Source organism: Faecalibacillus sp. (assembly GCF_047023275.1).
GTDB lineage: Bacteria > Bacillota_I > Bacilli_A > Erysipelotrichales > Coprobacillaceae > Faecalibacillus.
This window is the reverse complement of the sequence record NZ_JBKYAR010000009.1, coordinates 29,052-78,096: the sequence shown is the minus strand read 5'-3', so window position 1 is coordinate 78,096 and position 49,045 is coordinate 29,052. Positions and strand designations below refer to the sequence as shown.

Sequence of the window (49,045 nt, the reverse complement as noted above, 5' to 3'; positions counted from 1 at the left end):
TAGCTCGTTGCCAGTTCTTTTTTTTTGCGTTTTTTATTAATAATAAGTTCAAATTTATTTGATAGTATGTACATATCTATATGGAGGGGAAAAGATGTTACAAATAACAGATATCTGTAAACAATATAAAACGGGAAACTTTATTCAAAAAGCATTGGATCATGTCAGCCTTAATTTAAGAGATAATGAATTTGTTGCTATACTTGGTCCAAGTGGTTCTGGTAAAACAACACTTTTAAATATTATTGGTGGATTAGATAGATATGATAGCGGAGATTTAATTATTAATGGTATTTCTACAAAAAAATACAAAGATAGAGATTGGGATTCTTACCGTAATCATACAATTGGCTTTGTTTTTCAAAGTTATAACTTAATTCCACATCAAACTATTTTATCAAATGTTGAACTTGCACTGACTATTTCTGGTGTTTCTAAAACACAACGAAGAGAAAAAGCTATTGATGCTCTTACTAAGGTTGGATTAGGACAACAAATTCATAAAAAACCTAATCAATTATCAGGAGGGCAAATGCAACGTGTTGCTATTGCAAGAGCATTGGTTAATGATCCTGATATTTTGTTGGCTGATGAGCCAACAGGAGCCTTAGATAGTGAAACGAGTATACAAGTTATGGATTTATTAAAAGAAGTTGCTAAGGACAGACTTGTTGTCATGGTTACTCATAATCCAGAACTTGCCAAAGAATATGCAACACGTATTGTTACATTAAAAGATGGAGTTATTTTAGATGATACAAACCCATATCATGTTGAAAGTTTTCTCCCACAACATCGTAATATGGGAAAAACTTCTATGTCTTTACTTACATCACTATCTCTTAGTTTTAATAATTTAAAAACTAAAAAAGGAAGAACTTTTTTAACATCTTTTGCAGGTTCTATAGGAATTATAGGAATAGCTCTTATATTATCTTTATCTAATGGTGTTAATACGTATATTCAAACAATTGAAGAAGATACGTTATCAGAATATCCTTTACAAATTACAAGTACTGGTATAGATATGTCATCAATGTTAGTAGATGATAGTCAAGATAAAAAACAATCTTCTAAAAATGATATTCAAGTAGCTAATATGATGACTACAATGTTTTCTAAAATTGGATCAAATGATCTAGAATCATTAAAGAGTTATATTCAAAATAACCAAAAACAATTAAAAAATTATTCTAATGCAATCGAATATACTTATAATGTGACACCACAAATATATCGCTATCAAGATAATACTTATAGACAAGTTAATCCTGATAAAACATTTAGTTCCCTAGGAATGGGCTCATCCACAAGTTCAAATAATATGATGTCTTCTATGATGTCTACAGATGTCTTTAAATCCATGCCTAAAAACACAAACTTATTTAGTGGACAATATGATATAAAAGCAGGTCATTGGCCAAAAAAATATAATGAATGTGTTGTTGTTCTTACTTCCTCTGGAAAGATAAGTGATATGATGGCTTATACACTTGGTTTAAGAGATTCATCAGAATTAGATCAAATGGTGCAACAGTTTGCTAATGAAGAAGATGTAGACGTGACATTAAAAGAGGATGATTATAGTTATCAAGATATCTTAAATAAAAAATTCAAACTTGTTAAATCGGCGGATTATTATGAATATGATGAACAATATCATGTATATAAAGACAAATCTAATGATCAAACATATATGAATCAACTTGTTCAAAATGGTGAAGATTTAAAAATTGTAGGAATTGTTCAACCTAAAGATGATCAAACAGCAACTATGTTATCGACAGGAATTTATTATCCATCATCACTTGTACAACATATTATAGAAAAGTCATCTACAACTCAAATTGTTCAAGAACAATTAAAAAATAAAAATGTGAATATTTTTACAGGAAATGCTTTTGAAGAAAAAAATTCACAATTTGATTTAAGTTCATTATTTACAATTGATCAAAATAAAATGCAATCGGCATTTAAATTCAATACACAAGCTTTACAATTAGACTTTACAAATTTAAATCAAGAACTGACAGATCTATCACTTCCAACATTAGATATGAATCAAATACTTAATCAAATCCAATTTAATGTTTCAAGTGACCAACTTAATCATTTAGCCAAGTCTTTATTAAATGGTTATTTAGAATATGAAAAAAATCATCCAGAAGTAAATATTAATCAAGCTACACAAGAATTTATAAATTACTTACAAACAGATCATGCACGTCAAGTTATAGAAGAACAAATAAAGAAATATATTGAAGATGGTATTGATCAAAATGAAATGCAACAAATTATCAACGCAGTCTTAGATGATTATAAAAAACAATTAGGTGAAAATGATTTAGATATTACAAAAATAAATGAGTATTTAATGAGCTATTTAAATTCTCAAGAAGCAAAGAATATTTTAACTCAAGAAATGACATCTATTATACAATCAACAAACATAGAAGCACAAATTTCTCAAATTATGTCTCAATATATGCAATCATCTATGCAAAATTTATCATCTTCTCTACAAAGAGGCATTCAAAAAAGTATGATGTCTATGAGCTCTTCAATGGCAAATGCTTTTCAATTTGATAGTCATGCTTTCGCCGAAGCAATGAGCTTTAGTGGTGATGAAAATGATTTTATGAGTATTATTTCATCAATGATGACAAGTGAACAAGATTCATATGATAATAATATGAAGAAATTAGGATATGCTGATTTTAAAAAACCAGCAAGTATTAGTATTTATCCTAAAAACTTTGAAAGCAAAGAAAAAGTGATTCACTTTTTAGATACGTACAATCATAAAATGGAAAAAACAAATCAAGAAGACAAAGTCATTACGTATACAGATTTTGTGGGAACATTAATGTCTTCAGTAACTGATATTGTTAATGTCATTAGTTATGTTCTTGTAGCCTTTGTAGGTATTTCATTGGTTGTTTCTTCAATTATGATAGGCGTTATTACGTATATTAGTGTTTTAGAACGTAAAAAAGAAATTGGTATATTAAGGGCCATAGGGGCTTCTAAACGTAATATTTCGCAAGTATTCAATGCTGAAACGTTTATTATTGGATTATTTGCGGGTCTTATTGGAATTATTATTACATTACTCGCTCTTATCCCAGCTAATATTGTTATTCACAATATTGCAGATACAACAGCTGTTAATGCTTCTTTACCACCAGTTGCAGGAATTGTTTTAATTATTTTAAGCGTGATTTTAACTCTACTTGGAGGAATTATTCCTTCTAAAAAAGCAGCGAAAGAAGATCCTGTAACAGCATTAAGAACAGATTAAAAAGTCTTTCTATTAGACTTTTTTTTCTTTAGATATATAATAAAATCAAGGAGTGAAGATTATGGTAAAAGTAGATTTAATAACAGGTTTTTTAGGATCTGGTAAAACAACTTTCATAAAAAAATATGCTCAATATTTAATTGATCAAGGATATAGAATTGGAATTATTGAAAACGATTTTGGTGCAGTTAATGTTGATATGATGTTATTACAAGATTTAGAATCAGAAAATTGTGAATTAGAAATGGTAGCAGGAGCTTGTGATAAGGATTGTCATCAAAGACGTTTTAAGACAAAATTGATATCTATGGGAATGAGAGGCTTTGATCGTGTTTTGGTAGAACCATCAGGTATTTTTGATGTAGAAGAATTTTTTGATGTTTTACATGAAGAACCTCTTACAAATTGGTATGAAATAGGAAATGTATTTGCAATTGTAGATGCTTCATTAGAAAAGAATTTATCTAAAGAAGCTTCTTATTTACTTGCAAGCCAAATTGTAAGTGCAGGAAAAATTATTTTAAGTAAAGTAGATACTACAAGTAAAGAAAGAATTGTAGAAACAATTCAACAAATGAATGATGCACTTGCTTTATTCCATGGAAAACCTCTTCCACAAGAAAGATTAAAAATTAAAAAATGGGATGAAATGACCAAAGAAGATTATCAAGAATTATTAAATAGTCAATATACAAATGATTATATTGAAAAATTATGGTTTAACCAAAATGATACTTTTCAATCTCTTTATTATATGAATAATAGATTCAATCAAGATGAATTTATTCAAAAAATAAACCATATATTTAAAGATCAAGATTGTGGTCATGTCATGAGAGTTAAAGGTTTTTATCAAAAAGAAAAACACTGGTATGAAATCAATATGACTCAAGAAAATACCTCTATACAAGAAATCAATCAAGGGCAAGATGTCATAATTGTTATCGGTGAAGAACTAAATAAAAATAAAATAGATCAATATTTTAAATAGAGATGTCAAAATCTCTATTTTTTGTTAGAATGAATCCAAGTAGGTGAAACAATGAAAATTATAAAATATTTATTACTGATATTTTTTATCATAAGTTTTATTATTTTTTTACTTCCTTTTTTATTAAAAGGAATCTTAAATATTGGAAATATAGCAGGAATGATAGTTTCTTTAGGTTGTCTCCTTATTATCATTTTTAATAAGCCATTACATCATTTGATTTTTTCTAAAATAACATTATCTTTTATAATCATACTTTTAGTAATTATTTCTACTTGTTCTTATAAAATACTTACAAATATGAATATATTACCGCAAGAAGAAACAACAGTTGTTGTTTTAGGATGTCGTGTTAAAAATAAAAAACCAAGTCTTGCATTAAAAGAAAGACTTGATAAAACATATCAATATTTAAATGAAAATCCTAAATTACAATGTATTCTATCAGGTGGACAAGGTGCTAATGAAGAAATATCAGAAGCTAAATGTATGTATCAATATCTTGTAAGTAAAGGAATTGATCCTCATCGCTTATATCAAGAAGATAAGTCTACTTCCACAAGAGAAAATATATTGTTTTCTTATCGATTAATTAAAAAAGAAAATTTACCTAAAGCAATCACGATTATTACAAATGAATTTCATGAATATCGTGCACAAACAATAGCTCGTCGATTAAATATCAAAAGTTATGCTATAAGTGCTCATACTGCTTGGTGGTTATTTCCTACATATTTTGTAAGAGAAATCTTTGGCATTGTTTATGAATTTATTTTTTAGGAGGTAAGATTATGGGAGGAATAAGTGTGTTAGTAGTTTTAGGTTTATTTATGTCTTTTTATGCGTTATATCTTTTTTTGATCTTTATCAGTATCTTTTATCTTGTTGAAAATTATATTTTTGAAAGTCTTTTTCTTTATAATAGAACACATTTAAAGAAATCATGGATTCCTTATTACAGTAAATATCTTCTAGGAAAAGAAGTAGTATTGGAAAAGGAAGGATTATTTTTAATGATGATTGAAATTATAGGAACAATTCTTTTTTATCTCTCTTTAAATGTTCAATTAGGTTCATTAGATACAATTATCTTTTTATTATTTTTAGGATGTATTTTACTTTCTTTTATTATGAATATTTATATTTCACATCAAATTATAAAAAAGGTTTATCCTAAATATGGAGATTGGATCACTGTTTTCAATGTTTTAACATTGGGATTTTTTAGATCTATAAGTTTATTTCTTGTTAGAAATAAATAATAAAAAGACTATCTTTTTTTAAAGTTTGTGATAATATATTACACGAAATATGAGGTGATTGAGATGAAACAAGTTGTTTTAGAATTTGATGATGAAGAAATGGAATTATTAGAAGAACAATTTAAACAAATTCAAGATGTTGCTGGAATGGAAACAATTGAAGATTATATATATTATGCGACAATGTCACATTGTAAAACAATGCAAGCAGCATCAAAAATGTTTGGACAATCAGGTGATATTGAAAAACTTATGGCTGACGAAAATGTTCATGTTGGTGTTGTAAACATGCCAATTCAATTATCTAACGTAGAAGATAAAGATGAATTTAGTAGATATTTAAATGATGTTTTAAATGATGCCGTAAAAGACTTCATGAATCGTAATAATGAACCACTAAATTAAAAAAGCACGTGAGTGCTTTTTTAAATATCTTTTACTTTTTGAGAAAACTCATCAAACCAATCAGAATGATAATTTTCAACATAACCTTGATCAGATAATTGAGTCAATTCACTATCAATAGGTAATTGACCAAGTAATGGAAGTTGATAACGATCAGCCACTTCTTGACTATGACTCTTACCAAACATATAAATTTTCTTATCACAATCAGGACATTTAACATAAGACATATTTTCAACGATACCAATAATATCGACATCCATTTTTTTAGCCATATTAACAGCTTTACTTACAATCATTCCTACAAGTTCTTGAGGACTTGTCACAATGATTATACCATCTAATGGAAGTGATTGAAAAACTGTAAGTGGAACGTCTCCGGTTCCTGGAGGCATATCAACAAACATATAATCAACATCTCCCCACATTACATCAGACCAGAATTGTTTGATCATTCCTGCAAGTACGGGACCACGCCAAATAACTGGTGTGTCATTTGATTCTAATAATAAATTCGTAGACATAATTTTAATTCCTTGACTACTTTCAACAGGTGTGAATTCTTTACCATTAGATAAAACTTGTTTGTTTTCTACGCCAAAAATACGCCCTATAGAAGGTCCTGTAATATCACCATCTAGAATAGCTACTTTATATCCTTCTCTTTGTTTAGCGAGCGCCAATAATGAAGTTACTGAAGACTTTCCAACGCCTCCTTTACCACTTACAACACCAATCACTTTTTTTACATGAGAATGTGCATTCATTGGTGCTAAAAAATCTTTTTTTGAACATGTACTTTTACATGAATTACAATCATGATTACAATTAGCCATACTACTCTCTCCTTTAACCTCTATACATTATAACCTAAAATCAAAAAATAAAAAAACAATATGATTGACTTTATATTAAAAACTCTTAATAATTAAATCTATGGAGGAAATTTATGAAAAATTTAACCACAGGTCATCCTTTAAAACTTATCTTTTTCTTTGCTTTACCTTTAATGTTCGGTAATCTTTTACAACAACTTTATATCATGGTAGATACCATGATCGTAGGACGTTTTGTAGGTGTTGATGCATTAGCTTCTATTGGTGGAGCAGATTGGATCAACTGGGCTATTTTAGGACTTTTAATGGGCTTTACACAAGGATTTTCAATTCGTGTATCTAATTGTTTAGGGGCTAATGATGAAAAAGGAATGGAAAAATCAATTGCGATGTCCTATCTTTCATGTTTTGTAATAGCAATTTTAGTTATCATTTTTTCACAAATCATTATTGAACCTTTATTAAAACTATTAAATACACCAAGTCATACGATTCAAGGATCTATTACCTATTTAAGAATAATGTCTGGTGGAGCTTTAATTGTGATCTTTTATAACTGTTTTTCAAGTATTTTAAGAGCTATAGGAGATAGTCGTACACCGCTTATTGCAATGGTCATTGCTGCTTGTTTAAACGTTATACTCGATTTATTATTTGTTTGTATCTTTCATCAAGGAATTGCTGGTGCAGCAATAGCAACATTGATTTCACAATTATTTGCAGCTACTTTTTGTTATTTTAAATTAAGAAAAGAATTACCCTTTAAAATCAAAAAAGAAAGTTTTCAAATAGATCAAAAACTGATTTATCAACTCATTAAATTAGGTTTACCATTAGCTTTTCAAAACTTGATTATTGCTTTTGGTGGAATTGTTTTACAATCTGTAGTTAATGGCTTTGGTTTCTTATTTATTGCTGGTTATACAGCAACAAATAAACTCTATGGAATATTAGAAGTTGTTGCTATATCCTTTGGTTATGCAATTACAACCTTTGTTTCACAAAACTATGGAGCTAAAAAATATCAAAGAATGAAATCCGGTGTTTTTCAAGCAAATATTTTATCTGTTTTTATTTCCATTGTTATTATGATCGTTATTCTATTCTTTGGTAAAAAAATATTATTACTTTTTATATCTACGACACCAAAACAAACACAAATTGTTTTAAAATATGCTTATGATTATTTATTTACAATGGCTGTTTGTTTACCAGTTTTATATATGTTATATTCTTATAGAAGTGCTCTTCAAGGGATGGAAAATACGATTATTCCAATGGTATCAGGAATTGTTGAGTTAATTATGAGAGTATCAGCAGCACTTATTTTACCGCATTATATGGGGGTTTATGGAATATATTTAGCAGAGGTTCTTGCTTGGATTGCTGCTGCAATCATGCTTTATATTTTTTATCATAAAGATTTACATCAATTAGATAAAGGAGTTATGTAATATGGGGTGGCTTATTTTTATATGGTTTGTCATTTTAATTGTAATGCTTATTCTTTATTTTATCATGATTGCATTTAAGGTAAGTAAGTTATATCATGATATAGAAAAAAGACAAAATGATGATTTTGAAAATATATCAAAGTTTAAAGAAAGGATGATGAAATAATGTTAGGAACATTATATGTTGTTATATCAAGCTCAAAAGAAGAAGATTATCAAAAAGTAAAAGAGGAATTATTAGAAATCTATCCTGATTTTTCAGTATCTCCTTACAAAGAATCACAAATGGAAAAAGATGCTGTAGAATTCTTTGCGACTTGTCAAATAACAAAAGAAAAAGCACAAGAAGTTTTAGATCAATTAAATAATGATTGGGATGGAGAAGTAGATGATTGTATTGCGTATGGATTTAATACAAAAATGTTTGATTCGCTTGTCTATCATTTAAATTTCCAATTATATGATTAAAATGGATGCCGAAGCATCCATTTTTAACTTGTATAAATACCAGTAACAGTAAGAGTACTTGTTCCTACAGGAATAACAAGATTATCAATTCTAAGTGTTGTAAATTGCACATAAGTTCCTGGATCATAAATAATTGGGTCAGGAGAGTCAGGTGTTTTTAAAGTAATACTATTGATTTTGTATCCTGCTGGGAAGATATCATTGAAAGTAACATTTGTCGCTGTTTCATTACCTCTATTTACAATTTTGAAAGTGTAAACAAGAGATTCACCACTATAAATACTTGTTTTATCAACTGCTTTTGTAATATCTAGAGTCACATAATTTGCTAGTGTGACAGTTGCACTAGGATTTGGTTTAGCAGTAACAATTGGTCCTGTTGTTGAACCACCATTAGCTGTAATTGTTTGGGTATTGGTAATTTTTTCAGGGTTTGTCGTAGGTGTTGTTGTTTCAAAGATAATTAAAACATTGTCATTAGGATTAAGCACATTATCTATTTTAAAAGTGACTGTATTTGCTGTTTTTTGTACATCTACTTCAATTGGTGAACCATTTAAATAACCTTCAATACTTGTATCAATGTATTGAAGTGTACCATTTGCTAGATCATCTACAATTGTAAGATTATAAAGAGAAGCACTACCTGTATTTTCTACACGCGTAATATAAGTGATGGTTTGACCAGGTGTATAACTATCAAGTAACGCTTCTTTTGTCGCTGTTAAATCATAAGGACTTAAAATACGTGTGACAACAGCATTTGAGTTTTTAGTAATGTTGTCATAGATCAATGTGGCTTCATTTGCGATTGTTACAGGGTCCATAAATAACCTCCTTTCAATGTAATATATGATAAATAAAAAAAGGTGTATGGACAAAAGGTCATAGCATAATTATTATTTTTGTGATAGAATTTCAAGTAATTTAAGGAATCGAGGGAAACTATGGATAAGAAAAAAAGGTTATCGGATGATATTGCTGAGATGCTCCTTTCGATGATCGTCGTTGAAAAGAAATATTTACCAGGAGATAAACTTCCTAATGAGATTGAATTATCTAAAGAATTAGGAGTTAGTCGTATTACATTAAGAGAAGCGATACGTATTTTAGTAACACGACATGTTTTAGAAATTAAAAGAGGGAAAGGAACTTTTGTTAGAGAAGATTATGATAATCAAACTTTTGAAAAGCTCAATATTCCTCCGGAAGTTAAAATGGGAGCAGATGATCTCTACGAAATCCGTTTGATTTTTGAACCAGAAATTGCTTATTATGCAACACTTAGAGCAACGGATAAAGAATTAGAAAGAATCAATGCAATCAAAAATGAAATTGAAGACTGTATTACAAATAAAAGAAGTTATGCAAAACAAGAAATGTTATTTCACTGTTCTATTGCACAAGCAACGCATAATGAATTTATGTCAAGATTAGAACCAGTGTTACAAGAATCTATTCAAAAAGGGGTTTTCCTTTATGAATATGAACATGTATCTAATCAAGATATTATCTCAGATAATAAAATGATTATGGAATTTATGAATGATCGAAATGCAGAAGGGGCAAGAAGCGCCATGCGTATACACATCTTAAGGGCAATCAATCAATTAAAGTTAGAAAAGAAATAATTGATGATTGTTAAAAAAATGTTCAAAGAGAGCAGACAACGATATTGACATAAGACAACGTTAGACGTATAATGGGTAACGAAAAAGGAAATCGAGTAATAAAAATTAAGGGGGATATTTAAAATGGCAAAAATATTTTATGAATCAGATTGTGACTTATCATTATTAGATGGGAAAACAGTAGCCATCATTGGATACGGATCACAAGGACATGCACATGCATTAAACTTAAAAGAATCAGGAGTAAAAGTCATCGTAGGATTATACGAAGGATCAAAATCATGGAAAAAAGCTGAAGAACAAGGATTTGAAGTATATACTTCAGCAGAAGCTGCAAAAAGAGCAGATATCATCATGATCTTAATCAATGACGAATTACAAGCAAAATTATATAAAGAATCAATTGAACCAAACCTAGAAGAAGGAAACATGCTTATGTTTGCTCATGGATTCAATATTCATTTCAATCAAATCGTACCACCAAAAAATGTTGATGTAACAATGATTGCACCAAAAGCACCAGGACATACAGTAAGAAGTGAATATCAAGCAGGAAAAGGAACACCATGTCTAGTAGCTGTAGAACAAGACTACACAGGAAAAGCACAAGACATCGCCTTAGCATACTCATTAGCAATTGGAGGAGCAAGAGCAGGTGTACTAGAAACAACATTCAGAACAGAAACAGAAACAGACTTATTTGGAGAACAAGCAGTTTTATGTGGTGGAGTATGTGCCCTAATGCAAGCAGGATTTGAAACATTAGTAGAAGCAGGATATGATCCAAGAAATGCATACTTTGAATGTATCCATGAAATGAAATTAATCGTAGACTTAATCTATCAATCAGGATTTGAAGGAATGAGATATTCAATTTCAAATACAGCAGAATATGGAGATTATATTACAGGACCAAAGATCATCACAGAAGATACAAAGAAAGCAATGAAACAAATCTTAAAAGATATCCAAGATGGAACATTCGCAAAAGACTTCTTATTAGACATGTCAGCAGCTGGAGGACAAGCACATTTCAAAGCAATGAGAAAATTAGCTACAGAACATGAATCAGAAAAAGTTGGAAAAGAAATCAGAAAATTATATTCTTGGTCTGATGAAGATAAATTAATCAATAACTAATATTATCTAGAGGATAGAAATATCCTCTTTTTTAGTATAAAAAACTCACTAAATTGCATAAGCAATTTAATGAGTCTATAAATTAAGCTTCTTTTCTTTGTTTAAAGAAAACATATCTAGCTGCAGCAAACATCATAATCATTGCATAAATTTTACCATGAGCAGTATCTCCAGTTTTTACTGCTTGTGATGGATTATTTTTTGCTTTTTTATTATCAGTTACAGGAACTTCAGATGTTTTTAGTTGTTGAGCAATCCAATCAAATGATTTAACACCACATTCATCACATTGTGCTTCATTATTGAAGAAATAGATCCAAGACCAATGTCCACTATAATTTTCATCTTTATAAAGACCAGAAGTATCTACAACATGTTCAGTAGTAGAAACATGTAAATTTGATGCTCCAAGAGATTTTAAACGATTAATTGTTGGAATTTCATGAAGTGTAGGATCTACTGTATCATCATCTTTTGAATAAATGAAATACATTGGTAAATCTTTAACACCTTGTAATTGTTCATCAGTAATATAAGAATCAGGAACTGCTTCACAAATAGGCACAATTGCATCATATTCTTGTGGATAAGCTAAGCCCATTAATAAAGTCATATAACCACCATTAGAACATCCAGCTAAAACAACTTTTTTAGCACCTACTTTTTCTTTATAGGCAGCAATAAGTTCATGTAATGATTCTTGATAATAAGATGTTCCATCAGCTTGAATGCTAGCATTGTTGAAGTTGCTTTGTTTTCCATCATTATCCATCCAATAAGTTGGACATTGTGGAACTAAAACATGAGCACCACCTAATGTATTTTGGAATTCATCACCAGCTAAAGCAGTTACTTTATTTGCTAGAGCAGTTACATAAGGATCAGTAGTTCTATCAGCAATTGTATCAGCATCTTTTCCACCTTCACCTAAACCATGTAACCATACAACTAAAGTATCACTATCATTTTGTGGTGTATAAGATGCATATGAGTATTTAACACCATCTTTTGCTTGATAGCTTCCTAAATCAAAAACATCAGCAGAAGTTGTTTTTGAAGTGTATTCTTTTTCAATTTCTAAAGATTGAACAACTTGCCCATTTGATGTTAATTGAGTATCATTAGCAGAAATTTCAAAATAATAATCTTTAACATAAGTATTATATTGAGTAGCTAATGACCAAACAATTGGAGAAGGTGTATCAGCTCTCACTTTTAATTCTAATTCAACTTTGTTTCCATCAACTTTTACACTTTTTACAGTACGTTCAGTTGGAGCAGCTTTTATAATTGTTCCAGCAGGACCTTGACTATAATCAAAAGTTTCTGAATTTTCTACAACTTTAAATGTGTTTTCATCTACATGATCAATAGGATTATCAAGAGTTAATGTCACTTTATCAGTTGCACATCCCCAATCATAACCACTAACATGAATGCTATATGTTCCATGAATATCAACTGTTCCATCAGCAAAAACAAGATTTGTTGATACAAGACACATCATAGCACATACAAATAAACTAAATATCTTTTTTAACATTTTCTTTCCTCCCTCTTTTTGACAAGTAAAACTTTATCATTGAAAGAGCTTACAAAAATGTCAAAAACATACTTCTTTAATGTCATTTTCTAACTTTTTCACGATATTTTGCAGGTGTATCATGATAAATTTTTTTAAAAGCGTTAATAAAAGATTTTAAATTTGGAAATCCATGCAAATAAGCAATTTCTAAAATTGTATAATTAGAGAACAAAACATCATGTCTTGCTTTTTTTAATCGTATAGAAATAAGATACTCTTTAACAGTCATATTTAAATGATTTTTAAAATAGCGTGATAAATATCCTGAAGATATATTAAAATGATCTGCTATTTTATCGACTGTAAGATCTTCATTATAATGTAAATCAATATATTGAGTCATTTTTATAATTCTTTTATCTTGTAGAGTTTGTAAATTCACATTTGTTTTTTTATCTAATGTATTTGAAAGTAATGTATATAAAAGATGTAAAATATAACTTTCAATTTCTATTCTTTGAAATTGATTGATATGATCATAAGCATTAATAATTTTAAAAATGTCTGATAATATCTTTTCTTTGATTTTACGATTAGGTTGAATAAATTGATAATTATCAATAGCTGGATAATATTTTTTAATAAAATCATAATTTATTTGAAGTGCATATCCTTTATAGATATCAGTATCTTCCGTATGATGCATCCCATGAATTTCTTGACTATTAATAATATATAAGCTTCCTTGAGGAATAATCAATTCTTTATTAGTAAGAAATAATTTTAGTTTTCCTAAAACGGGAATCAAAATTTCAATACTATTATGATAATGTTTAGCTGTTTTTGTATAATGATCTTCAAAGTAAATATCTAATAATTTAATAGGTAATTGGTAATCAAGTTCTATTTTTTCATATTGTATCATTTGTTTTTCCTCTATTTAAAACATTCTATAAATTCATTTAATAAAGCTGAAACTTCTTCATTTTTTCTAGTAATAAAAGCAATACCAGTATATAAGTTTTTATCTTCTAAAATCGTATAAACAAGAGAATGATCATAAGGTAATGATAAACTACTCATGGGACAAATTGCTACTCCAATACCACTATTGGCCCAAATAAGAGAGGTTCTACTATCATCACAAGTTACTTTTAATTGAATTTGAATTTGTTTATTTAAACAATAATCATTAATTAAAGGAAGATACCTTTGATGAATAATTAAAGGGGTATCTTTAAAATCTTTTATTTTTCTTTTAGGTGTTGAAAAATATTCTTTTTTCCCAATAACGATCATTGGCTCTTTTTCTAAATAAAAAGTATTTACTTGAGAAGTATCAAAAGGTGTTCTCACAATCCCTAAATCAATATTATGTGATAATAATAAATCAAGTATTTCATACGTAGAACCTTCATGAATAGCATATTGAACATGTTGATTCTTTTTAATAAATTCTTTAATACTTTCTTGTTGAATTAAACCACTATTAGAAGAAGTAATCCCAATTCTTAAAACATCTTGATAAGATTGTTTTAATTCATTTTTAGTAATTTCAGTTAAATCTAAGATTTGTAAACATCTTTTATAAAAACGATTACCAGCTTCTGTTAATTCAATTTGTTTATTACCTCTTTTTAAAAGAATTACACCTAATTCTTCTTCTAATTGTTTAAGTTGCATCGATAAAGGAGGCTGTGCCATGTGTAACTTTTTAGCAGCTTTAGAAATCGTTCCTTCTTCTACAATAGTTTTAAAATATTTCATTTGTCTAATATCCATCATAAAACTCCTTCAAATGAGAATAATATATTTATTAAATATAATTACTATATAATATATATATTTTACATATAGTTAAATCTTATCATATAATAACGCAGAGGTGAAGAATGTGAAACTATTAAAATATGTAAAAGAGTTTAAATTTTCAGCAACTTTAGGTTTTTTATTTAAAATCTTTGAAGCTGCTTTAGAATTATGCGTTCCTGTTGTTATGGCCTCTGTCATTGATAAAGGAATTGCTTATAAAGATACCAATTATATTTTAAAATGTGGGCTTGTCCTTATTGGTTTAGCTGTTTTTGGTTATTTATTTGCACTTGTTTGTCAATGGTATGCTTCCCTTACATCACAAAGTGTGGGGACACAACTTAGAAAAGACATGTATCATCAAATGAATCAATATGATGATGCCAATTTAGATACCCTTACAGCACCATCATTAGTTACAAGACTGATTAATGATGTAGTACAAATTCAATTAGCTGTAGCGATGACGATTCGTCTTACATCAAGAGCACCATTTTTAATGATTGGTTCATTATTTATGGCATTTATGATCAGTGGTTCTTTATCAATGATCTTTGTTGTAGGAGCTGTTATTTTAGCAGTATCGATGTTATCAATTACGATTATTTCAATGCCTTATTTTTCTCGTATTCAAAAGTTATTAGATAAAATTGCTTTAATAGCAAGAGAAAACTTAAAAGGTGTTCGTGTTATTCGTGCTTTTTCAAATCAAAATCATGAAGTAAAAAGATTTAATTTAGAAACAAAAAATCAAAAAGATGAACAAGTAAAAGTAGGTAAAATACAAGCTTTATTAAATCCTTTTACTTATTTAATTGTAAACTTTGCAATCATTATTATTATTTATGCCAGTGGTTTCCAAGTTAATGTAGGAAGCCTTTCTCAAGGGGAAGTTATTGCCTTAATTAACTATATGAATAGTATTTTACAAGCACTCATTGTCTTTGCGAATGTTTTATCAATCTATAATAAAGCTACAGCAAGTTATCAAAGGGTTTTTGAAGTACTTGAAACAACACCACAAGTAGAAGATCAAGGAAGTTATTCAACCCTTATTCCTGATGAAAAAATGATTGAATTTAAAGATGTCAACTTTGGATATCTTCAAAAAGATGTGTTACACAACTTATCATTTACGATCAATAAAGGTGAAACAGTAGGAATTATTGGAGGAACGGGTGCTGGTAAATCAACACTTGTATCCCTTATTGGAAGAAATTATGATGTTAGAAGTGGACAAATTAAAATAGCTGGTAAAAATATTCAAGATTATAAATTAGAAACACTAAGACAACATATCAGTTATGTTTTACAAAATACATCATTGATTTCAGGAACAATTAAAGAAAATATTTGTATGTCAAAACCTTACCAAGAAGAAACAATGAATAAAGCTTTAGAAGTTTCACAAGCTAAAGAGTTTGTAAGTCGTCTTCCTCAAGGAATAGAAAGCGCTGTTGTTCAAGGTGGGAAAAACTTCTCTGGTGGACAAAGACAACGTTTAACAATAGCTAGAGCACTTTATAAACAAGCTGACATTTTAGTTTTAGACGATTGTTCAAGTGCGTTAGACTATGCGACAGATGCAGCTTTACAAAAACAATTACAAGAATTAAAAGAAATGACAAAAATCGTTATTTCACAAAGAACGGCATCTTTAAAAAGATGTGATCGTATTATGGTTTTATATCATGGTGAACTTGTTGGTTTTGATTGTCATGAAGAATTATTAAAGAATTGTACGGTTTATAAAGAAATTTATGAATCTCAAAATAGTAAGGATGGTGATTACAATGGATAAAAAAACAATTAAAAGATTGCTTACATATTGTAAACCTTATCGTTTTTTAATTATGTTATTAACACTTTTATCAATTGTCTCTGTTGTCTTTACTTTACTTACACCTGTTTTAATAGGTCAAGCAATAGATTTATTAGTTGGAAAGAATCAAGTTCATTTTCAAGCGTTATTGAATAAACTTGTTTTTATTGGAATTGTTATTTTAATTGTTTCTTTGATTCAATGGATCATGGGACAAATTACAAATACAATTACTTATAATATTACGAATGATTTAAGAAATAGAGTATTTGATCAAATCCAAGTTCTTCCTTTAAAATATATTGATGCTACAAGTCATGGAGATATTTTAGGAAGATTGATCAATGATATTGATTTAATTGGACAAGGTTTATTACAAAGTTTTACATCCTTACTTACAGGAATTGCAACAATTGTAGGAACTATTTTGATTATGGCTTATATTCATTTTTCGGTAGCTGTCATTGTGGTTGTTTTAACACCACTTTCTTTACTTGTTGCTTCTTTGATTGTTAAAAGAACACATTCTTATTTCCAAGAACAATTAGCTTTAAGAGGGGAAATGAATGGTTATTGTGAAGAAATGATAGGTAATCAAAAAATTGTTAATATTTTTGATTATCAAGAACAAAACGAAGAAAAGTTTAATGAAATTAATGAACGTATGCATAAAAGTGGGGTTATTTCACAATTCTATGGGGCTTTAATTAATCCCACAACACGTTTAGTTAATAGTATTGTTTATGCTGCTGTTGGTATCTTTGGAGCATTTCAAGTATTAAATGGTTCATTTACAGTAGGTATTCTTTCAAGCTTTTTAACATATGCTAACCAATATACAAAACCATTTAACGAAATATCATCCGTTATGTCAGAAATGCAAACAGCCATTGCTGCAAGTCAAAGAGTCTTTGCATTATTAGATGAAGAAACAATCCAAGAATTAACAACATCTAAAATCATTGAAAATAAACAAGGACATATTATCATTGATCATTTAAATTTTAGTTATGATCCAAGTAAACCATTAATTCAAGATTTTAACTATGAAGCTAAACCAGGAACAATGACAGCCATTGTAGGTAAAACAGGATGTGGAAAAACAACATTAATTAACTTATTAATGCGTTTCTATGATCCACAAGGTGGAAAAATTACAATTGATGGTGTCAATATTGAAGATATGAACCGAGATGATTTAAGAAAATTGTATGGAATGGTTTTACAAGATAGTTGGTTATTTAAAGGGACTATTAAAGAAAATATTGCTTATGGAAAACCAGAAGCCAGTGATGAAGAAATCATAGAAGCAGCTAAAAAAGCACGTGTGCATAAATATATTATGTCTCTTCCTCAAGGATACGATACAATGGTTGAAGAAGATGGTGGAAATATGTCTCAAGGACAAATGCAACTTGTGTGTATTGCACGTATTATGTTAACACATCCACCAATGTTGATTTTAGATGAAGCAACAAGTTCAATCGATACGCGTACAGAATTACAAATTCAAAAAGCTTTTGATGAAATGATGAAAGGAAGAACAACCTTTATTGTTGCTCACCGTTTATCAACGATAAAAAATGCAGATCAAATCATCGTTATGGATCAAGGACATATTGTAGAAATTGGTAATCATGAAGAATTGCTTCAAAAACAAGGTTATTATCATCAACTTTATTACAGTCAATTTGAAACTGAATAATTAAGAAAGTTACGATTTTAAATCGTAGCTTTTTTACTTTAGTTAAAAAAATACTACTTTTCATTTGAATTTTTTAATTATTATTAGTTTGACGCTTACCTTTTAAAAAGATATTATAAAATTATAAATAATAAAATATTGGGAGGTGTTTGAATGAGACTATGTTTAGGTACAGTTATTAAACTCATATATCTTTGTGGAAGAGAAAAAGTATCAACGTATAAAACTATTGGTGAAAAATTATTTCCTGATTATGATGCAATTTCAGAACCTTTAATAGATAAGTGGAAAAAATGTGATCGAGAATTAAATTCACAATATTGTAGAAGTGTTATTGATACTGATCTTGATGAGAATATAAAGTATTTTATAAAAATAGCTAATGAAGTATTGGATTATGTACTAGATCCTAAAAAAGTTAATAGTTTTATTGTATCTTTATTAAACATAATTAAAGAAGATGAAACATTAGATGAAACATATATTGGTTATGATAAAGAAAATAAAAAAGAAAAAATAATTAGAGAACAACATATAGAATCAGTTAGCTTTTTATCTAATATTATTTATTATATTCATACAACCCGTAATAATAGATCAGGTAAAGAATATATAAATAAAGTAAACGAAAACTATATAACAAACGCTATTAAAGATAATTTAGATGTTAACATAAGTAATAATCATTTAACGAGTAATATCAAAAAGAATATAGTAGATTACAAACATCCTTTTACTTATAATAGTAATTCAACAAAATTTAGTGGCTATAATAATGAACTATTAATTTTAAATAAATTTGTAAATAGTAATCAATCTAATATTAGATGGTTATCACTATCAGGACCAGGAGGGTCTGGTAAGAGTCGATTAGCTTATGAATTTAGTAATTCACTTGATAAAAATAAATGGGATATTTTTACTTTAAATAGAGATACGGGAATTAGTTTTAATACTTTGTTAAATATTATTAATATTACTTATAAGAATGTATTTATTTTAGTAGATATTGAAATATCGGATATGGAATCTTTAGCTAAATGGATGTCTTATCAATATTCTAAAAGATTAAATATTGATATATGTATTTTAATTTGTCAAAGAACGACTAAATATACATTGAATAATGAAATGTCTTCATGGTATTCAAGTATTCATGAATATAATGAAATAGTCCAATCATTTGAATATGATGAAGAAATAATGCTAGAACCATTAAATAATAATAACTTAGAAGATATATTTGTTTCATATATTCAAACAATGTATCCAGATTATCCGATAAATGACAATTTAAAAAAAGAAGCTTTAAAGAAATTAAAAGAGATAGATCCTAATAATTTAAGACCACTATATTTATTATTTATAGCTGATGCATTAGCTAATAATATAGAAGGAATAAATAATGAAGATTCATTATTAAATTATGCTTTTTTAAGAGAAAGAAATTATATCAGAACTATTATTAAGGATGCTTTTGGATGTGATTATTTACATAATAAACAATTATATGATTCTATAGAAGAAGCAATAGCTAAAAATTCATCAAATGTATTTGATGGTGATTATGATGAATTTCATTGTTTTGAATTAGCAAATATGTCAGAGGAAAGATTTAAATCTATTTGTGATTTGTATGGACTTACGATAAATGGAAAAATTAAACCAATACAACCTGATTTATTAGCTGAATATTTTTATATAAGATACGGTGATAGATTTGCAGGTGGAGATATATTCTTTAACCAGTCATTCTGGTTGCCAGTGTTTAGAGATTTTAATTATTTACTTACTACTAAATATCGATATGTACTGAAACATTTATTTCCAGATGGTCTGCCTTTAGGTTTATATTACATGGAAGGAATATATGAAGCGTATTGTACGACTAATAGCGATGATGAGCGTTTAAGATTATTAGAACTGGCAGAAAATTATAAAGAAGACTTTAAAGAATGGGCAGGCAATGATCCTATCATTCAAACAACACTTAATGGGTTTTATTTTTTTCACGGGGGAACTATAGAGAATATATTATGTATTATGAAAAATAATATTATTTATGAAGATTTAATACCTGATTTAACATTACCTGCTAAAAGATATTGTATGTTTGATTCATTTCAAAATGAATGTGCAAGATGTTTATATATGGAGTTATTTGTAAAATCTGATGATGAAACTAATGTTTTATCATTAATTGATAAATTAAATGAATTTACTAAGTTATATGAAGATAACAAAGGAAGAGATAATGCAGTGGCAAGTTATTATGCTAAAGGATTGGTTCTAACGATAGAATATTTCTTTAAAAATGGTTATGAATATGAAGATAAACTAGTTAGACAAATAGCTAAAATAGTACTAACCCAACTTAAAAGTATGTATCAAACACATAATGATAAAGATATATTAAAAGAATATATATATGTACTTGCTGTATTATTTAATTATGATCGACATGAGTTTTATAAGAAAAAAGAAGATATATTAATAGAGATAGAAGAAATGAAAAAAGAATATAACAGTTAAATCCACAATATTGTGGATTTTTTCTTTGTCAAAAACTAGTCAAAGTTTAGGCAAATACATTTTATGTAATAAAAGCTATAGTAAAGACAAGGAAGGAGGAGAAACAATGAAAAATGATATTAAACAATTATTACTAGAAATTAGTAAATTAGATAAAAAAAATAAACCAATAAATAGATCTCATAATTCACTAGACTGGTTAGAAAATTTAACTTTTGAAGATGTATGTGATAAAGAATTGTTCGTTCCTTTTGAAGAAATAAAAATAAGTTTAGACAAATAGGAGGTAAATTATGAAATTAGAAGAATCTATCTACGAAGCAAAAAATAACGCGGATATTTTACAAAATCATATAAATCATTTTGCTAAAAAAGAGCCTTTTTTAGCAGGGAATTTTGGAAAAAACAATCAATTTGAAAATGATTTATTTATATATGAATCTAAAGGTCCTAAAGATATTATTAAAGATCTTGTTGAAATTGAAGGAGAATTTAAAGGATTTTCGCAAGATAAAATATTATTAATAACGAATAATGATACAGATATGATTTGTATGCTAAACAAAGAACCTGTTTATAGTAAATCTATAAAGGAAAATAAAGTGATATATAAAGAAAATATTTATATGATTGCTATAAAAGCTAAAGAGTATCCAATATATATTCCAGTAGTAGTACTTAGAAGCAATGAAAAAGATATCTTTAATAATATTAACAATATGTATGGAAAAATATTAGCTATTAAAGATTTTTATGCATTAGATAAAGCTAAACGTAGCTTTATATTAGAACAAGTCAAAGCTAATAAACATCAAAAACAGATTGTTGATAATGCGATTACATTTAAAAATAAACATGAACAAATGTTAAGATATGCGTTAACTAAAGAGTGTTATCCAATTGAAACCCAAAGTGCAATTGAAACTATGTTTAATGATACAAATGCTTCAAAACATAAGGTAGAACAAAGATTAGATTACATATTCAAAATAAATCCAACATCAACTAATGAATCTATAATTAGTAGTAAAGAATTTATAACTACTTTAGATAAATACTTATATAAAATGAATACTACTAAAAAGTTAGTAAAAGATATCTTTATATCCAGACAATACGCTAAAAGTAAAGGCTGTAAACTATTATTTGTCGGACCTCCAGGAGTTGGAAAGACATCATTAATGCAAGCAATAAGTAAGGCTGCTAATCTTCCTTATGAATGTATTCCATTAAATGGATTAAGTACCCCATTTGAATTGGAAGGATTAGATCCAGGATATGATAGTAGTGATGCAGGTGTAATTACTAAAGCATTTGCATCAAAGAGAACAACAAATATGATTATTAACTTTGATGAATTTGACAAAATGAATCGTCATTCTAAAGAAGGTGATCCTATGAATGTCTTTTTAAGATTATTTTTAGGAAATCATTATGATAAATTTTTACAATGTACTATAAAAACAGATAATACCATATTTATTGCTACAGCTAATAGTACAGATGATATTCCAGAAGTTATATTGAATAGATTTGATTCAATTATTTATTTTGAAAACTATAGTGATGAAGACAAAATAGAAATAGCTAAACAATACATTATTCCAAAATTAATAAATAATTATAATTTGAAATCTTTAAATATCAAATTTGAAGATAAAGCAATCAAGCATATCATTACAAACTATTGTCAAGATGAGGGAGCTAGAGACTTAAAACATAATTTAAAAAATATAATTATTAATGTCATAGCATCTTCTATATATGATATAACAGTAGATTGTAGTTATGTAGATAAAGTACTAAATTTAATAGTTACAGAAACGCCAGCATTAGTCTTCAATCGAAATAAAGAATGTTATAGTAAACCATTACAGGATGAGATAAAGAAATGTATATTAGTATCTAAAAAAGATAATTCATCTTATAGTGATCACTATAAAAAAGATAAAACAATTGAAAAGTTAGATTATTTATTAGCTTGTAGAAAAGAAAAATATACATTTATTGATGAATTTAATCCTAATAATATTAAAGATATATTACATAAAAATATATTTGGTATGGACAAAGTAATAAACGAAATGATCAATTTCTATTATATTGAATATCTTAATGGAATTAGACTTAATAGTAATTTGGCATTAATTGGTACGTATGGTGTAGGTAAAAGTAGTGTTATTAAATATTTAGCAAAAGCTATGAATTATAAATATACAAAAATATCTTTAAATGGAATCAATGATGTTAAAGAACTAAAAGGTTCACCTTTATCATATGCTGGAAGTTCACCAGGAAGAATTATGAAAGCAATAAAGGATGCAGGTACTACTAGATTAATAATTCAATTAGATGAGTTAGATAAACTAAAAAAAGAATATGCAGGAATAATATTAGAATTATTAGATCATGAATTTAATGATAGTTTTATAAATGTTCCAATTGATTTATCTCAAGTAATCTTTATAGCAACATTAAACGATTGGAACAATATACCATTAGTAATTAAAGATCGTTTTATTCCTTTATATATTGAAGGATATAGTAGAGATGATAAACTAAAGATCTTATCTAATTATATTATTCCTGAAATAGAAAATAGTTATTGTATAAAGATCAATATGAATAATGAATTACAAAAATATTTATTAAAAGAATATTGTGTTTCTATTGGTATACGTGATGTAAAAAAAGCAATGCAAAGAATATGTTCTAGTAAGTTAGTAAAGATAAATAATGCGAAAATAAAAGAAATCGATATTAGTCAAGAAGACATAGATCAGTATTTAGATAAAAAAATAAATAATGAAAATTTTTTAAATTATGCTATTCCTGGAGTATCTAAAGCATTAGCTGTAAGTGGAAATACTGGAAGTTGTTTTCCTATTGAAACAGTATTACTAGAAGGCAATGGAAAGGTAGAAATAACTGGATTACCAAAAGATTCAGCTATAGAATCAGTAAAAATAGCTTTAACCAATGTAAAAAAACTATATCCAAAATTATTGTTAAATAAAGATATTCATGTGCATTTTGGACAAGGCGCAATAGTAAAAGATGGTCCTTCCGCAGGAGTTGCTTTATTTATGTCAATACTATCTGCAACGATAAATAAACCTTTAATGAATAATAAACCAAATGATATAGGATATACAGGAGAAATAAGTCTTACTGGAGGTGTCTTTCCTGTAGGCGGATTAACATCAAAAATTCAAGCAGCAATAGATTCAGGATGTACTAAAGTATTTATCCCACAAGAAAATTATAACTTATTAGATAAAAATAAACTTAACAAATATGAGTGTTCAATTATTCCTGTCAGCCATTTAAGTCAGATAATAAATGAAATATATCCCGAATTAAAACTAGGGGTTTGTATGCTTAATATTTAACAAAGTAATAGAAAGAAGTAAATTAACAATTGAATATATAGGAGAAATAAAATATGATATTAAATTATAAAGTTTGTATGCAAGGAACATATCATCAGCAACGTAATATTGTTTTACAGGATGCTTATTATATGAAAGAGAAGGATGGAATAATATTTACTGCTGTTGCTGATGGTTTAGGTTTTGAAATTCATAGTGATATAGCTAGTAAAGTAGCTACAAATTATGTTGTTAACTATTTATACAATAATTATAAAAATAATATGTCTGATGTTGAAGTTTTAGCTTTACTAAAACAAGCATATATTAAATCATATATGCAAGTAGTTAAAGTTGCTAGAAGAAATAACCATGATATTGAACAATATGACTGTACGTTATGTACAGCTATTTATGATGGTGATAATTTATTTTTTGGTCAATCAGGTGATTCAGGATTAATAGTTGGTTTATATGATGGCAGCTATGATATGGTTACTACTCAACAAAGAGATGAAGGTGGAAATGTAGTTTCTCTATGTTTTGGTAGCGAATATTGGGAGTTTTCTAAAGTAAGTAATGTAGCTGCTTTTATACTTTTAACTGAAGGTTTACTTGAACAATTTGTGCCACCGATTTTAGCTGAAGAACAAGTAAAGTTGAATATTAATTTTGTAGATATGTTTTTAAATCATTATGATTTAAACAAACAAGAAATTAAGCAATTTGAAAAACAATTTAATTTATATCTAAATGATTATTCTTCTAAACGATGTAATGATGATAAAACATTACTTTGTTTTATTAATACTTCTTGTAATGTTTTAAGAAAAGAAGAGACATATTATAAACCTATTGATTGGAAGTTTATTCAAGAAAAATTATCTAAATATATAAAATATAAATATTTTATTGATGGTATAGAAGTTAAAATGCCTGATAAACCATTTGATTTTACAGATAAATTTAAAGATATAACAAAGGAAATATTAAAAAATATTGATGATGAAGAAATAGAATTTTAGGATGAGTAATTATGGAAGTATACACTTTATTGTTAGACAATAATTTTAGAATACCAAAAGGAGAATTATTATGATTTATGAGTATTATTATGAAATGATGGAAGATATTGAGCGTAATATATATAGATCTATGTATCAAGGCTTTATAAATCATCAAGTAATTATTGAGATACCTGACTATGATGAAGATAGAATATATGATATTTTTGAATTCATCACATATGATCATCCTGAAATCTATTATATTAAAACAATCGAGTTTATTATTTCTTTAAATGGATATTGGATAGAACCAATATATAGATTTTCTGAAAAAAGAATTAATATAATAAATGACGCAATTGAAAGAGAAGTGTCTAAAATATTAGCTAAGTGCTATAGACATACAGCTATAGCTAAGGAACAAATAATTCATGATTATTTGGTAAATAAGGTAACATATAAAGATTTAGATGCTCCTTATAGCCATGAAATGGCAGGAGTATTCTTATTTGGAATAGGTGTATGCGAGGGAATTAGTAAAGCATTTAAATACTTATGTGATCGATTAAATATTAAATCTGGGTTTGTTATTGGAAGATTAGATAATAAACCAGATGAATATCATGCTTGGAATGTTATTTATATTGAAAGTGTTTGGTATAATATAGATGTTACTTTTGATCTTAATTTAAGTATACATGATTATAGATATGATTATTTCAATTTATGTGACATTGAATTAAATGATAGAAAATCATTATTTAATGTTCATAAGTGTAATAAATGTTTTGATTATTATAAGCGTATAAATAGGTATGCTGGTAATTCAAGAGAATTAGTTAATATTATTAAGAATAATAATGATCAGATAATTACTATTCAGTTACCGATAATTAAAGAGGATAGAGAAAAGATAATCGAATATCTTATGAAAATTGTTTTTAAAAATAGTAAAAAAGATAGAAAAATAGATGTAAGAATTAATCCTAATTTTGATCGTGGTGTATATACGATAGTGATAGATTAATATTTTATAGTATATAAAAAATATTAAAGGGAATGTTACGAATCATTTAAGATTGTAACATTTTTTCTTTCCTAACTAAAAAATATGTATCTTCTATAAAATGCTTAAAAAAACTTTTTATAATTGAAAATAACTTTAAATACTACTATTGGTTACCAAATGGTAACTATACCACAATATTGTGCGTACTTTTTTTTATTAGAAATGAAATTATAATGAAAAACGAAAAAGGAGGCACAACAATGAATGTTTCAACTTGTTTAAATATTTTAAGAGAAATCAAAGATGTTGCTTTTGCAACCGTTGATGAAAAGAATCAACCACAAGTAAGAATTATAGATGTGATGTTGGTTGAAGATAATAAATTATATTTTTGTACAGCAAGAGGAAAAGATTTTTATAAACAATTAAAAAATCATCCATATGTTGCAATTACAGGAATGAATGAAGAGTACCAAATGGTTCGTTTAAATGGACCTGTTAAACGATTAGAAAATCAAAAATATTGGATAGATCGTATTTTTAAACATAATTTATCAATGAATAATGTTTATCCAAATGAGAGTCGTTATATTTTAGAAGCCTTTTGTCTTGAAGAAGGTGAACTAGAATTCTTTGATTTAGGGAAAGAACCTATTTATAGAGAAAGTTTTGCAATGAATAAAGAGATAAAACCTAAAGGTTTTATCATTAGTAATCAATGTATTCAATGTGGCTTATGTCAAAAGAATTGTCCACAACAATGTATTTCAAATTATCAAATTCAACAAGAACATTGTTTACATTGTGGATTATGTTATGAAAAATGTCCTGTACAAGCAATAGAAAGGAGAAAATCATGTTAGAAATAGTTCAATTATTTATTCAAAGAAAAGAATTCTTTATAAATCTTTTATATCAACATTTACAAATTTCTTTTATAAGTATTGTTTTAGCTATTTTAATAGGAGGTTTAATTGGAATATTCATGAGTGAGTATAAAAAAATCTCAAAACCATTCATGAGTATTATCAATTTTGTTTATACTATTCCCTCTATTTCAATGTTAGGATTTTTAATTCCCCTTTCGGGAGTTGGAAATACAACAGCTATTATTGCACTTGTCATCTATGCTCTTTTACCAATGGTAAAAAATACCTATACCGGAATGGAACAAGTCGATAAAAAGATGATTGAAGCAGCGACAGGTTTAGGAAGTACACGTTTTCAAGTTTTGTGGAAAATAAAGTTTCCTTTAGCTCTTCCAGTAATTATGGCAGGAATTAGAAGTATGGCTATTATGACGATTGCTCTTGCAGGAATTGCTTCTTTTATTGGTGCAGGAGGTTTAGGGGTAGCCATCTATCGAGGAATTACAACGAATAATACAGCAATGACACTAGTAGGAAGTTTACTTATTGCTTTGCTTGCATTAATTGTAGATGGTCTGTTTGCAATCGTTGAAAAAAGGATTCAACATCATTCAAAAAAAATCAATAAAAAAGCAATCATTTTAATTGTTTTAATAATTTCTATTTTTGCAGGTCTTTTAGTAAAACCTCAAAAAGAAACAATTAAAATTGCAACAAAACCAATGACAGAACAATATATATTAGGTGAAATGTTAGATATTTATATCGAACAAGAAACTGATTTAAATGTAGAAGTTACACAAGGTGTTGGTGGTGGAACTTCTAATATTGAACCTGCTATTGAAAAAGGTGAATTTGATCTTTATCCCGAATATACTGGAACTGGATGGAATGCTGTTTTAAAGAAAAAAGGAACATATTTTGAAAGTCAATTTGATGAACTTCAAAAAGAGTATCAAAAAAGAAATCTACAATGGTGTGGTATGTATGGTTTTAATAATACATATGGTTTAGCTATTAGAAAAGAAATTGCTGAAAAGTATGATATTAAAACTTATTCTGATTTAAGTGCTATTGCAAGTCAATTAACATTTGGTGCAGAGTATGATTTTTTTGAAAGAGAAGATGGTTATGATGCTTTATGTAAAACATATAATTATCAATTTAAAGCAACAATGGATATGGACATTGGTTTAAAATATCAAGCAATTAATCAAGGTCAAGTTGATGTGATGACAATCTTTACGACAGATGGACAACTTTCTAATGATCAAATTGTTGTTTTAGAAGATGATCAACATTTTTATCCTTCTTATTTATGTGGAAATGTTGTAAGAAGTGAAGTTTTAAAAGATCATCCTGAATTAAAGAAGGTTTTGAATCAATTAGCTTATAAAATAGATGATTTACAAATGGCAAAGATGAATGATTTAGTAGAAAGTCAAGGAAAAGAACCAAGAGAAGTTGCGAGAAATTATTTGAAAGAAATAAATTTATTGAAGGAGTAAGTATGGAAGCTATTATTGAATTAAAAGATATAAAAAAAGCATATGGACAAACAGAAGTATTAAATCATTTTAATTTATCTATAGATCAAGGTGAATTTATAACAATTATTGGAACATCAGGTAGTGGTAAAACAACGGTATTAAAAATGATCAACGGTTTAATTCAACCTACAAGTGGACATGTTAAAGTTCATGGACAAGATATCCAAGAACAAGATCTTATTCAATTAAGAAGACATATGGGATATGTGATACAAGGAAGTGTACTTTTTCCTCATTTAACAGTGAAACAAAATATAGCCTATGTTTTACAATTAGAAAAGAAAACAAAAAATATGGATCAAATCGTAGATCAATGGTTAGAAACAGTACAATTAGATTCAAGATTTAAAGATAAATATCCCCATACTCTTTCAGGTGGTCAACAACAAAGAGTAGGTATTGCTAGAGCCTTAGCGAATCAACCAGATATTTTATTAATGGATGAACCATTTGGAGCTGTTGATGAAATTACTAGAAGACAATTACAAGATGAACTCTTAAAAATATATCAACAAAAAAAGATCACAATATTATTTGTGACTCATGATATTCAAGAAGCTTTAAAATTAGGAACAAAAGTGTTAATTATGGATCAAGGTCAAATTCAACAATTTGATACTCCTGAAAATATTTTTAAGAATCCAGCTAATGACTTTGTAAAAAAACTCGTTTCTAAAAACGAGTCTTATTCTTGATAATAATTTTCTTTATAATTTTCTCCCCAAGTAGACATCGCATCTAAAATAGGTTTTAAACTGTAACCAAGTTCCGTTAAAGAATATTCAACACGAGGGGGAACTTCAGGATAAACAGTACGTGTTAATAAACCACTTTGTTCCATTTGTCTAAGTTGGGCTGTTAAAACCTTTTGGCTAACGTGACCAATTGATTTCTTCAATTCACCAAAACGTTTAGTACCAGGAAGAAGATCTCTTAAAATCAAGACTTTCCATTTATCACTAATAAGGGTTAAGGTTGTTTCAACTGGGCAAGCAGGTAATTGTTGTTTTTCCATTTTTATCTCCTTTAGTATCTAAAAGATACTTAGTATATTATATATACTATTATAAATAAAAGAAAAGAGGTATGCAAGAGATGAACTATTTAAAGATGTTAGTGGATGAATTTCATTCAACAGTTGTTGCTACATTAGATCAACAAGGATATCCACAAACAAGAGCTATTGATATGATGCTCTATGATAAAGAAGGTGTGTATTTTCTAACGGCTAAAGGGAAAACTTTTTATCAACAACTTATTCAACAAAATTATATGTCATTAACTGCTTTAAAAGATAAAAGAGCAATTTCTTTAAAAGGAAAAGTTAAATGTATACATCATACGTATTTAGATGAAATCTTTCTAAAAAATACTTATATGCAAAAAATTTATCCTGAAAATACAAGAGATATATTAGAAGTCTTTTGTTTATATGAAGCAACAGGTGAATATTTTGATATTACTGATCCTAGTAGTATTATTAAAGAAACATTTACAATTGGAAGTATTGAAAAAGAAACAGGATATTTTATTAATGATACATGTATTGGATGTTTAAAATGTTTAGATGTTTGTCCACAAAAATGTATTCATGTTGATCAAAAAGTAAAAATTGATCAAAGACATTGTTTAAGTTGTGGAAGATGTCTAGAAATATGTCCTGTTCGTGCGATAGAAAGGGGAATTTAGATGAACCAAGAAGAAAGAAGAAAATATTTGATTCAAGAATTACTTGATGAAAGAGAAGAATATCGTCATATTGAAATTCCTCAAAATGAAAGTTCACAAAAACTTTTATTGAGGGATTTGATGAATGTTCGAGAACCTAAAAAAATAAAAAGTGAGTTTTATCATATTCAAGATGCGTATTTACAAACAGAGCTTAAAGAAAAAGGGATTGTAGATATTCATGATTTAAAACCTATCCAAGAAGGTATTTATTTGTGGCAAGGCGATATTACAACTTTAAAATGTGATGCAATCGTCAACGCTGCTAATAGTCAAATGACAGGATGCTATATTCCTCATCATCGTTGTATTGATAACTGTATCCATACTTATGCTGGAATGCAACTTAGATATGCTTGTTATCAAATAATGGAAAAACAAGGAAAACAAGAAGCAACAGGAAAAGCTAAAATAACTAAAGCTTATAATTTACCAAGTCGTTATATCTTACATACAGTAGGTCCGATTATTTATTCTACTGTAACCAAAAAAGATGAAGAATTACTGTCATCATGTTACCGTAGTTGTTTAGAACTTGCAGATGCATATCATTTAGAAAGTATTGCTTTTTGTTGTATTTCGACAGGTGAATTTCATTTTCCTAAAGAATTTGCAACAAAGATTGCTATCAAAACAGTTAAAGAGTATTTAAAAAATGAAACAAGTATAAAGAAGGTGATTTTTAATGTTTTCAAAGACGAAGATCGAGACATCTATGAAAGATATTTACGCTAAAATACAAGAAGCGGATGCTATTGTTATTGGAGCAGGTGCAGGACTTTCTACGGCTGCTGGATATGAATATGCAGGAGAAAGATTTAATAAGTATTTTAGTGATTTTGAAGAAAAATATGGAATTCATGATATGTATTCAGGAGGTTTTTATCCTTATGATACTTTAGAAGAATATTGGGCTTGGTGGTCAAGACAAGTTTATTACAATCGATATGTAGATCATTTAGATTTATATCAAAAACTCTTTCAACTTGTTAAAGATAAAGATTATTTTGTTTTAACAACTAATGTGGATCATTGTTTTCAAAAAGCAAATTTTGATAAACAAAGAGTATTTTATACACAAGGAGATTATGGCTTATTTCAATGTTCATCTCCTTGTCATCAAGAAACATATGATAATGAAGAACTTATTAAAAAGATGATTGAACAACAAAAGGATATGAAAATTCCTATATCTTTAATTCCTTATTGTCCTCATTGTGGAAAACCAATGACAATGAATTTAAGATGTGATGATACTTTTGTTGAAGATGAAGGATGGCATCAAGCTTATCTTAGATATCAAGATTTTATCAGAAGACATCAAGATTTAAAAATTGTTTATCTTGAATTAGGTGTAGGACAAAATACACCAGGTATTATTAAATATCCATTTTTTAGATTTGTTGAAAGAAATAAAAATGCAACTTATATTTGTATTAATAAAGATGCTTATTGTCCTCAATCCATTGAAAAAAGAGCATATTGTATAAGTGAAGATATAAAGAATGTTGTTGATGATTTATTAAAAATTAAATTGGAAAAATAGTATATTTATACAGCTTTTAATCATACTTTTAATATCTCGTCATAATCCAATCAAATCAACTGACGTGATTTGATTGGATTGATAAAATATATTAAAAGGGGCTGATACTATGCATTTTCAAGAAAGTGACGCAGTAGAATTGAAAGATCATCTTCAAAAAGATAGTCACGATAATCAACAACACCTAATTCCTTTTTAACAAGGTTTTCCATTTTTTTGTTTTTGAAATTTTTAATTCATTATTTTTAATAATTACATATCTATAGTATTTCAACATAAAAATATATCCTCATGGTCTTTGATACCTAGAGGATATATTTATTTCTATTTGATTTTAAGTACTTTTTTATTTATTGTCCTTGACATGGGGTCCACTTTATAAAAACATCATCTTTTTTAGAATTTATTATTAATTAATGATAAACCCTAATAAAGGGAGTGATAATTATGTTAGAAAATCCTAAATTATTCTTAATACTTATATTTTCTTTATTAGGTAGTATTTTTTTAATGATAGGAATTGGTATAAGAATGAATTATAAAAAGAAAGTAAAGTATTGTAATATTCATACATTAGCTAAAGTAATTGATAATATAAGAGAAAGAATGCAAAGTGATGATAGTTTTTCTTATTCCTATTTTCCGGTAATTCAATTTTATGATCATGGAGATGAAATTAAACAAAAACTCTCTATTGGTTATGGTAAAGAACTACCTATAGGGAGTTCTTTAGAAATTATGTATGAGGAAAATAATCCTAAACATATATTGATTTTAGAAAATGATCCGCAAAAAAGCTATATATCATTTTTATAATTGCGGGTATTGCTTCATTAATAGCGGATTTAATAATATGTATTCTTTAAAGACTTACGAGATGATTTCGTAGGTTTTTTTATTGGAAACTTTTTTGGACTATCCGTCCATTGAAGAGGGTAGGAGAGATAGCTAAAATGATAATAGAAATGAGACAAGTGTGAGACGAATTATCTTTAAACATATGATACAATGATAGGAAATGTAGATGATCCAACAGAAATCAAAAGATATTAAGATGTCGTAGAAATTAATCAAAGTATGTTTGCAGGAAGTTATGATGGATTAAGAGAAAATCGTAAAATCGAAACAGAAAGCTTCATGATGGCGGTGACATTTACGCATACAAATATTAGAAGAGATGATTTACCAGAGGGAGATGAAATTAATATGTGTAAAGCAATGGATCAATTATTTCAAAAATTTGAAAAGAAAGGAGAAAGCATAGGAATTGAAAAAGGAAAATATGAAGAAAAACAAAATACTTTAAAAGAACAACTCAAAGTTAAATTTGGAAACTTGTCAGGTAACTTAGAAGAAAAGCTTACAAATACATCGCTAGAAAAACTCAATGAACTTACATTAAATATTTTTAATGTAACAAGTGAAGAAGATATTTTAAAAATTATTAATTAAAAAGAAACAGTTTGAATAAAGTGTTTATTTCAAACTGTTTTTTTAAATAAATTATTCAATTAAAAGAAAGATTTAAAGGAGTAGTTGATTCTTTTGTACCATGAGGAAGACGTTTTTTTAAAGGAATGACTTTAAAACCAGGGCATAGATACATAAAAGGGGAATAACGTAATTCATGGCTAAGTATAGAAATAACTGTTTTTTGATCTAAAGATGTATAAACATCAAAAACAAGGTCAAAATCTAAAGGATGAATGTTTTTTAATTGAATGCGAGAATCTTTATGATTTTTAATCATTAATTTAAAAATGTGATAGTTACCTGCTGTAATACATAATTTCATGAAAGCACCTCCTTTTATAGTTTGAACAAAAGCATAAATAATATGATTAAAAATAGACAATTTTTATTAAAAAAATTATAATAAAGGAAACGGGGAGCTTTTTGCTGAGAGTAAGTATTGACTTAGACCCATAACCTGATTTGGATAATGCCAACGTAGGAGATATAAACGTTAACAGAGTTCAACAGGACTCTCTTTTTATTTCCAGGGAAATAAAAAAGAATATTGTAAAGAAAGAAGGAAATTTGATGAAATTAAATAAAGAAGATTTATTATTGTATGGAGTAACAGATTCAAAATATTTAAAAGGAAGAAAAATGTCGGAATTAGTTGAAGAAGCCATTCTTGGTGGTGTAACAATGATTCAACTAAGAGAAAAAGAAATGACACATGAAGCATTTAAACAAGAAGCATTGTATGTTCAAAGTGTGTGTCAAAAACATCATGTTCCTTTGATTATTAATGATGATGTTGAATTGTGTAAAGAAATTGATGCAGATGGGGTTCATATTGGACAAGATGATTTGAATTTAAAAGAAGCAAGAAAAATATTAGGTGAAGATAAAATTATTGGTGTATCTGCACATAATTATGAAGAAGCAAAAATAGCTTTAGAAAATGGGGCTGATTATTTAGGTGTCGGAGCTATTTTTACAACTCAAACAAAAGATGATGCACAAAATATTTCAATGGAAACATTAAATGAAATTTGTCAAAAGGTTGATATTCCTGTGGTTGCTATTGGTGGTATTAATCAAGTGAATATCTTAGAATTTATGGGTGTTGCTATTGATGGTGTTGCTATCGTTTCAAGTATCTTTGGAAGTGATGATATCCAAAAAGCAAGTTGTATGTTAAAAGATAAAATTCAAAGAGTTATCTCTAATAAAATGCCAACTTGCCTTACAATTGCAGGTAGTGATAGTAGTGGAGGTGCAGGAATTCAGGCAGATTTAAAAACAATGCTTGCTAATCGTGTTTATGCTATGTCAGTTATTGCAGCACTAACAGCTCAAAATACTACAGGAGTGGATGCTATCTACGATGTAGATGCTTCTTTTGTGGCTAGTCAAATGGATAGTGTGTTTACAGATATTTATCCAATGGCTGTTAAAATTGGAATGGTTTCTCAAAAAGAAGTCATTTTATCTATTAGTGAAAAGTTAAAACAATATCATGCACGTAATATTGTTGTTGATCCTGTGATGGTGGCTACAAGTGGGGCAAAACTTATTAGTGATGAAGCTATTGATACATTAAAAGCAAATCTCTTCCCACTCGCAACGGTTTTAACACCAAATATTCCTGAAGCCGAAGTTTTATCAGGATTAAAAATCAATAATGAAGAAGAAATGTTAGCAGCAGCTAAATATATTGGAGATCATTATCATTGTGCAGTATTACTTAAAGGCGGACATCAAATCAATGATGCCAATGATTTACTTTATAAAGAAGGTAATTATCAATGGTTTAAAGGAAAACGTATTAATAACAATAATACTCATGGTACGGGATGTACTTTATCAAGTGCGATTGCTTCTTATTTAGCACGAGGTGAAAATTTGGAAAATGCTGTTAAAAAGGCTAAGGATTATATTTCAGGAGCACTTGCAGCAATGCTTGATTTAGGACAAGGGCAAGGGCCAATGGATCATGGATATGTTTTAGATAAAAAAGATTAGACGAATTGTCTATTTTGTAGGTATAATAGTGTCGGGTGATGAAAATGAATTATTATGAAGAAGCCTTGAAATTACATGAAAAACATCAAGGAAAAATACATACGGAATTAAATTGTGAAATTAATACAATGGATGATATGTCTGTTGTTTATACGCCAGGGGTTGCTGAACCTTGTCGTAAGATTGCTGAAAATGAAGAAGATGTTTATCGTTATACAACAAAATCAAACACAATTGCTGTTGTATCAAATGGAACAGCTGTTTTAGGACTTGGAAATATTGGAGCCAAAGCTTCGATTCCAGTCATGGAAGGAAAAGCTGCTTTATTTAAAAAATTCGGAGATGTCAATGCGGTACCTATTTGTTTAGATACACAAGATAAAGAAGAATTGATTCAAACAGTTAAAAATATTGCACCATGTTTTGGTGGAATCAACTTAGAAGATATTGCTTCTCCAGATTGCTTTGAAATCGAAGAAAGATTAGATCAAATGTTAGATATTCCTGTATTCCATGATGATCAACATGGAACAGCTGTTGTTGTTTTAGCGGCCTTATATAACGCTTTAAGAGTGACAAAAAAAGATATCAAAGATATTACAGTTGTTTTAAATGGGCCAGGAGCTGCAGGAACAGCTATTATTAAAATGATGTATACAGCCGGTGTTGGTAAAATTATTGCAGTGGATGAATTTGGAATTTTATATAAAGATAGACAAGAAGGACTTATTCCTCATAAGCGTGCTTTATGTGATATTACTAATCCTGATAATATGCAAGGTACATTAGCTGATGCATTAAAAGGTGCAGATGTTTTTGTAGGTGTTTCTAAACCAAATCTAGTAACTGATGAAATGGTTCATTCAATGAACAATGATCCAATTATCTTTGCAATGGCAAATCCTGAACCAGAAATTACTTATCAAAAAGCCAAAGCAGCAGGAGCAAGAGTTGTTGGAACAGGTCGTTCTGATTATCCAAATCAAATTAATAATGTTTTAGCTTTCCCTGGTATTTTTAAAGGAGCATTAGAAGCAAGAGTTCCTTCAATTACACCAGAAATGAAAGTAGCTGTGGCTAAAGCTATTGCAGATACAATCAGTGATGAAGATTTAAATGAAGAAAATATCATGCCAAAAATCTTCAATAAAGATGTGACAGCAGCTGTTGCTAATGCAATTAAACAATTTGCTAAATAAAAAAAGATATTAACAAAATAAATGACCCTACCTATTTGGTAGGGCTATTTCATATAATTATATTATCATAGTTAAAGTGAAAGAAATCGATGATAAATATGGGTAGAGAGAATAGGGTGAAAATGATCAATGAAAATAATTGAGATAGAAGATAGAAATGATGAACTATTAAATACACTTGTAAATGTTTGAGAAGATTCTGTAAAAGCCACACATACATTTTTAAATGAACAAGAAATTGAACATATTAAAGAATATGTTCCAATGGCATTAAAGAATGTTGAACATTTGATGGTTGTAGATAATGGTGAAGCTGTGGGATTTAAAAAATACAAGAAAACAGAATTAGATGAAGAAGGAAATCCTTATCCTTTATTGTATATGAAATTAGATAGATAAGATTTTATTGAATTGTTTATAAAATTTAATTATAATAAATATGAAAAAGAACAACCGATAAACGGTTCGTCTTGGGTTTTTTAGTGTAGAATAACTACCTCAATGTTCGCCAAAACTTTGTGAGGTAGTTATTTTTTGCATTATTTTCTATTATATATAGAAGTAATTTAATAACGATACTTATTATCGACATCATTAATGTTAGTGTACCTAACATAACCATGATAGCTTCATAAGTTGTCATTTCCATCACCTCCGTTTTTCATATTTCCCTAAGGATATCTATGTAAACGAAGAATACGCCCTTCGATCAATGCGACCAAGGATAACCGCCTACCGTCTTTTTGGTTGTTCACCAAATTATAACATGAAGAAATAAATAAAAATATACTTTTGGACTAAGTGTCCCATACTAAATAATATATAACAAAAATGATTCTATTATGATAGAATGATACAAGGAGGTACATAGTATGGAAGTTATGCTTATTGTTGGGTTATTTGCTTCATCTGCGCTTTCCTTGAATTTTATGGTTAATCAAAAATATAAATTAGCAGGATCAATGAATATTATTAACTTATGTTTAGTGGTAGCAACAGCTTATCAATTTGATCAAGTAAAGAATATTGTTTGGTTATTTGGAATTGCGGCAGGAGTTGTACTTGTTTATTTTGTAGTAAGATTTCTTTTAAAGAAGAAGAAAAAAGAAAAACAACAATCTATTGAAAATAAGGTTGTTGATGTAGACGTTGTAGATAAGGAGAATTAGAGAATGGAAAAAGTATTAATTGAAATTGAAATGGAAAATGGAGATGTGATGAAAGGAGAACTTTATCCTGAAGTTGCACCAATTACAGTAGAAAACTTTTTAAAATTAATTGATGAAGATTTCTTTGCAGGATTAATTTTCCATAGAGTCATCCCTGGATTTATGATTCAAGGTGGGGGATATACTAAAGACTTTAAAGAAAAACATTGTGATTCTATTAAAGGTGAATTTAAAAGCAATGGTGTTAACAATGAATTAAAACATACAGAAGGTGTTTTATCTATGGCTAGAACAATGATCAAAGATTCAGCATCTTCACAATTCTTTATCATGCATAAACCAGCACCTCATTTAGATGGTGAATATGCTGCATTTGGTAAAATTACAGAAGGTTTAGATATTGTAGATCAAATTGCTAATGTTCCTACAAATTTCCAAGATTGTCCAACAACACCAGTTGTGATTAAAACAATTAGAAGAGTGTAATTATATGAAAGTAATGTTTATATCAGATATTCATGGTTCTTATTATTGGGCAAATAAGGCAATTGAAAAATATCGTGAAGAAAAAGCAGAAAAACTTGTTATTTTAGGGGATATTTTATATCATGGACCACGTAATGATTTACCTAAGGATTATAATTGTAAAAAGGTTATTGCTCTGTTAAATCCTTTAAAAAAGGATATTATTGCAGTTAGAGGAAATTGTGATAGTGAAGTTGATCAAATGGTGTTAGATTTTCCTATGCGTAGTGATTATGCTTTAATGGATGTTGATCAACATCATTTCTTTATGACACATGGACATTTATTTAATGAAGATCAACTTCCTTTATTAAATGAAAATGATATTTTAATTTATGGGCATTTTCATAAACCACTTGCTAAAAAAGAAAACGGTATTTATATTTTAAATCCATCTTCGATTTCTTTGCCTAAAGAAGGTACGAATAGTTATGGTATTTATGAAAATGACTGTTTTACAATTAAAACATTTGATAATGAAATTGTAAAACAAATACAATTAGATTAATGAAAGAATCGTTTGATAGATAATATCAAGCGATTTTTTTAATTGTTCAGGTGTTACCTGAGCTAAACTAATACGAAAAGAATGATTAAAATGTTCTTTATGATAAAAACAACGTTCATTTCTAGCAATATAAACACTCTTTTTATTTAACTCTTTTTCTAAAAGATCTAAAGAAATCTTTTGATTGATTTTTAAAGTAAAATAATACCCTGAATAATCTCCTATAACTTCAATAAGATTGATATCCCATGTTTTTTTATATCTTTTAATAATTTGATAATGTTTTTTTAATGTTTGATAAATTTTTTGAGTTTGTTTTTGATAAAGTAAACTACGAATATAGGATTCTAATGTTGCCTGAGAAATAAGAGAAGGCAACTGATAAGAATAATAATAAGATTGATGAATGATTTGATCAAAAATAGTTCTAAAATCTTGATTAATAACACAGATTCCAATTCTAAGATAAGGAATTGTTTTGGTAAAACTTGTTAAATAAATACAATTTTTGCCACCAGTATAATAATAAAGAGGTAAATAATGACTTTGAAAAGAACAATGTCCAAAGTAATCATCTTCAATTAGATAAACATTATATTTTAAAGCAAGAGAAGCAATTTTTTTTCTTGTTTGAGTATTGAGTGTTGTACCTAATGGATTATGATTACGAGGTGTTAAATAAAAGAATTTGATGTTTTTTTCTTTGAATAAATATTCTAATTGTTTTAAAGAAAGACCGTTTTCATCTCTTTTGATTGTTTCAACAGGTAAATCTAAAGATTTTAAAAATTGAATATAATAACTATAAGTTGGTTCTTCAATTAAAATTGTATTTTTATGATTGAATTTAAATGTTGTTAGAAAAGAAAGCATTTGAGTAATTCCTTGAATTAAAAAAATATCTTCTTTTTTAGCGTAAATTCCTAATTCTTCTAAAAAAGTAGGTAATATATCTTGTAAAGATTCAACGCCTTGTAAAGATAGATTTAATGATGATTTAGAATATTCATCGATTGCAATAGATAAACAATGTTTAGCATCAACTAGAGAAGTTGTTGAAACAATTGGATTTCCTGTATTTAATAAGTATTTATTTTGAGATTCTTCTAAGGAATTATTAATATAAGCTACATAATAACCACTTTGAGGTTTAACATAAATAAGATGTTTTTCAATAAGTTCTTGATAGCTTGAAATAATTGTAGAGCGACTACATTGATATAAATCCATCATTTTCCTAATAGAAGGTAGCTTTTGGCCTTGTTTATATTCAGCCTTTATTTTCTTTTCAATATCTTTTGAAATGATTTGATATTTCTTCATTTTTTATCACCAATTTTATTATACTATAAAAACTGTATCGGTACAGTTTAGAGTTAGTTTTATTGTATTTCTCTTTGTGTTTTTTATAATAAATAGCGGAGGTACGAAGATGAAAAAAGATGGAGTAAAAATTGTAACAATTGGTGGAGGAAGCAGTTATACACCAGAATTAGTAGAAGGGTTTATTAATCGTTATGAAACATTACCAGTAAAGGAATTATGTTTAGTAGATATTCCAGAAGGAAAAGAAAAATTAGAAACAGTTGGAGCTCTTGCTAAAAGAATGGTTGAAAAAGCAGGAGTAGATATGAAAATTACATTATCATATGATCGTAGAAGTGCTTTACAAGGGGCAGATTTTGTGACAACACAAATGCGTATTGGTCGTTTACCAGCACGTATTAAAGATGAAAGAATTCCTATTTCACATGGAATGATTGGTCAAGAAACAAATGGAGCAGGAGGTATGTTTAAAGCTTTTAGAACAATTCCTGTTATTTTGGAAATTGTCAAAGATATTGAAGAAATTTGTCCAGATGCATGGTTGATCAACTTTACAAATCCAGCAGGAATGGTTACAGAAGCTATTTTAAGATATACAAACTTTAAAAAGACAATTGGATTATGTAATGTACCAGTCAATATGGTCAGTGGTTTTGCTAAGATGTTAAATGCCAAGGAAGAAGAAGTAACAATGGAAATCCAAGGGGTAAACCATTTTATCTTTGCAACAGATGTTTTTGTTAATGGTGAATCACGTTTTGAAGAATTGTTAGATAAATATGCAAACTTAAGTGAAGAAGATACAATTCAAATGAAAAACTTTGTATCTTTACCTTATTCACCATCATTTATTAAAGGTTTAAAAGCAATCCCATGTCCATATCATAATTATTATTTCTATACAAAAGAACAATTAGAAGAAGAACAAGAACAATTTAAATCTGGAACAGTACGTGGAGAAGTTGTTAGTAAAACAGAAGAAGAATTATTTGAATTATATAGTCATCAAGAATTAGCAGAAAAACCTCAACAACTTGCCATGCGTGGTGGAGCAAAATATTCGGATGCAGCATGTAACTTGATTCAATCTATTTATAATAATACTGGAGATATTCAATATGTAGATGTTAGAAATAATGGATGTATTAAAGATTTACCAGTAGATAGTGCTGTAGAAGTTGCTTGTCGTATTACAGCTAATGGACCTCAACCAATTGCAACAGGTGAATTAAAATTACCAATCAGTGGTTATGTACATATGATGAAGGCCTTTGAAAGAATGGTTTGTGAGGCAGCTGTTACTGGAAATAGAGATTTAGCTGTAACAGCATTAAATATGAATCCATTATGTCAAAGTGATCATGATGCTAATATTGTTATTGATGAACTTATTGAAGCGCATAAAGACTATTTACCACAGTTTAAACAATCTTAGGATTGTTTTTTCTTTTACACAAAAATTGGCCTCTTGTTAAAAAGTCCGTGCAAATTTATGAAAAGTATGGTATTTTTAGTTATGGTAGGAGGGAAAGTCTATGGTTAAATATATTGATATCGCAGATGATATTAGAAGTAAGATTTTTGATAAAAAATATACATATGGACAAAAACTCCCTTATGAATATGTATTATGTGTTGCTTATCATTGTAATAAAGAAACAATGAAAAAAGCCTTAGATATATTGGTAAAAGAAGGATTGATTGTAAGAAGAAGAGGAGCAGGAACTTTTGTAAAAGATTATGATGCTTCTTCAGAAGATGCAACTCAACTTAAACAATCAGGATTGGGTTTAACACGAAAATTAAAAGGCAAAGGTGAATTAAAAAGTGAAATTATTGAATTTTCAGTTATACCGAGTGATGAGCATATATCTAAAAAATTACAAATAGAAGAGGGATCCTTTGTCTATCATATTATTAGAAAAAGAGTATTTGATGATAAACCGTATTGTTTGGAAATTACATATATGCCAATTTCTGTTATTCCAAACTTGAAGCTAGAACATTTGAAAGGCTCGATATACCAGTATATTGAAAAAGAATTAAAATTAAAGATACAAAGTACGCATAAAACTATACGTGCTCATCTATCGAGTCCGTTAGAACAAGAAAATTTGGGATTGAAGGAATATGAACCATATATTGAAGTTGAACAAACGGCATATTTAAGTAGTGGGATTATCTTTGAATATTCATTTACGAGATATCATTACAACAATTTTGAACTTCAAACAGTGACGGTTCAATAGCCAAAAAACATAAAAAAACGCTGTCTAAATGATAGCGTTTTCTTTTTTTAATAAAAAAATCAAAAAAAATAACCGCTTTCAAAAACGTTGAAAAACCCTTATTTTATGCGGTTTTTTTTAAAAATTATGTCTTTTAAAATTAAAAGTATGGTACTTTTAATTTAAAAAAACGTTGACTTTTATTTGCATAATAGATTATACTATTAGTGTCAAAAAAATATTTAAGGGAGGAAAAATTTATGGACAAAATGGCGGATGTCTTAGGTCGCGCTGGTGCATGGTGCGGTCAAAACAAATATTTATCTGCAATCAAAAATGCGTTCCAAAACTTCATGCCTTTAACAATCGCTGGGGCAATTGGGGTTTTATGGTGTAACGTATTAGTTAACGACCAAACAGGTTTAGGTATCTTCTTCAAACCAATCATGGCTTTAGATTTCTTAAACCCTGCATTCCAAGCCGTTAACTTCTGTACAATCAGCTGTATCACAGTTGGTATCACTCTTGGTATCGCCCAAGAAATCGGTGTTTGGAATATGGGAGCTGAAAAAGCTGGTTATATCCCAGGTTTAGTTGGATTAGCTGCTTGGTTATCAGTTACAAACACTTCACATGTTATTGAAGGAGCTAAAGATCCTTTTACTGGTGTTGCTGGTAATGAACTTGGAGCAACAGGTTTATTCACTGGTATGATCATTGGTGTATTAGCTGTTGAATTATTCTGTTTCTTTGAAAAACAAGATGCATTGAAAATTAAAATGCCAGATCAAGTTCCACCAGGAGTTGCGCGTGCATTCGAAGTTTTAGTACCAGCTACTTTAACTTTAATCGTAACTGCTTGTATTGGATCAGCTTGTTATAACTTAACTGGGTTATATTTAAATGATGTCATCAAAAACAGTATCCAAGGTCCACTAGGTGCTGTAGGGGCAACAATTCCAGGTGTTATGATTATCTATTTAGTAATTATGTTATTCTGGTTAGTAGGTATTCATGGTAACAACATGTTATCTGCAGTAAAAGAAGCATTATTTACACCATTAGCACTTGAAAACGTTGAAAAATTCAACAAAGGTGAAAAACCAACAAACATCATCAATATGTATTTCTTACAAATGTGTGGTGAATTTGGTGGTTCAGGTGTAACTATCGGTTTAGTAATTGCCATCATGATTTTTGGTAAACGTGAAGATAACAAAGCAATCGCCTCATTATCATTAGTTCCAGGTTTATTCAATATCAATGAAACAGTTACATTCGGTATTCCAATGGTATTAAACCCAATCTTAGGTATTCCATTTGTATTTGCATGTTTAGTAACTATCTTAATTGGTTATGTATTAACAGTTATCGGATTCTGTCCAGTTGCTTGTTTAACAGTACCTTGGACAACTCCACCACTTGTATTTGGTTTCTTAGCAACAGGTGCAAGCCCAATGGGTGCAGTAACTCAAGCAATTTTAATTGTTGTATCAACAGTCATCTACACACCATTCTTAATTGCTTACGAAAAATACCAAAACAAACAAGCTGCAGAAGCTTAATATTGATAAATTAAATAAGATAATGAATAAGGGCGGGATTCCCCGTCCCTTATTTTTTAAAAAAATATTTAATGAATATGAGTTGACTTTATTAAAGAAAATTGATATTTATTAAATATTGAAAGTTTAGAATTAAAGAGGGGTTTTTATGGAATCAAAAAAAGTCGAATCAAATGCTGAATTAACACCATTTGAAAAAGAATTTAAAGTTCAATTAAATTTACCTGCTGCATACTTTAGTGTATTTTATGCAATCTATGTAGTGTATATGATTATTTCAGGTAATTTCAGTGATTTACCTGCAGTTATTGTATTAGGAGTTGTAGCTATTGGATATTTATTTGGTTACAGACCTTATAAATATGTTGTTAAAAGAAGAACTTTAGAAATTCATAGAAGAATTGGAAAAACAAAAGAAATCAACTTAATGAATTGTGAAACAATTACTGATCCAATTGCTAAAATGACAAAAATCATTACAAATGCACATTCATATGAAATTTATATGGATGATGGAACTCGTCAAACAGTTGCACCAAAAGATCAAATGGGATTTGTTGATGCTGTTGTTCATGCGAATAAGAGAATCCATTGTCAAGTTGAAGAATATAATCAAACTCATCGTAAATGGGAAAAGAAAAGAAGAAAAGAAGAAAAAAAAGCTAGAAGAACTGCTGCTCAATAAGCAAGCAGTTCTTTTTTTGTATAAAATAAATAAAAAATTATTAAAATGATAAAAACTTTGTAATAGTTGTTGACAACCCATATTTTCGTTTGTATAATGACATCATATAAATGATAATTTATATACTAAATAAGGGGGACACAAAGATGGAATTTAACAAGTTAGTTGAAGATTATGGATGCCTAGCTTTTACTGATGATGTTATGAAGGAACGAATTCCTAAATCAACATATAAAGCATTCCATGAATCGCTTGATAAAGGCGAAGAATTATCAAAAGAATGTGCAACTGTTATTGCTAATGCAATGAAAATTTGGGCAGTTGAACATGGAGCAACACATTTTACTCACTGGTTTACACCAATGACAGGATTAACTGCTGAAAAACATGATGCATTCTTAGAACCAGATGGTTCAAAAGCTGTTTTAGAATTTAGTGGTAAAACATTAAGAAAAGGAGAACCAGATGCTTCATCATTCCCATCAGGTGGTTTAAGAGCTACTTTCGAAGCAAGAGGATATACAGCATGGGACTGTACTTCACCTGCATTCGTTAAAGATGGAACATTATATATTCCTACATTATTCTGTTCATATACAGGAGAAGCATTGGATAAGAAAACACCTTTACTTAGATCATGTGATGCTTTAAGTAAAGCGGCTTGTCGTTTATTACCTTTAATTGGGGTTGAAGGTGTAACAAAAGTTTCTGCTTCAGTAGGGGCTGAACAAGAATATTTCTTAGTTGATGATAAATATTATCAAGAACGTATGGATTTAAAATTAACAGGTAGAACTTTATTTGGTGCTATGGCTCCAAAAGGACAAGAATTAGAAGATCATTATTTTGGTTCTTTAAAACGTAAAGTTGCTGCGTTTATGAAAGATTTAGATACTGAATTATGGAAATATGGAATTCCATCTAAAACTAAACATAACGAAGTAGCACCTGCACAACATGAAGTTGCTTGTGTTTATGCAAAAGTTAACATTACAACAGATAACAACCATTTATTAATGCAAATTGCTCAAGATATTGCTAAAAAACATGGTTTACGTTGTTTATTACATGAAAAACCATTTGCTGGAGTTAATGGATCTGGTAAACATGATAACTGGTCAGTTATTACAAATACAGGAATTAACTTATTTAATCCAGGAAAAAATCCTGAAGAAAATAAACCTTTCTTAGCTGCTTTAGCTTGTACAATTAAAGCTGTTGATGAATATGCTGAAATCTTACGTATGTCAATTGCTTCTGCTGGAAACGATCATCGTTTAGGCGCTAACGAAGCACCACCAGCAATCATTTCTATGTTTTTAGGTGAAGAATTAGATAAAGTTGTTGAAGATATTTGTACTGGTAAAAAATCTGATCATGAAGAAATTGGACGTTTTGATACAGGTGTTTCTGTTGTTCCAACATTCTCTAAAGACAATACAGATCGTAACAGAACTTCACCATTTGCCTTTACAGGTAATAAATTTGAATTCCGTGCTGTAGGTTCTGCACAATCTGTAGCTGGTCCAAATACAATCTTAAATGCAATGTTAGCTGAAGAAATGACTCAAATGGCTGATGCTATTGAAGGTGGAAAATCATTTGAAGAAGTTGTTAAAGAATTTATCTCTGAACATAAGAGAATTATCTTTAATGGTGATGGATATTCGGCTGAATGGGAAGAAGAAGCAAAAAAACGTGGACTTCCTAACCACAAAAATACTGTTGACGCATTAAAATGCTTAAAAGATCCAAAATATATTGATATGTTAGATCGCCAAGGTGTTTATACAAAAGTAGAATTAGCTTCACGTTATGAAATCTTATTAGATAACTATATTAAAACAATTCAAGTTGAAGCTTTAACTGCAGTTAAAATGGTTAAAACACAAATTTATCCAGCTGCTTGTGATTATTTAGCTAAAGTATCTTCAGAAGTTATTGCTGCAAAAGAAGCAGGTATTCCAGCGGCATTCTTAACTGATGATGCAACAAAACTTGCAAACTTATTACAAGAAGCAAAAGATAAATTAACAACATTAGAAAATAATATTGCTAAAGCACAAGCAAGCGATGCTGAAATCTTTGAAACTGCAACTATGTGGAAAGATGAAGTATTCGGTATGATGCAATCATTAAGAGAAACAGTGGATACAATTGAAGAATTAGTTGATGATTCTTATTGGCCAATTCCAACTTATGTAGACTTATTATTTGGTATTTAGTATATATAAAGGGGCTGTAACGAATAAATAATTTAAAAAAACAGTTTCTATAACGCAAAAACGGGCATGAGCCCGTTTTTTTGGTATAATAGTTGTCGATGAAAACACTAGAATACATTGAGAATTATAACGCATATCAACCATATATGCTATTAAATTTTAATTTGTCTTTTGAAAAAGATATTGCTCATGATGATATTTGTAGAACTGTTATTGAAGTCGTTGAGGAGGTTAATATTGCTAAGTATGTCGACTTCACTAATAGAAATGCTCATGGCTATGACGGAGTTATGATGTTTAAACTCATCATGTTGGCTATGGCCGACAGTGGATATGTTTCTACCAGAAAGCTCAGTAAACTCTGTAAGACCGATATCCGATATATGTTTATCGCTCAAAATCAGAAGCCATCTCATCAGGCATTTCAAAGATTTATTCATGATGATCTAACTATGCCAATTGAGGATATCTTTTATGAAATCAATAAATACATAGAATCAAAGATTTTTATCAATACGGATGTTTTGTGTATTGATGGTACCAAATATGAAGCCAACGCCAATAAGAACACATTCGTTTGGCGTGCAAATACAATCAGGAATCGAACTAAAAGATGGAAAAAGGTAATACTCTGTCTAAAGAAAATCAATAAATATTTTACAGAACAGAATATTGCCTTGAACTATTCACTTCTTAAGGAACCAAGCATAGAATACATGCTTGCTGTTGCTGATGGAATTGAACGATATATGAAAGATTATAATATCGAATTTGTTCATGGAAAAGGAAAAAGAAAAAGCGACATACAAAGGTTATATGACGAGCTTAAGGAACACGCAATAAAGTTATGGGAATATGCCATTCATATGGAGCTTTTAGGAAGTCGAAACAGTTTTTCAAAGACTGATCCGGATGCAACATTCATGCACATGAAATATGACTATTATAATCACACAAACGTATTCAAGCCAGGATATAATGTTCAAATAGGAGTAAGTGATGGATATATAAGAAATATCTATATCAGCAGTGACGGAAATGATCTTAGAACATATATTCCATTCATGGAGAAGTATAAAAGTGCCTATGGGAGATTGCCAAAGAAAACACCGGCTGATGCAGGATACGGAAGCTATGACAACTACAGTTACTGTAAAGAAAACAATATCGAACTGTATATGAAATATTCAGGATATTATAAGTCACAGGAAAAAACAAATGAAAAAAATAAGTTTCATAAGAAGCACATGAAAAGAACAGAAGAAGGAAACTTCATATGTCCAGCCGGTCACGAGTTTGAACTTGAAAAAGTAACACAGGACAGCAGAAGTGAATATGAAAAAATAAATATGCATTTTAGATGTCACAAATGTAAAGGATGTCCAATGAAATCAAAATGTACAAAATCAAAAGAAGGAAGAACGATAGTACATAACTTTCAGCTGGAAGAGTATGAAAAAGAAGTTCAAAAAAATGTAAAAAGTGCAGATGGAATAAAACTGATGTTTCAAAGAAGCAATGAAACGGAAGGAACATTTGGAGATTGGAAAATGAACCAGAAGTATGACAAGATGCATCGAAGAGGAAATTCTGGTGTAAAAACAGAAATCATCATGGTAGCGATAGGACATAATATAAGAAAATATCATAAACAAAAGCAGATGGTAAGCACAGAAGAAAGCAACTAGCATAAAATTTTTTTTAAGAAAAGGGTTAGTTCTTTTTAAGTGCGTCAGCTTTTTGAAAAAAGTAATTCTCATTTTAAATAGAAACTGAAAATAAAAAAAGAAGAGCCGTAACTCTTCAATAAACAATAAAAACTATTTATTCGTTACAGCCCCTTTTTGTCCTTTCTTTTAAGTATAAAATATATGATTAAAATCATAATAAGGGCACCTGTTGAATCAATACATACATCTCTTATTTGTCCAGCTCTGCCGGCGATAAAGAGTTGATGAAATTCATCACTACAGGCATATAAAGCAGTAAATATAAACGATTTTATCAATGGATTTTGTTTATGTACAAAAGTTTTATAAAGTAAGAATGCAAGAATGGCATATTCTGTCATATGAGCACATTTTCTTACAATAAAGGAAAGGGTATCTCTTGTAATTGGTGTTAAACCGCAAACTGAATACATCTAAAAACAAAATAAAACTGCAAAATAAAAT

The 49,045-nt window shown here is 28.5% G+C and carries 46 protein-coding genes, 1 pseudogene and 1 riboswitch; of the genes and pseudogenes, 38 read left to right on the top strand and 9 right to left on the bottom strand.

The features are described 5' to 3' along the window. Positions 1 to 94: 94 nt before the first annotated feature. From ACLVEP_RS04590 to ACLVEP_RS04570, 5 genes are all read left to right on the top strand, one after another. Positions 95 to 3,301, top strand: coding sequence for an ATP-binding cassette domain-containing protein (locus tag ACLVEP_RS04590; RefSeq protein WP_412583145.1), 3,207 nt, complete (start codon positions 95 to 97; stop codon positions 3,299 to 3,301). A gap of 61 nt (positions 3,302 to 3,362) precedes the next feature. Then, positions 3,363 to 4,292: a GTP-binding protein gene (locus ACLVEP_RS04585; protein ID WP_412583144.1), complete on the top strand. Its 930-nt coding sequence runs from the start codon at positions 3,363 to 3,365 to the stop codon at positions 4,290 to 4,292. Positions 4,293 to 4,343: 51 nt separating this feature from the next. Then, entirely contained in the window at positions 4,344 to 5,072 is a 729-nt protein-coding gene (locus ACLVEP_RS04580) for a YdcF family protein (protein ID WP_412583142.1), read from the top strand. Positions 5,073 to 5,083: 11 nt separating this feature from the next. Next, on the top strand, positions 5,084 to 5,554 hold the full coding sequence (locus ACLVEP_RS04575; RefSeq protein ID WP_412583141.1) for a hypothetical protein: 471 nt from the start codon (positions 5,084 to 5,086) through the stop codon (positions 5,552 to 5,554). 63 nt (positions 5,555 to 5,617) lie between these two features. Further along, the gene (locus tag ACLVEP_RS04570; RefSeq protein ID WP_022002559.1) at positions 5,618 to 5,959 is read left to right on the top strand and encodes a hypothetical protein; all 342 of its coding nucleotides are present in this window, start codon (positions 5,618 to 5,620) and stop codon (positions 5,957 to 5,959) included. A 20-nt stretch (positions 5,960 to 5,979) separates the two neighbouring features. Here the strand turns inward: ACLVEP_RS04570 and ACLVEP_RS04565 are convergent, their stop codons facing one another. After that, entirely contained in the window at positions 5,980 to 6,795 is an 816-nt protein-coding gene (locus ACLVEP_RS04565) for an Mrp/NBP35 family ATP-binding protein (protein WP_022002560.1), read from the bottom strand. Between the two features lie 113 nt (positions 6,796 to 6,908). Between ACLVEP_RS04565 and ACLVEP_RS04560 the strand changes: the two genes are divergently transcribed. The 3 genes from ACLVEP_RS04560 to ACLVEP_RS04550 are packed head-to-tail and all read left to right on the top strand — an operon-like array spanning position 6,909 to position 8,717. After that, positions 6,909 to 8,249 carry an MATE family efflux transporter gene (locus ACLVEP_RS04560; RefSeq protein WP_412583139.1) on the top strand — a complete coding sequence of 447 codons (1,341 nt, stop codon included), beginning with the start codon at positions 6,909 to 6,911 and terminating at the stop codon, positions 8,247 to 8,249. A 1-nt stretch (position 8,250) separates the two neighbouring features. Continuing rightward, the gene (locus tag ACLVEP_RS04555) at positions 8,251 to 8,415 is read left to right on the top strand and encodes a hypothetical protein (protein ID WP_412583138.1); all 165 of its coding nucleotides are present in this window, start codon (positions 8,251 to 8,253) and stop codon (positions 8,413 to 8,415) included. Then, positions 8,415 to 8,717 carry a hypothetical protein gene (locus ACLVEP_RS04550; protein ID WP_022002563.1) on the top strand — a complete coding sequence of 101 codons (303 nt, stop codon included), beginning with the start codon at positions 8,415 to 8,417 and terminating at the stop codon, positions 8,715 to 8,717. The genes ACLVEP_RS04555 and ACLVEP_RS04550 overlap by 1 nt, the downstream gene beginning before the upstream one ends. A gap of 23 nt (positions 8,718 to 8,740) precedes the next feature. On the opposite strand, the gene ACLVEP_RS04545 is transcribed toward ACLVEP_RS04550, so the two are convergent. Further along, positions 8,741 to 9,544: a hypothetical protein gene (locus tag ACLVEP_RS04545; protein ID WP_412583137.1), complete on the bottom strand. Its 804-nt coding sequence runs from the start codon at positions 9,542 to 9,544 to the stop codon at positions 8,741 to 8,743. 120 nt (positions 9,545 to 9,664) lie between these two features. Here ACLVEP_RS04545 and ACLVEP_RS04540 point away from each other — a divergent pair, with 120 nt between their 5' ends. Both ACLVEP_RS04540 and ilvC read left to right on the top strand, forming a co-directional pair. Next, entirely contained in the window at positions 9,665 to 10,348 is a 684-nt protein-coding gene (locus ACLVEP_RS04540; protein ID WP_412583136.1) for a FadR/GntR family transcriptional regulator, read from the top strand. A 123-nt stretch (positions 10,349 to 10,471) separates the two neighbouring features. Beyond that, the gene (ilvC, locus tag ACLVEP_RS04535) at positions 10,472 to 11,488 is read left to right on the top strand and encodes a ketol-acid reductoisomerase (protein WP_412583135.1); all 1,017 of its coding nucleotides are present in this window, start codon (positions 10,472 to 10,474) and stop codon (positions 11,486 to 11,488) included. Positions 11,489 to 11,570: 82 nt separating this feature from the next. Here the strand turns inward: ilvC and ACLVEP_RS04530 are convergent, their stop codons facing one another. From ACLVEP_RS04530 to ACLVEP_RS04520, 3 genes are all read right to left on the bottom strand, one after another. Beyond that, complete coding sequence (locus tag ACLVEP_RS04530; RefSeq protein WP_412583133.1) at positions 11,571 to 13,031, bottom strand: hypothetical protein; 1,461 nt, start codon at positions 13,029 to 13,031, stop codon at positions 11,571 to 11,573. A gap of 82 nt (positions 13,032 to 13,113) precedes the next feature. Next, on the bottom strand, positions 13,114 to 13,938 hold the full coding sequence (locus tag ACLVEP_RS04525; RefSeq protein ID WP_412583132.1) for a helix-turn-helix domain-containing protein: 825 nt from the start codon (positions 13,936 to 13,938) through the stop codon (positions 13,114 to 13,116). 11 nt (positions 13,939 to 13,949) lie between these two features. Further along, a complete protein-coding gene (locus ACLVEP_RS04520; protein WP_412583131.1) occupies positions 13,950 to 14,795 on the bottom strand; it encodes a LysR family transcriptional regulator in 846 nt (281 codons plus the stop codon). A 112-nt stretch (positions 14,796 to 14,907) separates the two neighbouring features. Between ACLVEP_RS04520 and ACLVEP_RS04515 the strand changes: the two genes are divergently transcribed. The 10 genes from ACLVEP_RS04515 to ACLVEP_RS04470 all read left to right on the top strand — a co-directional run bounded on the left by ACLVEP_RS04515 (position 14,908) and on the right by ACLVEP_RS04470 (position 29,385). Next, a complete protein-coding gene (locus ACLVEP_RS04515) occupies positions 14,908 to 16,626 on the top strand; it encodes an ABC transporter ATP-binding protein (RefSeq protein WP_412583130.1) in 1,719 nt (572 codons plus the stop codon). Then, complete coding sequence (locus ACLVEP_RS04510) at positions 16,619 to 18,352, top strand: ABC transporter ATP-binding protein (protein ID WP_412583128.1); 1,734 nt, start codon at positions 16,619 to 16,621, stop codon at positions 18,350 to 18,352. The genes ACLVEP_RS04515 and ACLVEP_RS04510 overlap by 8 nt, the downstream gene beginning before the upstream one ends. 153 nt (positions 18,353 to 18,505) lie before the next feature. Continuing rightward, positions 18,506 to 20,884, top strand: coding sequence for a hypothetical protein (locus ACLVEP_RS04505; protein ID WP_412583126.1), 2,379 nt, complete (start codon positions 18,506 to 18,508; stop codon positions 20,882 to 20,884). A gap of 106 nt (positions 20,885 to 20,990) precedes the next feature. Further along, positions 20,991 to 21,167: a hypothetical protein gene (locus tag ACLVEP_RS04500; protein WP_412583124.1), complete on the top strand. Its 177-nt coding sequence runs from the start codon at positions 20,991 to 20,993 to the stop codon at positions 21,165 to 21,167. A gap of 10 nt (positions 21,168 to 21,177) precedes the next feature. Beyond that, on the top strand, positions 21,178 to 24,276 hold the full coding sequence (locus tag ACLVEP_RS04495; RefSeq protein ID WP_412583123.1) for a S16 family serine protease: 3,099 nt from the start codon (positions 21,178 to 21,180) through the stop codon (positions 24,274 to 24,276). Between the two features lie 53 nt (positions 24,277 to 24,329). Beyond that, positions 24,330 to 25,280 carry a protein phosphatase 2C domain-containing protein gene (locus tag ACLVEP_RS04490; RefSeq protein WP_412583121.1) on the top strand — a complete coding sequence of 317 codons (951 nt, stop codon included), beginning with the start codon at positions 24,330 to 24,332 and terminating at the stop codon, positions 25,278 to 25,280. A gap of 70 nt (positions 25,281 to 25,350) precedes the next feature. After that, entirely contained in the window at positions 25,351 to 26,289 is a 939-nt protein-coding gene (locus tag ACLVEP_RS04485; RefSeq protein WP_412583120.1) for a transglutaminase domain-containing protein, read from the top strand. 242 nt (positions 26,290 to 26,531) lie between these two features. Further along, positions 26,532 to 27,134, top strand: a complete 603-nt coding sequence (locus tag ACLVEP_RS04480; protein ID WP_412583118.1) for a 4Fe-4S binding protein — start codon at positions 26,532 to 26,534, stop codon at positions 27,132 to 27,134. Further along, positions 27,128 to 28,648, top strand: a complete 1,521-nt coding sequence (locus ACLVEP_RS04475) for a glycine betaine ABC transporter substrate-binding protein (protein WP_412583116.1) — start codon at positions 27,128 to 27,130, stop codon at positions 28,646 to 28,648. Before ACLVEP_RS04480 ends, ACLVEP_RS04475 begins: the two co-directional genes overlap by 7 nt. A gap of 2 nt (positions 28,649 to 28,650) precedes the next feature. Next, positions 28,651 to 29,385 carry an ATP-binding cassette domain-containing protein gene (locus ACLVEP_RS04470; protein WP_412583114.1) on the top strand — a complete coding sequence of 245 codons (735 nt, stop codon included), beginning with the start codon at positions 28,651 to 28,653 and terminating at the stop codon, positions 29,383 to 29,385. Here the strand turns inward: ACLVEP_RS04470 and ACLVEP_RS04465 are convergent. After that, on the bottom strand, positions 29,376 to 29,705 hold the full coding sequence (locus ACLVEP_RS04465) for a winged helix-turn-helix transcriptional regulator (RefSeq protein ID WP_118470743.1): 330 nt from the start codon (positions 29,703 to 29,705) through the stop codon (positions 29,376 to 29,378). The two genes, ACLVEP_RS04470 and ACLVEP_RS04465, sit on opposite strands and share 10 nt — an antisense overlap. Before the next feature lie 80 nt (positions 29,706 to 29,785). Between ACLVEP_RS04465 and ACLVEP_RS04460 the strand changes: the two genes are divergently transcribed. The 5 genes from ACLVEP_RS04460 (at position 29,786) to ACLVEP_RS04440 (ending at position 33,416) form a co-directional block, all read left to right on the top strand. Beyond that, complete coding sequence (locus ACLVEP_RS04460; protein WP_412583112.1) at positions 29,786 to 30,379, top strand: 4Fe-4S binding protein; 594 nt, start codon at positions 29,786 to 29,788, stop codon at positions 30,377 to 30,379. Beyond that, positions 30,380 to 31,153: a protein-ADP-ribose hydrolase gene (locus tag ACLVEP_RS04455; protein ID WP_412583110.1), complete on the top strand. Its 774-nt coding sequence runs from the start codon at positions 30,380 to 30,382 to the stop codon at positions 31,151 to 31,153. Beyond that, complete coding sequence (locus tag ACLVEP_RS04450; protein WP_412583108.1) at positions 31,134 to 31,964, top strand: SIR2 family NAD-dependent protein deacylase; 831 nt, start codon at positions 31,134 to 31,136, stop codon at positions 31,962 to 31,964. Before ACLVEP_RS04455 ends, ACLVEP_RS04450 begins: the two co-directional genes overlap by 20 nt. Positions 31,965 to 32,411: 447 nt before the next feature. Then, the gene (locus ACLVEP_RS04445; RefSeq protein WP_412583106.1) at positions 32,412 to 32,780 is read left to right on the top strand and encodes a hypothetical protein; all 369 of its coding nucleotides are present in this window, start codon (positions 32,412 to 32,414) and stop codon (positions 32,778 to 32,780) included. 261 nt (positions 32,781 to 33,041) lie between these two features. After that, complete coding sequence (locus ACLVEP_RS04440; protein ID WP_412583105.1) at positions 33,042 to 33,416, top strand: DUF4351 domain-containing protein; 375 nt, start codon at positions 33,042 to 33,044, stop codon at positions 33,414 to 33,416. A 55-nt stretch (positions 33,417 to 33,471) separates the two neighbouring features. Here the strand turns inward: ACLVEP_RS04440 and ACLVEP_RS04435 are convergent, their stop codons facing one another. Beyond that, positions 33,472 to 33,759 (bottom strand): hypothetical protein, encoded by a 288-nt coding sequence (locus tag ACLVEP_RS04435; RefSeq protein ID WP_022001422.1) that lies wholly within the window; start codon positions 33,757 to 33,759, stop codon positions 33,472 to 33,474. 80 nt (positions 33,760 to 33,839) lie between these two features. Further along, a riboswitch (TPP riboswitch) is annotated at positions 33,840 to 33,937 on the top strand. A 70-nt stretch (positions 33,938 to 34,007) separates the two neighbouring features. Between ACLVEP_RS04435 and thiE the strand changes: the two are divergent. The 7 genes and pseudogenes from thiE to yfcE all read left to right on the top strand — a co-directional run. Further along, positions 34,008 to 34,592 (top strand): annotated as a pseudogene (gene thiE / locus ACLVEP_RS04430) (thiamine phosphate synthase); the annotation flags it as partial. 57 nt (positions 34,593 to 34,649) lie between these two features. Further along, positions 34,650 to 35,441 (top strand): bifunctional hydroxymethylpyrimidine kinase/phosphomethylpyrimidine kinase, encoded by a 792-nt coding sequence (gene thiD / locus ACLVEP_RS04425; protein WP_412583147.1) that lies wholly within the window; start codon positions 34,650 to 34,652, stop codon positions 35,439 to 35,441. A 44-nt stretch (positions 35,442 to 35,485) separates the two neighbouring features. After that, complete coding sequence (locus tag ACLVEP_RS04420) at positions 35,486 to 36,640, top strand: NADP-dependent malic enzyme (protein ID WP_412583103.1); 1,155 nt, start codon at positions 35,486 to 35,488, stop codon at positions 36,638 to 36,640. A gap of 264 nt (positions 36,641 to 36,904) precedes the next feature. Further along, positions 36,905 to 37,039 carry a hypothetical protein gene (locus ACLVEP_RS04415; protein ID WP_412583101.1) on the top strand — a complete coding sequence of 45 codons (135 nt, stop codon included), beginning with the start codon at positions 36,905 to 36,907 and terminating at the stop codon, positions 37,037 to 37,039. 473 nt (positions 37,040 to 37,512) lie between these two features. Next, positions 37,513 to 37,809 (top strand): hypothetical protein, encoded by a 297-nt coding sequence (locus ACLVEP_RS04410; RefSeq protein WP_412583099.1) that lies wholly within the window; start codon positions 37,513 to 37,515, stop codon positions 37,807 to 37,809. Between the two features lie 3 nt (positions 37,810 to 37,812). Further along, positions 37,813 to 38,295 (top strand): peptidylprolyl isomerase, encoded by a 483-nt coding sequence (locus tag ACLVEP_RS04405; protein ID WP_106988298.1) that lies wholly within the window; start codon positions 37,813 to 37,815, stop codon positions 38,293 to 38,295. Between the two features lie 4 nt (positions 38,296 to 38,299). Further along, positions 38,300 to 38,842, top strand: a complete 543-nt coding sequence (gene yfcE, locus ACLVEP_RS04400; RefSeq protein WP_412583097.1) for a phosphodiesterase — start codon at positions 38,300 to 38,302, stop codon at positions 38,840 to 38,842. Here the strand turns inward: yfcE and ACLVEP_RS04395 are convergent. Then, positions 38,834 to 40,165 (bottom strand): PLP-dependent aminotransferase family protein, encoded by a 1,332-nt coding sequence (locus ACLVEP_RS04395; protein ID WP_412583095.1) that lies wholly within the window; start codon positions 40,163 to 40,165, stop codon positions 38,834 to 38,836. The genes yfcE and ACLVEP_RS04395 overlap by 9 nt on opposite strands. A gap of 109 nt (positions 40,166 to 40,274) precedes the next feature. On the opposite strand from ACLVEP_RS04395, the gene ACLVEP_RS04390 reads away from it, so the two are divergent. From ACLVEP_RS04390 to ACLVEP_RS04365, 6 genes are all read left to right on the top strand, one after another. Continuing rightward, complete coding sequence (locus ACLVEP_RS04390; RefSeq protein ID WP_412583092.1) at positions 40,275 to 41,603, top strand: 6-phospho-beta-glucosidase; 1,329 nt, start codon at positions 40,275 to 40,277, stop codon at positions 41,601 to 41,603. A gap of 100 nt (positions 41,604 to 41,703) precedes the next feature. Then, complete coding sequence (locus ACLVEP_RS04385; RefSeq protein WP_412583091.1) at positions 41,704 to 42,417, top strand: GntR family transcriptional regulator; 714 nt, start codon at positions 41,704 to 41,706, stop codon at positions 42,415 to 42,417. A gap of 239 nt (positions 42,418 to 42,656) precedes the next feature. After that, positions 42,657 to 43,961 carry a PTS sugar transporter subunit IIC gene (locus ACLVEP_RS04380; protein ID WP_412583089.1) on the top strand — a complete coding sequence of 435 codons (1,305 nt, stop codon included), beginning with the start codon at positions 42,657 to 42,659 and terminating at the stop codon, positions 43,959 to 43,961. A 148-nt stretch (positions 43,962 to 44,109) separates the two neighbouring features. Further along, entirely contained in the window at positions 44,110 to 44,646 is a 537-nt protein-coding gene (locus ACLVEP_RS04375) for a hypothetical protein (protein ID WP_412583087.1), read from the top strand. A 146-nt stretch (positions 44,647 to 44,792) separates the two neighbouring features. Continuing rightward, entirely contained in the window at positions 44,793 to 46,871 is a 2,079-nt protein-coding gene (locus ACLVEP_RS04370; RefSeq protein WP_412583085.1) for a glutamine synthetase III, read from the top strand. Positions 46,872 to 46,969: 98 nt separating this feature from the next. Beyond that, the gene (locus tag ACLVEP_RS04365) at positions 46,970 to 48,559 is read left to right on the top strand and encodes an IS1182 family transposase (protein ID WP_412582448.1); all 1,590 of its coding nucleotides are present in this window, start codon (positions 46,970 to 46,972) and stop codon (positions 48,557 to 48,559) included. 143 nt (positions 48,560 to 48,702) lie between these two features. Here the strand turns inward: ACLVEP_RS04365 and ACLVEP_RS04360 are convergent, their stop codons facing one another. Then, positions 48,703 to 49,014 carry a VanZ family protein gene (locus tag ACLVEP_RS04360; protein WP_412583084.1) on the bottom strand — a complete coding sequence of 104 codons (312 nt, stop codon included), beginning with the start codon at positions 49,012 to 49,014 and terminating at the stop codon, positions 48,703 to 48,705. Positions 49,015 to 49,045: the final 31 nt, after the last annotated feature.

Coding starts and splice junctions, on each gene's coding strand:
- ACLVEP_RS04550 (WP_022002563.1), top strand. CDS start 8,415: ATGTTAGGAACATTATATGTTGTTATATCAAGCTCAAAAGAAGAAGAT.
- ACLVEP_RS04510 (WP_412583128.1), top strand. CDS start 16,619: ATGGATAAAAAAACAATTAAAAGATTGCTTACATATTGTAAACCTTAT.
- ACLVEP_RS04580 (WP_412583142.1), top strand. CDS start 4,344: ATGAAAATTATAAAATATTTATTACTGATATTTTTTATCATAAGTTTT.
- ACLVEP_RS04435 (WP_022001422.1), bottom strand. CDS start 33,759: ATGAAATTATGTATTACAGCAGGTAACTATCACATTTTTAAATTAATG.
- ACLVEP_RS04555 (WP_412583138.1), top strand. CDS start 8,251: ATGGGGTGGCTTATTTTTATATGGTTTGTCATTTTAATTGTAATGCTT.
- ACLVEP_RS04360 (WP_412583084.1), bottom strand. CDS start 49,014: ATGTATTCAGTTTGCGGTTTAACACCAATTACAAGAGATACCCTTTCC.
- ACLVEP_RS04485 (WP_412583120.1), top strand. CDS start 25,351: ATGATTTATGAGTATTATTATGAAATGATGGAAGATATTGAGCGTAAT.
- ACLVEP_RS04475 (WP_412583116.1), top strand. CDS start 27,128: ATGTTAGAAATAGTTCAATTATTTATTCAAAGAAAAGAATTCTTTATA.
- ACLVEP_RS04395 (WP_412583095.1), bottom strand. CDS start 40,165: ATGAAGAAATATCAAATCATTTCAAAAGATATTGAAAAGAAAATAAAG.
- ACLVEP_RS04370 (WP_412583085.1), top strand. CDS start 44,793: ATGGAATTTAACAAGTTAGTTGAAGATTATGGATGCCTAGCTTTTACT.
- ACLVEP_RS04500 (WP_412583124.1), top strand. CDS start 20,991: ATGAAAAATGATATTAAACAATTATTACTAGAAATTAGTAAATTAGAT.
- ACLVEP_RS04570 (WP_022002559.1), top strand. CDS start 5,618: ATGAAACAAGTTGTTTTAGAATTTGATGATGAAGAAATGGAATTATTA.
- ACLVEP_RS04365 (WP_412582448.1), top strand. CDS start 46,970: ATGAAAACACTAGAATACATTGAGAATTATAACGCATATCAACCATAT.
- ACLVEP_RS04565 (WP_022002560.1), bottom strand. CDS start 6,795: ATGGCTAATTGTAATCATGATTGTAATTCATGTAAAAGTACATGTTCA.
- ilvC (WP_412583135.1), top strand. CDS start 10,472: ATGGCAAAAATATTTTATGAATCAGATTGTGACTTATCATTATTAGAT.
- ACLVEP_RS04540 (WP_412583136.1), top strand. CDS start 9,665: ATGGATAAGAAAAAAAGGTTATCGGATGATATTGCTGAGATGCTCCTT.
- ACLVEP_RS04525 (WP_412583132.1), bottom strand. CDS start 13,938: ATGATACAATATGAAAAAATAGAACTTGATTACCAATTACCTATTAAA.
- ACLVEP_RS04420 (WP_412583103.1), top strand. CDS start 35,486: ATGAATTATTATGAAGAAGCCTTGAAATTACATGAAAAACATCAAGGA.
- ACLVEP_RS04465 (WP_118470743.1), bottom strand. CDS start 29,705: ATGGAAAAACAACAATTACCTGCTTGCCCAGTTGAAACAACCTTAACC.
- ACLVEP_RS04405 (WP_106988298.1), top strand. CDS start 37,813: ATGGAAAAAGTATTAATTGAAATTGAAATGGAAAATGGAGATGTGATG.
- ACLVEP_RS04445 (WP_412583106.1), top strand. CDS start 32,412: ATGTTAGAAAATCCTAAATTATTCTTAATACTTATATTTTCTTTATTA.
- ACLVEP_RS04505 (WP_412583126.1), top strand. CDS start 18,506: ATGAGACTATGTTTAGGTACAGTTATTAAACTCATATATCTTTGTGGA.
- ACLVEP_RS04410 (WP_412583099.1), top strand. CDS start 37,513: ATGGAAGTTATGCTTATTGTTGGGTTATTTGCTTCATCTGCGCTTTCC.
- ACLVEP_RS04380 (WP_412583089.1), top strand. CDS start 42,657: ATGGACAAAATGGCGGATGTCTTAGGTCGCGCTGGTGCATGGTGCGGT.
- ACLVEP_RS04490 (WP_412583121.1), top strand. CDS start 24,330: ATGATATTAAATTATAAAGTTTGTATGCAAGGAACATATCATCAGCAA.
- ACLVEP_RS04375 (WP_412583087.1), top strand. CDS start 44,110: ATGGAATCAAAAAAAGTCGAATCAAATGCTGAATTAACACCATTTGAA.
- ACLVEP_RS04545 (WP_412583137.1), bottom strand. CDS start 9,544: ATGGACCCTGTAACAATCGCAAATGAAGCCACATTGATCTATGACAAC.
- ACLVEP_RS04440 (WP_412583105.1), top strand. CDS start 33,042: ATGTTTGCAGGAAGTTATGATGGATTAAGAGAAAATCGTAAAATCGAA.
- ACLVEP_RS04385 (WP_412583091.1), top strand. CDS start 41,704: ATGGTTAAATATATTGATATCGCAGATGATATTAGAAGTAAGATTTTT.
- ACLVEP_RS04575 (WP_412583141.1), top strand. CDS start 5,084: ATGGGAGGAATAAGTGTGTTAGTAGTTTTAGGTTTATTTATGTCTTTT.
- yfcE (WP_412583097.1), top strand. CDS start 38,300: ATGAAAGTAATGTTTATATCAGATATTCATGGTTCTTATTATTGGGCA.
- ACLVEP_RS04460 (WP_412583112.1), top strand. CDS start 29,786: ATGAACTATTTAAAGATGTTAGTGGATGAATTTCATTCAACAGTTGTT.
- ACLVEP_RS04450 (WP_412583108.1), top strand. CDS start 31,134: ATGAAAGATATTTACGCTAAAATACAAGAAGCGGATGCTATTGTTATT.
- ACLVEP_RS04390 (WP_412583092.1), top strand. CDS start 40,275: ATGAAAAAAGATGGAGTAAAAATTGTAACAATTGGTGGAGGAAGCAGT.
- ACLVEP_RS04455 (WP_412583110.1), top strand. CDS start 30,380: ATGAACCAAGAAGAAAGAAGAAAATATTTGATTCAAGAATTACTTGAT.
- ACLVEP_RS04530 (WP_412583133.1), bottom strand. CDS start 13,031: ATGTTAAAAAAGATATTTAGTTTATTTGTATGTGCTATGATGTGTCTT.
- thiD (WP_412583147.1), top strand. CDS start 34,650: ATGCCAACTTGCCTTACAATTGCAGGTAGTGATAGTAGTGGAGGTGCA.
- ACLVEP_RS04590 (WP_412583145.1), top strand. CDS start 95: ATGTTACAAATAACAGATATCTGTAAACAATATAAAACGGGAAACTTT.
- ACLVEP_RS04470 (WP_412583114.1), top strand. CDS start 28,651: ATGGAAGCTATTATTGAATTAAAAGATATAAAAAAAGCATATGGACAA.
- ACLVEP_RS04585 (WP_412583144.1), top strand. CDS start 3,363: ATGGTAAAAGTAGATTTAATAACAGGTTTTTTAGGATCTGGTAAAACA.
- ACLVEP_RS04415 (WP_412583101.1), top strand. CDS start 36,905: ATGGCATTAAAGAATGTTGAACATTTGATGGTTGTAGATAATGGTGAA.
- ACLVEP_RS04480 (WP_412583118.1), top strand. CDS start 26,532: ATGAATGTTTCAACTTGTTTAAATATTTTAAGAGAAATCAAAGATGTT.
- ACLVEP_RS04520 (WP_412583131.1), bottom strand. CDS start 14,795: ATGGATATTAGACAAATGAAATATTTTAAAACTATTGTAGAAGAAGGA.
- ACLVEP_RS04495 (WP_412583123.1), top strand. CDS start 21,178: ATGAAATTAGAAGAATCTATCTACGAAGCAAAAAATAACGCGGATATT.
- ACLVEP_RS04560 (WP_412583139.1), top strand. CDS start 6,909: ATGAAAAATTTAACCACAGGTCATCCTTTAAAACTTATCTTTTTCTTT.